The sequence below is a fragment of the Streptomyces sp. NPDC050704 genome (assembly GCF_040654355.1).
GTDB lineage: Bacteria > Actinomycetota > Actinomycetes > Streptomycetales > Streptomycetaceae > Streptomyces.
In genome coordinates this window covers 113,296-167,966 of record NZ_JBFAHW010000004.1, presented here as the reverse complement: position 1 = coordinate 167,966, position 54,671 = coordinate 113,296, and the positions used below count along the sequence as shown (strand labels likewise).

At 70.2% G+C, this 54,671-nt stretch carries 58 protein-coding genes (1 of these 58 running past the window's edge); 35 read left to right on the top strand and 23 right to left on the bottom strand.

Features of this window, described 5'->3' with window-relative positions; genetic code table 11:
- Nucleotides 1-94: 94 nt before the first annotated feature.
- From AB0I18_RS03535 to AB0I18_RS03515, 5 genes are all read left to right on the top strand, one after another.
- Nucleotides 95-961 (top strand): ABC transporter ATP-binding protein, encoded by an 867-nt coding sequence (locus AB0I18_RS03535; protein WP_363103685.1) that lies wholly within the window; start codon nt 95-97, stop codon nt 959-961.
- Between the two features lie 5 nt (nt 962-966).
- Nucleotides 967-2,292 (top strand): ABC transporter permease, encoded by a 1,326-nt coding sequence (locus tag AB0I18_RS03530; protein WP_363103684.1) that lies wholly within the window; start codon nt 967-969, stop codon nt 2,290-2,292.
- Between the two features lie 555 nt (nt 2,293-2,847).
- Complete coding sequence (locus AB0I18_RS03525; protein ID WP_363103683.1) at nt 2,848-3,669, top strand: SAM-dependent methyltransferase; 822 nt, start codon at nt 2,848-2,850, stop codon at nt 3,667-3,669.
- A 99-nt stretch (nt 3,670-3,768) separates the two neighbouring features.
- Nucleotides 3,769-4,332 carry a TetR family transcriptional regulator gene (locus AB0I18_RS03520; protein WP_363103682.1) on the top strand — a complete coding sequence of 188 codons (564 nt, stop codon included), beginning with the start codon at nt 3,769-3,771 and terminating at the stop codon, nt 4,330-4,332.
- A gap of 16 nt (nt 4,333-4,348) precedes the next feature.
- Nucleotides 4,349-5,902, top strand: a complete 1,554-nt coding sequence (locus AB0I18_RS03515) for an MFS transporter (RefSeq protein ID WP_363103711.1) — start codon at nt 4,349-4,351, stop codon at nt 5,900-5,902.
- A gap of 63 nt (nt 5,903-5,965) precedes the next feature.
- Here the strand turns inward: AB0I18_RS03515 and AB0I18_RS03510 are convergent, their stop codons facing one another.
- Entirely contained in the window at nt 5,966-6,796 is an 831-nt protein-coding gene (locus tag AB0I18_RS03510) for an SDR family NAD(P)-dependent oxidoreductase (RefSeq protein WP_363103681.1), read from the bottom strand.
- Nucleotides 6,793-7,668, bottom strand: coding sequence for an NAD(P)H-binding protein (locus AB0I18_RS03505; protein ID WP_363103680.1), 876 nt, complete (start codon nt 7,666-7,668; stop codon nt 6,793-6,795). The genes AB0I18_RS03510 and AB0I18_RS03505 overlap by 4 nt, the downstream gene beginning before the upstream one ends.
- Nucleotides 7,669-7,748: 80 nt before the next feature.
- Between AB0I18_RS03505 and AB0I18_RS03500 the strand changes: the two genes are divergently transcribed.
- Nucleotides 7,749-8,669: an AraC family transcriptional regulator gene (locus tag AB0I18_RS03500; protein ID WP_363103679.1), complete on the top strand. Its 921-nt coding sequence runs from the start codon at nt 7,749-7,751 to the stop codon at nt 8,667-8,669.
- Nucleotides 8,670-8,746: 77 nt separating this feature from the next.
- On the opposite strand, the gene AB0I18_RS03495 is transcribed toward AB0I18_RS03500, so the two are convergent.
- From AB0I18_RS03495 to AB0I18_RS03475, 5 genes are all read right to left on the bottom strand, one after another.
- Nucleotides 8,747-9,229: an RDD family protein gene (locus AB0I18_RS03495; protein WP_363103678.1), complete on the bottom strand. Its 483-nt coding sequence runs from the start codon at nt 9,227-9,229 to the stop codon at nt 8,747-8,749.
- 167 nt (nt 9,230-9,396) lie between these two features.
- Nucleotides 9,397-10,383 (bottom strand): PDR/VanB family oxidoreductase, encoded by a 987-nt coding sequence (locus AB0I18_RS03490; RefSeq protein WP_363103677.1) that lies wholly within the window; start codon nt 10,381-10,383, stop codon nt 9,397-9,399.
- Between the two features lie 3 nt (nt 10,384-10,386).
- Nucleotides 10,387-11,718 carry a Rieske 2Fe-2S domain-containing protein gene (locus AB0I18_RS03485; RefSeq protein ID WP_363103676.1) on the bottom strand — a complete coding sequence of 444 codons (1,332 nt, stop codon included), beginning with the start codon at nt 11,716-11,718 and terminating at the stop codon, nt 10,387-10,389.
- A gap of 49 nt (nt 11,719-11,767) precedes the next feature.
- Nucleotides 11,768-12,538, bottom strand: a complete 771-nt coding sequence (locus AB0I18_RS03480) for an SDR family NAD(P)-dependent oxidoreductase (protein WP_363103675.1) — start codon at nt 12,536-12,538, stop codon at nt 11,768-11,770.
- A gap of 134 nt (nt 12,539-12,672) precedes the next feature.
- Nucleotides 12,673-13,506 (bottom strand): NAD(P)H-binding protein, encoded by an 834-nt coding sequence (locus AB0I18_RS03475; protein WP_363103674.1) that lies wholly within the window; start codon nt 13,504-13,506, stop codon nt 12,673-12,675.
- Between the two features lie 143 nt (nt 13,507-13,649).
- Here AB0I18_RS03475 and AB0I18_RS03470 point away from each other — a divergent pair, with 143 nt between their 5' ends.
- Nucleotides 13,650-14,681, top strand: a complete 1,032-nt coding sequence (locus AB0I18_RS03470) for an AraC family transcriptional regulator (protein ID WP_363103673.1) — start codon at nt 13,650-13,652, stop codon at nt 14,679-14,681.
- 102 nt (nt 14,682-14,783) lie between these two features.
- Here the strand turns inward: AB0I18_RS03470 and AB0I18_RS03465 are convergent, their stop codons facing one another.
- Genes AB0I18_RS03465 through AB0I18_RS03450 form a run of 4 tightly spaced genes read right to left on the bottom strand, consistent with a single transcriptional unit; the run spans nt 14,784 to nt 17,710 of the window.
- A complete protein-coding gene (locus tag AB0I18_RS03465) occupies nt 14,784-15,971 on the bottom strand; it encodes a cytochrome P450 (protein ID WP_363103672.1) in 1,188 nt (395 codons plus the stop codon).
- Nucleotides 15,972-16,029: 58 nt separating this feature from the next.
- Entirely contained in the window at nt 16,030-17,184 is a 1,155-nt protein-coding gene (locus tag AB0I18_RS03460; protein ID WP_363103671.1) for an FAD/NAD(P)-binding oxidoreductase, read from the bottom strand.
- On the bottom strand, nt 17,181-17,372 hold the full coding sequence (locus AB0I18_RS03455) for a ferredoxin (RefSeq protein WP_363103670.1): 192 nt from the start codon (nt 17,370-17,372) through the stop codon (nt 17,181-17,183). Before AB0I18_RS03455 ends, AB0I18_RS03460 begins: the two co-directional genes overlap by 4 nt.
- A 35-nt stretch (nt 17,373-17,407) precedes the next feature.
- The gene (locus AB0I18_RS03450) at nt 17,408-17,710 is read right to left on the bottom strand and encodes a DUF1330 domain-containing protein (RefSeq protein WP_363103669.1); all 303 of its coding nucleotides are present in this window, start codon (nt 17,708-17,710) and stop codon (nt 17,408-17,410) included.
- Between the two features lie 366 nt (nt 17,711-18,076).
- Between AB0I18_RS03450 and AB0I18_RS03445 the strand changes: the two genes are divergently transcribed.
- Nucleotides 18,077-19,744 (top strand): MFS transporter, encoded by a 1,668-nt coding sequence (locus AB0I18_RS03445; protein WP_363103668.1) that lies wholly within the window; start codon nt 18,077-18,079, stop codon nt 19,742-19,744.
- A gap of 190 nt (nt 19,745-19,934) precedes the next feature.
- Nucleotides 19,935-20,909 (top strand): Lrp/AsnC family transcriptional regulator, encoded by a 975-nt coding sequence (locus AB0I18_RS03440; protein WP_363103667.1) that lies wholly within the window; start codon nt 19,935-19,937, stop codon nt 20,907-20,909.
- 107 nt (nt 20,910-21,016) lie between these two features.
- On the opposite strand, the gene AB0I18_RS03435 is transcribed toward AB0I18_RS03440, so the two are convergent.
- A complete protein-coding gene (locus tag AB0I18_RS03435) occupies nt 21,017-21,394 on the bottom strand; it encodes a limonene-1,2-epoxide hydrolase family protein (RefSeq protein ID WP_363103666.1) in 378 nt (125 codons plus the stop codon).
- A 195-nt stretch (nt 21,395-21,589) separates the two neighbouring features.
- Between AB0I18_RS03435 and AB0I18_RS03430 the strand changes: the two genes are divergently transcribed.
- Nucleotides 21,590-22,186 carry a TetR family transcriptional regulator gene (locus AB0I18_RS03430; protein WP_363103665.1) on the top strand — a complete coding sequence of 199 codons (597 nt, stop codon included), beginning with the start codon at nt 21,590-21,592 and terminating at the stop codon, nt 22,184-22,186.
- Between the two features lie 68 nt (nt 22,187-22,254).
- On the opposite strand, the gene AB0I18_RS03425 is transcribed toward AB0I18_RS03430, so the two are convergent.
- Nucleotides 22,255-22,914, bottom strand: a complete 660-nt coding sequence (locus AB0I18_RS03425) for a hypothetical protein (protein ID WP_269246928.1) — start codon at nt 22,912-22,914, stop codon at nt 22,255-22,257.
- Nucleotides 22,915-23,308: 394 nt separating this feature from the next.
- On the opposite strand from AB0I18_RS03425, the gene hemL reads away from it, so the two are divergent.
- From hemL to AB0I18_RS03380, 9 genes are all read left to right on the top strand, one after another.
- Nucleotides 23,309-24,673, top strand: coding sequence for a glutamate-1-semialdehyde 2,1-aminomutase (gene hemL, locus AB0I18_RS03420; RefSeq protein ID WP_363103664.1), 1,365 nt, complete (start codon nt 23,309-23,311; stop codon nt 24,671-24,673).
- Nucleotides 24,670-25,344 carry a histidine phosphatase family protein gene (locus AB0I18_RS03415; RefSeq protein WP_363103663.1) on the top strand — a complete coding sequence of 225 codons (675 nt, stop codon included), beginning with the start codon at nt 24,670-24,672 and terminating at the stop codon, nt 25,342-25,344. Before hemL ends, AB0I18_RS03415 begins: the two co-directional genes overlap by 4 nt.
- A gap of 267 nt (nt 25,345-25,611) precedes the next feature.
- Complete coding sequence (locus tag AB0I18_RS03410) at nt 25,612-26,886, top strand: hypothetical protein (RefSeq protein ID WP_363103662.1); 1,275 nt, start codon at nt 25,612-25,614, stop codon at nt 26,884-26,886.
- A gap of 113 nt (nt 26,887-26,999) precedes the next feature.
- Entirely contained in the window at nt 27,000-27,665 is a 666-nt protein-coding gene (locus AB0I18_RS03405; RefSeq protein WP_363103661.1) for a TlpA disulfide reductase family protein, read from the top strand.
- Nucleotides 27,666-27,671: 6 nt separating this feature from the next.
- Nucleotides 27,672-28,433 (top strand): cytochrome c biogenesis protein CcdA, encoded by a 762-nt coding sequence (locus tag AB0I18_RS03400; protein ID WP_363103660.1) that lies wholly within the window; start codon nt 27,672-27,674, stop codon nt 28,431-28,433.
- A 3-nt stretch (nt 28,434-28,436) separates the two neighbouring features.
- Nucleotides 28,437-30,353 carry a cytochrome c biogenesis protein ResB gene (locus tag AB0I18_RS03395; protein ID WP_363103659.1) on the top strand — a complete coding sequence of 639 codons (1,917 nt, stop codon included), beginning with the start codon at nt 28,437-28,439 and terminating at the stop codon, nt 30,351-30,353.
- Nucleotides 30,350-31,453 carry a c-type cytochrome biogenesis protein CcsB gene (ccsB, locus tag AB0I18_RS03390; RefSeq protein WP_363103658.1) on the top strand — a complete coding sequence of 368 codons (1,104 nt, stop codon included), beginning with the start codon at nt 30,350-30,352 and terminating at the stop codon, nt 31,451-31,453. Before AB0I18_RS03395 ends, ccsB begins: the two co-directional genes overlap by 4 nt.
- Before the next feature lie 123 nt (nt 31,454-31,576).
- Nucleotides 31,577-32,182 (top strand): RNA polymerase sigma factor, encoded by a 606-nt coding sequence (locus tag AB0I18_RS03385; RefSeq protein ID WP_363103657.1) that lies wholly within the window; start codon nt 31,577-31,579, stop codon nt 32,180-32,182.
- Nucleotides 32,179-33,132: a CU044_5270 family protein gene (locus tag AB0I18_RS03380; RefSeq protein WP_363103656.1), complete on the top strand. Its 954-nt coding sequence runs from the start codon at nt 32,179-32,181 to the stop codon at nt 33,130-33,132. Before AB0I18_RS03385 ends, AB0I18_RS03380 begins: the two co-directional genes overlap by 4 nt.
- 32 nt (nt 33,133-33,164) lie before the next feature.
- Here AB0I18_RS03380 and AB0I18_RS03375 read toward each other — a convergent pair whose 3' ends face one another.
- The 3 genes from AB0I18_RS03375 to AB0I18_RS03365 all read right to left on the bottom strand — a co-directional run bounded on the left by AB0I18_RS03375 (nt 33,165) and on the right by AB0I18_RS03365 (nt 35,849).
- A complete protein-coding gene (locus AB0I18_RS03375; RefSeq protein WP_363103655.1) occupies nt 33,165-34,268 on the bottom strand; it encodes a hypothetical protein in 1,104 nt (367 codons plus the stop codon).
- Between the two features lie 146 nt (nt 34,269-34,414).
- Complete coding sequence (locus AB0I18_RS03370) at nt 34,415-35,410, bottom strand: 2-oxoglutarate and iron-dependent oxygenase domain-containing protein (protein WP_363103654.1); 996 nt, start codon at nt 35,408-35,410, stop codon at nt 34,415-34,417.
- Entirely contained in the window at nt 35,391-35,849 is a 459-nt protein-coding gene (locus AB0I18_RS03365; RefSeq protein ID WP_363103710.1) for a nucleoside deaminase, read from the bottom strand. Before AB0I18_RS03365 ends, AB0I18_RS03370 begins: the two co-directional genes overlap by 20 nt.
- A 115-nt stretch (nt 35,850-35,964) precedes the next feature.
- Between AB0I18_RS03365 and AB0I18_RS03360 the strand changes: the two genes are divergently transcribed.
- Together AB0I18_RS03360 and AB0I18_RS03355 are read left to right on the top strand one after the other, a co-directional pair.
- On the top strand, nt 35,965-37,260 hold the full coding sequence (locus AB0I18_RS03360; RefSeq protein WP_363103653.1) for a PucR family transcriptional regulator: 1,296 nt from the start codon (nt 35,965-35,967) through the stop codon (nt 37,258-37,260).
- Between the two features lie 210 nt (nt 37,261-37,470).
- Nucleotides 37,471-38,196: a hypothetical protein gene (locus AB0I18_RS03355; protein WP_363103652.1), complete on the top strand. Its 726-nt coding sequence runs from the start codon at nt 37,471-37,473 to the stop codon at nt 38,194-38,196.
- On the opposite strand, the gene AB0I18_RS03350 is transcribed toward AB0I18_RS03355, so the two are convergent.
- Nucleotides 38,193-38,984 (bottom strand): VOC family protein, encoded by a 792-nt coding sequence (locus tag AB0I18_RS03350; protein ID WP_363103651.1) that lies wholly within the window; start codon nt 38,982-38,984, stop codon nt 38,193-38,195. The two genes, AB0I18_RS03355 and AB0I18_RS03350, sit on opposite strands and share 4 nt — an antisense overlap.
- Before the next feature lie 82 nt (nt 38,985-39,066).
- Nucleotides 39,067-39,534: a GNAT family N-acetyltransferase gene (locus tag AB0I18_RS03345; protein WP_363103650.1), complete on the bottom strand. Its 468-nt coding sequence runs from the start codon at nt 39,532-39,534 to the stop codon at nt 39,067-39,069.
- Between the two features lie 115 nt (nt 39,535-39,649).
- Here AB0I18_RS03345 and AB0I18_RS03340 point away from each other — a divergent pair, with 115 nt between their 5' ends.
- Complete coding sequence (locus tag AB0I18_RS03340; protein ID WP_363103709.1) at nt 39,650-40,510, top strand: alpha/beta hydrolase; 861 nt, start codon at nt 39,650-39,652, stop codon at nt 40,508-40,510.
- A gap of 101 nt (nt 40,511-40,611) precedes the next feature.
- Here AB0I18_RS03340 and AB0I18_RS03335 read toward each other — a convergent pair whose 3' ends face one another.
- Nucleotides 40,612-40,836: a hypothetical protein gene (locus AB0I18_RS03335; protein WP_363103649.1), complete on the bottom strand. Its 225-nt coding sequence runs from the start codon at nt 40,834-40,836 to the stop codon at nt 40,612-40,614.
- Nucleotides 40,837-40,987: 151 nt separating this feature from the next.
- Here AB0I18_RS03335 and AB0I18_RS03330 point away from each other — a divergent pair, with 151 nt between their 5' ends.
- On the top strand, nt 40,988-41,950 hold the full coding sequence (locus AB0I18_RS03330; RefSeq protein ID WP_363103648.1) for a helix-turn-helix transcriptional regulator: 963 nt from the start codon (nt 40,988-40,990) through the stop codon (nt 41,948-41,950).
- Complete coding sequence (locus AB0I18_RS03325; protein ID WP_363103647.1) at nt 41,898-42,011, top strand: DUF397 domain-containing protein; 114 nt, start codon at nt 41,898-41,900, stop codon at nt 42,009-42,011. The genes AB0I18_RS03330 and AB0I18_RS03325 overlap by 53 nt, the downstream gene beginning before the upstream one ends.
- A 24-nt stretch (nt 42,012-42,035) precedes the next feature.
- Here AB0I18_RS03325 and AB0I18_RS03320 read toward each other — a convergent pair whose 3' ends face one another.
- Nucleotides 42,036-42,674 carry a methyltransferase domain-containing protein gene (locus tag AB0I18_RS03320; RefSeq protein WP_363103646.1) on the bottom strand — a complete coding sequence of 213 codons (639 nt, stop codon included), beginning with the start codon at nt 42,672-42,674 and terminating at the stop codon, nt 42,036-42,038.
- Nucleotides 42,675-42,930: 256 nt separating this feature from the next.
- Between AB0I18_RS03320 and AB0I18_RS03315 the strand changes: the two genes are divergently transcribed.
- From AB0I18_RS03315 to AB0I18_RS03305, 3 genes are all read left to right on the top strand, one after another.
- On the top strand, nt 42,931-43,128 hold the full coding sequence (locus AB0I18_RS03315) for a hypothetical protein (protein ID WP_363103708.1): 198 nt from the start codon (nt 42,931-42,933) through the stop codon (nt 43,126-43,128).
- A gap of 73 nt (nt 43,129-43,201) precedes the next feature.
- Complete coding sequence (locus AB0I18_RS03310) at nt 43,202-44,821, top strand: hypothetical protein (protein ID WP_363103645.1); 1,620 nt, start codon at nt 43,202-43,204, stop codon at nt 44,819-44,821.
- Nucleotides 44,818-45,267: a VOC family protein gene (locus tag AB0I18_RS03305; RefSeq protein WP_363103644.1), complete on the top strand. Its 450-nt coding sequence runs from the start codon at nt 44,818-44,820 to the stop codon at nt 45,265-45,267. The genes AB0I18_RS03310 and AB0I18_RS03305 overlap by 4 nt, the downstream gene beginning before the upstream one ends.
- A 61-nt stretch (nt 45,268-45,328) precedes the next feature.
- Here the strand turns inward: AB0I18_RS03305 and AB0I18_RS03300 are convergent, their stop codons facing one another.
- Nucleotides 45,329-46,717, bottom strand: a complete 1,389-nt coding sequence (locus AB0I18_RS03300) for a cytosine permease (protein WP_363103643.1) — start codon at nt 46,715-46,717, stop codon at nt 45,329-45,331.
- A 173-nt stretch (nt 46,718-46,890) separates the two neighbouring features.
- The gene (locus AB0I18_RS03295; protein ID WP_363103642.1) at nt 46,891-47,355 is read right to left on the bottom strand and encodes a PLD nuclease N-terminal domain-containing protein; all 465 of its coding nucleotides are present in this window, start codon (nt 47,353-47,355) and stop codon (nt 46,891-46,893) included.
- An 88-nt stretch (nt 47,356-47,443) separates the two neighbouring features.
- Between AB0I18_RS03295 and AB0I18_RS03290 the strand changes: the two genes are divergently transcribed.
- Nucleotides 47,444-48,901 carry a menaquinone biosynthesis decarboxylase gene (locus AB0I18_RS03290; protein ID WP_363103641.1) on the top strand — a complete coding sequence of 486 codons (1,458 nt, stop codon included), beginning with the start codon at nt 47,444-47,446 and terminating at the stop codon, nt 48,899-48,901.
- Nucleotides 48,898-49,800, top strand: a complete 903-nt coding sequence (gene mqnP, locus AB0I18_RS03285) for a menaquinone biosynthesis prenyltransferase MqnP (RefSeq protein WP_363103640.1) — start codon at nt 48,898-48,900, stop codon at nt 49,798-49,800. The genes AB0I18_RS03290 and mqnP overlap by 4 nt, the downstream gene beginning before the upstream one ends.
- A gap of 62 nt (nt 49,801-49,862) precedes the next feature.
- On the opposite strand, the gene AB0I18_RS03280 is transcribed toward mqnP, so the two are convergent.
- On the bottom strand, nt 49,863-50,480 hold the full coding sequence (locus AB0I18_RS03280) for a rhomboid family intramembrane serine protease (RefSeq protein ID WP_363103639.1): 618 nt from the start codon (nt 50,478-50,480) through the stop codon (nt 49,863-49,865).
- Between the two features lie 90 nt (nt 50,481-50,570).
- Between AB0I18_RS03280 and AB0I18_RS03275 the strand changes: the two genes are divergently transcribed.
- The 6 genes from AB0I18_RS03275 to AB0I18_RS03250 all read left to right on the top strand — a co-directional run.
- Nucleotides 50,571-51,275 (top strand): UbiX family flavin prenyltransferase, encoded by a 705-nt coding sequence (locus AB0I18_RS03275; protein WP_363103638.1) that lies wholly within the window; start codon nt 50,571-50,573, stop codon nt 51,273-51,275.
- Between the two features lie 127 nt (nt 51,276-51,402).
- Nucleotides 51,403-51,861, top strand: a complete 459-nt coding sequence (locus AB0I18_RS03270) for an Lrp/AsnC family transcriptional regulator (protein ID WP_363103637.1) — start codon at nt 51,403-51,405, stop codon at nt 51,859-51,861.
- A 99-nt stretch (nt 51,862-51,960) separates the two neighbouring features.
- Nucleotides 51,961-53,124 (top strand): aminofutalosine synthase MqnE, encoded by a 1,164-nt coding sequence (gene mqnE, locus AB0I18_RS03265; RefSeq protein WP_363103636.1) that lies wholly within the window; start codon nt 51,961-51,963, stop codon nt 53,122-53,124.
- A 117-nt stretch (nt 53,125-53,241) separates the two neighbouring features.
- On the top strand, nt 53,242-53,892 hold the full coding sequence (locus AB0I18_RS03260; protein ID WP_363103635.1) for a UdgX family uracil-DNA binding protein: 651 nt from the start codon (nt 53,242-53,244) through the stop codon (nt 53,890-53,892).
- Between the two features lie 74 nt (nt 53,893-53,966).
- A complete protein-coding gene (locus AB0I18_RS03255) occupies nt 53,967-54,527 on the top strand; it encodes a GNAT family N-acetyltransferase (RefSeq protein WP_363103634.1) in 561 nt (186 codons plus the stop codon).
- 94 nt (nt 54,528-54,621) lie between these two features.
- On the top strand, nt 54,622-54,671 hold the start of the coding sequence (locus tag AB0I18_RS03250) for a DUF4229 domain-containing protein (protein WP_363103633.1). 259 nt of this gene lie beyond the right edge of the window; the window shows 50 of its 309 coding nt (coding positions 1-50); the start codon lies at nt 54,622-54,624; its stop codon lies off the right edge, out of view.

Below are 54,671 nucleotides of genomic sequence, written 5' to 3'. Positions count from 1 at the left end.
GCGTCTTTCACGAGGCACAGGGAGTGCCCGAAGCGCCCGACGGAGGCTGATGACGATGTTCCGCCGAACCGATCGACCCACGACCGCTCGACGTATGCGGGGACACAGCTCGGGCTCCGCCGCCGAGGCCCTGCGGCTGGTCAAGGTCAGCAAGACCTACGGGACCGACGACAGTGCCGTGACCGCCCTCGACGGGGTGACGCTCAGCCTGGCGCGCGGCACCTTCACCGCGGTCATGGGGCCCTCGGGTTCCGGCAAGTCGACGCTGCTGCAGTGCGCGGCCGGACTCGACCGGCCGGACAGCGGCATCGTCATGGTGGACGGGGCGGAGATGAGCGGCGGCAGCGAGGCCGAGCTGACGAAGTTCCGGCGCAGCCGGATCGGCTTCGTCTTCCAGCAGTACAACCTGCTGGACACGCTGACCGTGGCCCAGAACACGATCCTGCCGCTCAAGCTCGCCCGGCGCCGGGTGAACCGGGCGCGGGTGGCGGAGATCCTGACCGCCGTCGGTCTCGGTGACCGGCTCGGCCACCGGCCCGACCAGCTCTCCGGCGGCCAGCGCCAGCGCGTCGCCATCGCCCGTGCGCTGGTCACCGAGCCGAGCGTGATCTTCGCCGACGAGCCGACCGGTGCGCTGGACACGCGCAGCGCGCGGGATGTTCTGCGGTTGCTCCAGGAGGCGGTGCGGGTCCACGGCCGTACGGTCGTCATGGTGACCCACGACCCGGTGGCGGCCTCGTACGCCGACTCGGTCGTCTTCCTGGCGGACGGGCGGCTCGCGGGGGAGATGGCCCGGCCGACCGTGGACGCGGTGGCGGAGCGGCTCGCGCACCTGGGCGACGCGGTCTCAGGTGGCGGGGTTTCTGGTGGCTCGGTCCCCGGTGACGCTGTCTCCGGTGGCTCGGTTTCCGGTAACTCGGTTTCCGGTGACTCGGTCTCTGACGTTCCGGCGGGGGTGTGACGGAGATGTTTGCTCTGGCCATGCGTTCCATTCGGCAGCGCCCCGGGCGCTTCGCCGCGACGCTGCTGTCCGCCTTCCTGGGCGCGGCGATCATCATGACCTTCAACTCGATGCACGACACGGCCGGTGCGGCGGGGGTCGACTCCGTCAGCGCGGAGACCCTGTCCACGGCGGCGGGGGTCGTGGGCGGGTACGGCAGCCTGCTGGTGTTCTTCGCCGTCGCCTCCACCCTGACGGTGAACGTCCGTCAGCGCTCCTCCGAGATCGAGCTGCTGCGCTGCTCCGGCGCGACGCCCGGGCAGATCAAGCGGATGGTGGTGGGGGAGTCGGTGGTCGTCTCCCTGGTGGGCGCGCTGCTCGCGATCGGGCCCGCGATGCTCGGTGGACGGGTGCTGCTGAATCTCTTCCAGGACGGTGGGCAGGTCGCCGAGTCCGTCGGCTACTCCTTCGGGCCCGTTGCGCTGATGTCGGGCTTCTCCATCATGCTGATCGCCTCGGCGGGGGCGGCGTTCCTCGCGGTGCGGCGGGCGACGCGGGGGCGGGTCGCCGGTGGGCGCCGGGGTCGTGGGCGGGGGCGGGCGTTCTTCTCGTACGGTGCTCTGGGGGTCGGCGGGTTGTCGATCTGCTCCACGTTCGCCTTCTCCGCGTCCGATGCGGCGCTGATGGCTCCGCCGGTGTACGGGTCGATCTTCCTCGCGGTCGGGTTCGCGCTGCTGTCGCCGAGGCTGTTGCGGGGGGTGCTCGACGGGCTTCCGCTGTCGGGGCCGAGTGGTTACCTCGCTGTGCGGGTCATGCGGGAGCGTGCCGCTCAGTTGTCCGGTGTTCTCATGCCGTTGATTCTCTTCACGGGTATGGCTACGGCGACGCTCTATATGCAGGCGGTCGAGAACGATGCCATGAAGGCATCCGGCCTCACGAAGTCCGTCGAGGACAAGAACCTCGAGACCCTCAACTTCGTGGTTGTCGGGATCATCGTGGTCTTCTCCTGCATCATGCTGATCAACTCTCTGTACGCGGCGACGACTTATCGCAGCCGGGAGTTCGGGCAGCAGCGGTTGGCGGGGGCGACTCCGGGTCAGGTTCTCGGTGTGGTCGGTATCGAGTCGCTTGTGCTCACGGGGATGGGGATCTTCTTCGGTACGGCGGCTGCTCTTGCCGGGATCGTTCCCTTCACGATGGTCCGTACGGACTCCGTTCTGCCGGACGCGGGGTTGGGGATCTGGGTCGGGATCATGGCGGTTGCGATGGCTGCGACGGTGGGGACGAGTCTGGTTACCGCTCGGCGGGTGTTGCGGGTGTCGGCGGTTGGGGCGGTGGGGCTGGTTGCGTGAGTCGTGGGTCGGTGGGGTGAGGGGTGGCCGCCTTTGGGTGGCCTCCCCTTCTTGCTTTTGTTTGTCTGCGGGTTCGGTGGGGGCTGGTCGCGCCCACGCGGCGGAGCCGCACAATGTCACAGCCTCGCGCCCCTGGGGTGGTGGGTGGTGGGGTCGGTGCCGCGACGGGGTATCCGATCGCCGCTCTGGGATATTCGGTCATGGCATGTTGCCGCGGCGATCGGACACCCCGACACGACCCCTCACGCCGGAGGCCGACAGCGGCCCGGTGGGGGCACCTGTTCCGACCCCGGCCTCGTCTTTTGTCCTTTAGGGGCGCGGGGAACTGCGCACCCAGCCCCCACCGGCCCGCAGCGTGAACACCGTCCCAAGGCCCCCGGTCTTTCGTCTTTTCAGGGGCGCGGGGAACTGCGCGATCGGCCCCCACCGGCCCGCAGCCAACAACCTGGCAAGGGCCGGCGCCGTGGATCGAAACGGCGTACGTATCTTGGGCGTTGGACTTGGACCTTAGGTTTGTGCGTGTCAGTACGCGCCTTGGATGAGAAGACGGTGCCCATGACCGACCACGAGAGCTCGACCGGCCCGACGGCGAGGCAGAGAATCGACACCTCGGTGCCGCACTCGGCCCGGATCTGGAACTACTGGCTGGGCGGCAAGGACAACTACCCCGTCGACGAGGAGGCCGGCGACGCGTACACCGCGGTCTTCCCCGGCATCGTGACGATCGCCCGCAGCAGCCGCGCGTTCCTCGGCCGTACCATCCGCTACCTGGTGGAGGAGGCGGGCGTCCGGCAGTTCCTGGACGTCGGCACCGGCCTGCCGACCGTGGACAACACCCACCAGGTCGCCCAGCGGCTCGCGCCGGAGGCCAAGGTCGTCTACGTCGACAACGACCCGCTGGTCCTCGCGCACGCCCGTGTCCTGCTCACTTCCTCAAAGGAGGGGGCCACCGACTACGTGGACGCCAGCCTGTTCGAGCCGGACCGCATTCTGGCGGCCGCCGCGAAGACGCTGGACCTGACCCGCCCGACCGCCCTGATCCTCAGCGGCATCCTCGGGCACGTAGGGGACTACGACCAGGCCCGCTCGATCGTCCGCCAGTTGGTGGACGGCCTCCCGTCCGGCAGCTACCTCTCGGTCAACGACGGTTCACGCGGCACCGACCCGGCCTACGAAGCGGCCCAGGACGGCTACAACGAGACCGGCGCGGTTCCGTACTTCCTGCGTCCCGTCTCCCGGATCGAGGCCTTCTTCGAGGGCCTGGAGCTCGTGGAGCCCGGGGTGGTGTCGGTTCCGCTGTGGCGCCCGGAGGCGACCGCGGGTTCGGGCGCGCCGACGCCGATCGGCCAGCACGGGGGTCTGGGCCGCAAGCCCTGACGAGATCACGAGGGAGTGCCCGTCCGGGCTTGCCCGGCAGGCGCGGATGGGGCCTCCCCGGTTTCGTAACTGTACCTTCTGGTTGGTACAGTTACGGTTATGCGACCGAGTTCGAGGACCAAGATCCTGGATGCCGCGATCAGGGTAACGGAGCGTGAGGGCATCACCAGTCTGACCCTGGACGCGGCGGCCGAGGAGGCCGGCGTGACCAAGGGGGGCCTGCTCTACCACTTCCGTACGCGGGACGAGTTGCTGGTGGCGATCCAGCGGCATCTCACCGAGGCGTGGGAGGAGCGGCTGCTGGCGGAGCTGGGCAGGCCGCACGAGGAGGCGACGGCACGGGAGCGGGTGGCCGCGTACGCCCGGCTGGCCATGCGCGGCGGGACGAGCAAGGCGGATCTCGCGTTCATGCTGGAGTCGGCACACCAGCCGGAGCTGGCGCAGGTGTGGTACCAGCTGATGGAGCGGTGGCTGCCGGAACTGGCCGAACCCAGGCCCGACCAGGCGGATTTGCTGCTGGCGTGGCTGGCCGCGGACGGGCTCTGGATGTTCGAGGCGACCACGCGCGTGAAGCTCGCGCCCGCGGTCAAGGAGGCGTTGCATCAGAGGATCACCGCGTTGGCCGAGTCGTCGTCGGACACTTCCCCGCGCGGAAAGGCGTAGGTGCGGCATGAGCAGCATGGGCAAGGCGCGACGCTGGTGGGTCCTGGTGACCGTTTCGGCGGGGCTGTTCCTGATCTCGGTGGACATGACGGTGCTGTACACCGCCCTGCCGACCCTGACCGGTGACCTGGGCGCCGACGCGTCGCAGAAGCTGTGGATCATCAACGCCTATCCGCTGGTGGCGGCCGGGCTGCTGCTGGGCACCGGCACGCTGGGCGACCGCGTGGGGCACAAGCGGATGTTCCTGATCGGTCTGGTGCTGTTCGGGATCGCGTCGACGGTGGCCGCGTTCGCCCCGTCCCCGGAGGTGCTGATCGCCGGGCGGGCGTTCCTGGCGGTCGGCGCCGCCACGATGATGCCCGCGACGCTCGCGCTGATCCGCATCACCTTCGAGGACGAGCGGGAACGCGGTGTCGCCATCGGGATCTGGGGCACGATGTCGATCATCGGCACGGCACTGGGACCGGTTCTCGGCGGGCTGCTCCTGGAGCAGTTCTGGTGGGGCTCGGTGTTCCTGGTCAACGTGCCCGTCGTGCTGCTCGCCCTGGTCGCGACCGTCTTCCTCGCACCGGGCGGTGCGGGCCGGCCCGACCGGCCCTGGGACCCGGTCGCGTCCCTGCACGTCATGGTCGGCCTGGTTCCGCTGGTCTACGCGATCAAGGAAGCCACCAAGCCGGATCCCGCGCCCCTGCACATCGCGCTGGCCCTGCTCGTGTCGGCCGTGGGTTTCCGGGCCTTCGTACGACGCCAGCGCACCCGGACCTACCCCCTCATCGACTTCTCCCTCTTCCGTAACCGGGGCATCCTCGTCGGCGTGCTCGGCGCCGCACTGGCGATGTTCGCCACCGCCGGGATCCAGCTCATCCTGGCCCAGCGCCTCCAACTCGTCATCGGCCACACACCGCTCGGTGCGGGGCTGCTCGTCGGGGCCTTCGCGCTGGGCGCCCTGCCCGCCGGGATCGTCGCGGGCGGCCTGGCGTACCGCGTCAGCGTCCGTACGCTGATCGGCGGCGGTCTCTTCGTCGGTGCGCTGGGTGTTCTGATCACCGTTCTGCTGACGCCGGGTGCCGTTCCCGTGCTGGGCTCGGCGCGGAGTTCGGGCTGGGTCGTGCCCGGGCTGCTCCTGGCCGGTGCCGGACTCGGTGCCACCATGTCCGCCGCGTCAGCCGCGATCATCGGCGGCGCCCCGCCCCACCGCGCCGGTATGGCCTCATCCGTCGAGGAGGTCTCGTACGAACTCGGCAGCCTCACCGGTGTCGCCGTCCTCGGCAGCGTCCTGACCGCCGTCTACACCCGTACCGTCGCCCTGCCCGACAACACCCCCGCCGCGGCCGCCGACAGCCTCGACGAAGCGCGCGCCACCGCCGGCCGACTGCCCGCCACCGAGGCCCAGCCCCTCCTGGACGCCGCCAAGAGCGCCTTCGACAACGGATACACCGTCACGCTGGCCCTGGCCGCCGCTGTCCTCGCCGCCGGCAGCCTGTTCACGTACCGCTACCTCGCCCGGACACCCGCGCCGAGCACCGACGAGCAGACCGGGGCCACCGAGCAGACCGGGTCCACCGCATGAGCGAGACCAGCAGGAAGAAGGTTTACCCAGCTCTTCTCGGCGCTTTTCCCGGCGGTGTGCCGCTCAGCCGTGGGCGGCGTGCGAGACGTGTTCCCACTCGGCCCAGGTGGCCAGCTTGCGCGCGTAGTGGTCCTTGATCATCTGGACCGGCGGGGTGCCGAAGAGGACGCGCAGGGGCGGGTTCTCGGCGTCCACGATCTTCAGCAGGGCGGGGCCGGCGGCCTTGGGGTCGCCCATGGTGGTCAGGTCCATGTTGGCGGCCAAGGCCGTGCGGACGTCGTCGTAGAGCGGATTCGGTTCGGCGTGGCGGGCGGAGACGCCGGGTCCGTCCGTGGCGAAGCCGCCCGGCTCGACGATGGTGACCTTGATGTTCTGGCCCGCGACCTCCGCGGCCAGCGCCTCGCTCATCCCCTCCATGGCCCACTTGGAGGCGGCGTAGGCGCCGCCGCCCGGGATCCCGAGGATGCCCGCGATGGAGCTGATCTGCACGATGTGGCCGCCGCCCTGTGCGCGCAGCAGCGGCAGAGCGGCCCGGGTGATCGAGAGCACCCCGTGGAAGTTGGTCTCGAACACATCCCGTATCTCGGTGTCGGTCAGCTCCTCGACCATGCCGAGTTGGCCGTAGCCGGCGTTGTTGACCACGACGTCCAGTCGGCCGAAGTGCGCGTGGGCCTTGTTGACCGTGTCGAGGGCGGCGGCCCTGTCGGTGACGTCCAGGGGCAGCACGAGCAGCTGCTCTCCGTACGCGGCCGTCAGATCGGCGAGGGGCCCGGTGCCGCGGTCGGTCGCCGCGACCCGGTCCCCGCGTTCGAGCGCGCTTTCCACGAAGGAGCGGCCAAGACCGCGCGCCGCACCGGTGACGAACCAGACCGACGTGGCGGTGTCCCCGGTCATCGCCATGCCCCTGCGGTCGCCTGTGCGTAGTCGGTGAAGTCGCGTGCCGGGCGGCCGAGGGCGCGCGGGACGCCGTCGGAGATGTGGCTGTTCAGTCCCTGCCGGACCGGGCCCAACGCCTTGGCGTAGAACTCCGCGTCGGCGGCCGGCCAGCCCTGGCCGGCGAGTTCGGCGACGAACTCCTCGGGGGACAGCGGGACATAGCGGATGTCGCGGCCCGTGGCCCTGGAGATCTCGGCGGCGGCCTGGGCCATGGTCAGGGCCCGGGGCCCGGAGAGGTCGTACGTCTGCCCGGTGTGGCCGTCCTCGGTGAGCGCCGCGACGGCGACCGCGGCGATGTCCTCGGCGTCGACGTAGGCGGCCGCGGCGTCCCCGAGCGGCAGCCGCAGCTCGCCGGCGAGGACCGCGTCGCGGAAGAAGCCCTCGTCGAAGTTCTGCGTGAACCAGTCGGGGCGCAGGATCGTCCAGGCGAGGCCGCCGGCCCGCACCGCGTTCTCACCGTCCAGGTGGCTCGGGCCGGTGACATCGGCCTGTTCCGGCGTGTCCACACCGCGTCCCGACAGCAGCACGACGCGCTCGACGCCGAGTTCCGCGGCGCGTTCGACGAACGGGCGGGTGAGGAGTTCCCCGTCGAGCGGTACGAGATACACCGCCGTCACGCCTTCCAGGGCGGCGTCCCAGGTGGTGCGGTCGTGCCAGTCGAAGGGCTGCTCGCCGGAGCGCGAGGCCACCCGGACCGGGGTGCCCCGCTCCCGCAGCCGGGATACGACGCGGCTACCGGTCTTGCCCGTACCGCCGGTCACGAGAATCAGTTGCTTGGCCGTCTGCTTGGCCGTCTGCTTGGCCGTCTGCTTGGTCGTCTGCTTGGTCATGAGCCCAGTCAAGCCCCTCGTGGTGAGACGGGCGATGGTTCAAAGGCTCAGTTCGATGTCTGTACGTCTACGATGGTGAGGTGGACGTACTCTCCGAGCTGCTGGACGGGGTGCGGGCGCGCGGTGCTCTGTTCCGGCAGACGATCATCGACCAGTCGTGGTCCCTGAACTTCCCCGGCGGCTCACCGCTGACGCTGGCCACGATGGTGCGCGGCCGGGCGTGGATCGTGCCCGCCGAGGGCGCCCGGGTGCCGGTCGGCACCGGGGACATCGCGCTCATCCGCGGCCGGGCCTCGTACACCCTCACCGACGACCCGGTCGCTGACCCGGTCACTGATGAACCGGCCGCCCCGCCGCAGGTCGCGACCGTCGACGCCGCCGAGGGCGGCCTGCCCGCCGACGACGGCTCGGCCCTGCTGTTCAGCGGTGCCTACACCGGCCAGGGCGAGATCAGCGAGCGGTTGCTCAAGGTGCTCCCCGAAGTGCTGGTGCTGCCCGACACCGACTGCCGCGGCCCGCTGCTCGACCTGCTCGTCGATGAGGTCCTCGGCGACCGGCCCGGCCAGCAGGTGATGCGCGACCGGATGCTGGACCTGATGCTCGTCACCACGCTCCGGATCTGGTTCGACCGCTCGGAGGCGCACGCGCCCGGGTGGTACCGCGCACTGGCCGACCCGGTGGCCGGCCAGGCGCTGAGCCTGCTCCACGGCGATCCGGCCCACCCGTGGACCGTGGCGGAGCTCGCGGCCGGGACGGGGGTGTCCCGCGCCGCGCTCGCCCGCCGCTTCACCGCACAGGTCGGCGAACCGCCGATGGCCTACCTCGCCTCCTGGCGCATCGACCTGGCCGCCGACCTGCTGCGCGAAACGGACGCCACGGTCGGCTCGATCGCCCGCCGGGTCGGCTACGCCAACACCTTCGCACTGAGCGTCGCCTTCAAGCGCCTGCGCGGCATCACTCCGACCGAACACCGGGCCGCGGCACCGGAGCGGCCCGCTTGATACGCGTCACCTGCCGTACGGGGACCTGCCGTACGGGAATCAGCCGTACGGGGACCAGCGCGCCCCGCGCCGGACGGTCAGGCGCGGACGGCGAGGGTGTGCAGCATCTTGTCGGAGAAGGTCTGCCGCTTCTTGTCGATCAGCGGCCAGAGGTAGCCGACCCCCAAGGGCAGCGCGTCCAGGATCTGTGCGACCTCGTAGACGACGGCTCTGCCGAAGCCGACCGGTCGACCGGTTAGCTCGCCCACCAGGCGGATGTCCATCCGGCGCTTGCCGACCGACTGGCCTGTGGTGCCCATTTCGTAGATCACCCAGAGCCAGCCGATCATGCTGACGACCGTGCTGATCCAGGCGCCGGCGTCCAGGAAGAGTTCGCCGAGGAAGTAGCACAGGAAGCTCGGGACCGCGACGACCAGGGTGTCGACGAGCTTCGCGCAGACTCGTGGGCCCCATGCCGCCAGGGCACCCGGTCTGCCGGAGTCGTCGGACTCGGTCGCGGGACTGCTTGAGCCGGGCCGCCCGCCGCGCGGTGCTCCGCGCGATTCTCGGGTGTGATCCACATGCGCTCCTTGTCGAAGAGGGAGAGAGGAAGAGGGAGAGGAAGAGTCGAGGCGGAGGAAAGGCCTCGTCGTGATGCCGGGCGGCCGCCCGTGACCGGTCGGCTGGCCGTGACGGGTCGGCTGGTCGTGACGGGTCGGCCGCCCGGCCGTTCGCCTGTGCGGCTCGTTCACATGTCCAGTTCCAGGACCCGCGACAGCGCCCGGGAGGTGCAGGGTGCGAAGAGGCCGTCGGCCTGTTCGCCCGGGCTGAGGACGTCGTCGCGGTGGTCGGGCTCGCCGGCCAGGATTCGTACGACGCACTCTCCGCAGATGCCCTGCTGGCAGGAGGACGGCGCGTCGATGCCGTTCTCCAGCAGGACATCGAGCGCGCTGCGGTCCTCGGGGACCTGGTACTCGGCGCCCGTGGAGGCCAGCCGGACGGTGAACGCGCCCGGCTCCGCCGCGTCCGGAGCCGGGGCACCGGCGGCGAACCGTTCCTTGTGGAGCGCGGCGGGCGGCCAGCCCGCGGCCTCGGCGCGGCCCAGCACGTGGTCCATGAAGCCGCCGGGGCCGCAGACGTAGACCGCCGTGTCGGGCGAGGGCGTCCCGAGGCAACTGTCCACGTCGAGCCGCTGACCCGGGTCCTCGTCGTCGAAGTGGAAGGCGACCCGCGGGTTGTCCGCCAGTTCGGAGACGAAGGCCGCGTCGCCGCGGCTGCGTACGCAGTAGTGCAGCGTGTAGTCGCCGCCCTCGGCATCCAGGCTGCCGACCATGGCCAGCAGCGGCGTGATGCCGATACCGCCGGCGAACAGCAGATGCCGGCGCGCGGCGGTGAGCGGGAACCGGTTGCGCGGTGCGGAGATCCGCAGCCGGTCACCCACCTCCAGGGTGTGCATCGCCCGGGACCCGCCGCGCGAGGCCGGGTCGTTCAGCACGGCCAGCCGGTACTGACCGGTGCCGGGCGGACCGCACAGGGAGTACTGGCGGGTCAGCCCGCCCTGTTCCAGTAGCCCGCCCTGTTCCAGTAGTACGTCGATCAGTACGTCGATGTGTGCCCCGGCGGTGTACGCGGGGAAGTCCGGCCCGCCGCCGGCCGGGGCGAGATCGAGTACCGCGATGTTCGCCGTGGCCGCCGTCCGGGCGACGACGACCGCGTCCAGCCAGGTCGTCGCCACCCGTCACACCCCGGGAGCGGGCGCGGCCGACTTCGGTGCGGAGAACGCGCTCGGAGCCGTGCCTTCCTGGAGAATCGCGTCGGAGTCGGCGGGCACGGTGAACACACCGGAGTCGATGTGCCGCGGCGGGCCGTCGGACCGGCTCACGCCCAACGGGTCCTTGCCGGCCTCGACGTCGTCGACCATGGTGCGCAGCATCCGGCGCACCATCACCACGCCCCGGTCGGAGGTGGCCAGGGTCTCCTCTGAGTGCAGGGTGATCGGGCCCTGGGAACCCTGCGCCTCGATGTCGCTCGGGTACTTCCGCAGGTCCTCCTCGGTCATCTCCCAGAACATCCTGCCGTTCTGCTTGATACCGAAGACCAGCCGCTCCATACGGCCGGGGTCGGCGGCACGGATGGAGAAGAACACCCGGTGGTGGGTGTCGTCGCTGGGCACGACCCAGATCAGCAGGTTGTGCCGTGCGTCGGGCGTGACCTGGGTGAAGTCCGGCAGCGCGATGATGTTGGGCAGTTGCTGCTCAAGACGCCACTCCAGCTCGGTGCGCGTCCCGTCCGGGGCGGTCGTCTCGTAGCGCTGGTGGTACTTCGCCCCGAATTCCGTCTTGTGATACGTCGTGGTCTCCGCATACCGGGACGGGTCGTAGAAGCTCTCCGGGAGTCCCTCGGCGGTGCCCGTCCCGGTCAACTGGGCGCCGCTGTGCGCGTAGTGCAGCCAGGTGACGTGGGCGTTGTCGATCGCGTTCTCCCAGATCTGCAGCCAGTTGAAGTCCTGCTCCATGCCCGTCACCTCCGCCCCGGGCACCGGCCAGCCCGCCCAGTACCGGTCGCCCTCCTCGGCGGGGTCCAGGGCGTCGAAGCGGGGCAGGGCCGGCTTGCGGTCGGGCGGGCCCAGGTAGGCGAAGACCAGGCCGTAACGCTCCTCGACCGGGTACCAGGGCTGGCGGGCCACCTCCCGGCGGCGCCCGCCGCCGGGCTCGCAGGCCTGCTCCAGGCAGTGGCCCTGGACGTCGAACTTCCAGCCGTGGTAGCAGCAGCGGATGCCGTCGTCCTCGATCCGGCCGTAGAACAGGCTGCTGCCGCGGTGCGCGCACCGCTCGTGGACCACGCCGGCGCGGCCCTGTCCGTCGCGGAAGACGATCAGGTCCTCGCCCAGTACGCGGGTGCGGTGGGGTGCCTCGCCGGTGAGCGTTTCGGAGGTGGCGACCGGGTGCCAGTAGCGGCGCATCGCCTCACCCATCGGCGTGCCCGGGCCGACCTCGGTCAGGCGCGCGTCGTGGGAGGGCTGTTTGCGGCCGTATCCGGTACCGGTGTCCGTTGTCGTGAAGTCGGTCATGATTCCTGACTCTTCGAGTGGAGGTGGCTGTGTGGGGGGAGGGGATGAGCTATTCGCGCAGGCTCCAGCCGCCGCAGACCGACCAGACCTGGCCGCTGACGTAGGCCGCGTCGTCGGAGAGCAGGAAGGCCACGACAGCGGCCAGGTCCTCGGGCTCGCCCAGCCGGGGGCCCTTGATGGACCGCAGGGCCCAGGCCTTCACGTCCGCGGAATCGCTCTGCTTGAAGGCGTCGGTCATCACCACGCCGGGCGCGACGCCGTTGCAGCGGATGCCCTCCTTGCCCCAGCGGCCCGCGATGTGCCGGGTCAGCGCGCCGACGCCGGCCTTGGAGGCGGCGTACGCGGGACGGGAGGGATCGCCGCCCCACGCCGCACCGGAGGACGTGTTGACGATGACGCCGCCGCCCTGTTCCAGCAGGTGCGGGATGGCCTCCCGGCAGGTGAGGGCGTAGCCGAGCAGGTTCACGTCGTGGTTGCGCCGCCAGATCGCCGGGTCCATGCCCAGCAGGTCGGTGTCACGGCCCATGGTGTCCCCGGACAGGTCGGCGCCGACGTTGTAGAGCCCGTCGATTCCCCCGAGTTCGGTGACGGCCCGGCCGATCAGGGCCTGGATGGAGCTTTCGTCGGCCAGGTCGAACCCGACGGCGAGCGCGGTGCCGCCGGCGTCGATGATCCGTCCTGCGGTCGCTTTCGCCGCATCCAGGTTGATGTCGCCGACGACGACCGACGCACCTTCCTCGGCGAGCCGCGTGGCCGTCGCGGCACCGATGCCGGTGGCGCCACCGGCGATGACGATCCTCTTGCCGTGCAGTCCTCTCACGTACTTCTCCTTTGCCGTATGTGATGCGAATGCCGTATGGACAAAAAATCCGGGCAGGGGAGGTCCTTGCGGAGCTCCCCTGCCCGGAAGGTCAGGTAGGCGTCAGACAGTTGAATGGGTTGGTTGAATGGGTGTCAGATGTTCCAGACACCCTGTGCGGTGGTGGCCTTGGCGTAGTCGGAGAAGTCCCGCGGCGGCCGGCCGAGGGCGCGCTGCACGCCGTCGCTGAGGGAGGCCAGGCCGCCGGAGCGGACGTAGTCGTAGAGGCCGGCCGACAGCTGGACCCACTCCTCGGGCACCCCGTGCGCGCGCTGCTCGTCCATGTACGCCTCGACGGTCAGCGGTACGTACCCGATGTCGCGGCCGACGGCCTGGGCGATCTCCGCGACGGCGTCCCCGAAGCTCATCAGCCGGGGCCCGCTGAGTTCGTAGCACCAACCGTCGTGCCCGTCCTCGGTGAGCGCGGCGACGGCCACCTCGGCGATGTCCTCGGCGTCGACGAACGCCTCTTTGCCGTCCCCGGCCGGCAGCCGTACCTCGCCGCTCATGACGGGGTCGAGCAGGAAGTCCTCGCTGAAGTTCTGCGAGAACCAGCGCGGCCGCAGCACGGTCCACTCCAGGCCCGCCTCGCCCAGCGACCGCTCCGCGGCCAGGACGGGCTCGTGGCCGGTGCCGCCGTCGGGCACGGACAGCAGTACCGCGCGCCGGACCCCGGCCGCCGCGGCCTGCCGGGCGAGAGCGGTGATGTCCTGCGTGGCCTGCGGGCCGCCGAGGTCCGGGGCGACCAGGTACATCGCCGTCACGCCTTGCAGCGCCCGCTCCCAGGTGGAGCGGTCCGCCCAGTCGAAGGACGGCGTACCGGACCGGGACGCCGCACGGACCGCCGCGCCCCGCTCATGAAGCAGCCGCACCACACGGCGGCCGGTCTTGCCCGTAGCACCGGTGACCAGGATCATCTCGTCGCTCATGGCATCAACAGAACCAGCCGCCGCCGACCCCGCCCATACCAGTCGGACTCACGTCCATACTCATTCGTCCACGCACTCACAACTCATTCGTCCGCGCACTCGCACACGTACCCACACCTGCCCGTTCGTCTACGCTGCCCGGCATGGATCCCCTCGATCTGACCGGCACGGATCCGCTGACGGACCTCCTGAACGGCGTACGGACCAGTGGTGCGATCTTCCACCAGTCGTCCCTCTCCGGCTCCTGGGCGGCCCGCCTGGAGGACGGCTCGCCGCTGTCGCTGGCGGTGCTCCTGCGCGGCTCGGCCTGGGTGCTCCCCGAGGGCCGCGACCCCGTGCGGCTCGCGCCCGGTGACGTCGCGGTGCTGTGCGGGGGCTCGCCGTACGTGCTCGCGGACGACCCGGCCACCGAGCCGGAGGTGGTGCTCCGCGCCGGAGGCCGCTGCACGGCCGTGGGCAGCGACGAACCGGTCGCCGTGCGGGTTCCGGGCGCGGACGCCTGGGACGCCGCCGGGCCGGACAGCACGGTGCTGCTGAGCGGCCTCTACACCGTGGACAACGGCGTGCCGGGCCGGCTGCTGGCGGCGCTGCCACCGCTGGCCGTCATCGGGGCGGACCTGGGCAGCTGCCCGGTCAGCGTGACGGCGTTCGAGGAGATCACCCGCGAGGAACCCGGCCGGCAGGTCCTGCTGGACCGGACGCTGGACCTGATGCTCATCACCGCCCTGCGCGCCTGGCTCACCCGCCCCGGCGCCCACGTCCCCGCCTGGTACCGGGCCCACAGCGACCCGGTGGCCGGGCCCGCCCTGCGCCTGCTGCAGGCCAACCCCGCCTACTCATGGACCCTGCCCGCCCTGGCGGCCAAAACCGGTGTGTCCCGGGCGAACCTGGCCCGCCGCTTCACCGCCCTCGTCGGCCGGCCCCCGATGACCTACTTGCGGGAACGCCGCCTCGCCCTCGCCGCCGACCTGCTCCGCGAGCCCGACACCACCCTCGCCGCGATCGCGACCCGCGTCGGATTCGCCAACGCCTTCGCCCTGAGCGCCGCGTTCAAGAGGGAACACGGCATCAGCCCTAGCGAGTACCGCACGCCGTACCGCACGCGCGAGGCGGGAGCGGACATTCCCGGAGCCGCAGGGGCTACCGGAGGCCAGCCGGCGAGTGGACCGCAGTAGACCCCAACAGACCTTCAGAGCCGGGACAGCCCGGGAAGGCCGGCGGTCTCGATGACCCGCCGCCATGCGGATCCTTCGTCGGCACGGCGGCCGGCTGTTCGTTCATGCCGCGGGAACGAAGTTCACGGGCAGGTGGACGAATCCGCGCATCGTGTTGTTGAGGAGACGTTCCGGTTCGCCGGACAGCTCGATGCGTTCGACCTGTTCGGCGAGGGCGGTGAGGATGGCGGTCACTTCCATGCGGGCCAGGCCCTGTCCGCCGCAGCCGTGGACGCCGTAGCCGAAGGCCAGGTGGTCGGTGGGGTTGCGGTGGATGTCGAACGTGTCCGGGGCGGGGTAATGGGTTTCGTCGCGGTTGGCGGATGCCAGCATGGCGAGCACCCGGTCACCTTGGGCGAGTGGGACGCCGTGGAAGTCGACGTCGCGGGTGGCGGCGCGGGCCATGAACCCGGGCGGTGTCTCCAGGCGGAGCGTTTCCTCCATCACGGGGCGGGCGAGCGTGGGATCGGCGCGCAGCGCCTGCCAGGCGTCCGGGTGGGTGGCGAGCAGCCAGAGGGCGCTGCCGACGGTGTGGATGGTGGTGTCGAAGCCCGCGACCACGTAGGTGCGCAGTGTCTCGATCCCGTCGCGCTCCGAGATCCGGCCGTCGTCCACGGCCTCGTAGAGGGCGGCGCCCCAGCTGCCGGGGGCGATGCTGTCCCGGCTCATCGCGGTGCCGATGTAGGAGTAGATCTCGGCGATGCGAGGCAGGCCGTCGAGGGTGCGGCGGTTGGCCGGCCCGAAGGAGTTGGTGGCGGCGTTGGCGAGCGTGAGCAGGTTCTCCCGGCCTTCCGGTGGCAGGCCGATCAGGTCGGCGACGATCTCCAGGGGAAAGGGGCGCGCGAGGTCGGTGACCACGTCGACGGTGTCGCGTCGGACGAGGCCGGCGACGTACTGACGGGCCCGGTCCTCGATGCCCGTACGCAGGCCGCGCAGTGCGCGGGGGGACAGCTGTTGCGAGACGATCGCGCGCAGCCGGGTGTGGTCGGGCTGGTCGCTGCCCAGGACTCCGCCCCTGGGCATGTCGGGCCGGTCGGGTTCCATGCCGGGGTTGGGTGCGGAGGAGAACGTGTCGTGGTCGGACAGCACCTCCCTGACGTGGTCGTAGGCGGACACGGCCCACACCTGGTGGGCGGTGAGGCGGACCGCCGGGCCCGCGGCCCGCAGCCGGGCGTATGCGGGGTAGGGGTCGAGCAGTTGCCGGTCGGTGAACATGTCCAGGTCCAGGGAAGGGACTTGGGTGGGGGTCATGTTTGGCTGTCTCCGAATGTCTGATGGGCTTGAGACATGTCTGATGGGCTTGAGACGCTCAAGCGGTCCTGGCGAGGTGCGGCCCGCGCACCAGGCGCTTCAACCTGGCCGGTGGCGTGGCGTGGTTGACGGCCGCGATCTGGCGGGGAGCCGTCGCATCCGGCCAGGCCAGCAGCGCGGATCCCTGATCGAGACCGCCGTCGAGGACAACGGGCGGCCCGAGGGGAGGCAGCGAACCGGCCAGTTTGATGTCGAGGCCGAACTGCTCGGTCCAGAAGTACTGCGCCCGGTGGTACACCGGTGCCCGATCGCCGTGCAGCAGCGCGCGGGCGGCGGCCCGGGCCTGCTCGATGGCGTTGGTCCAGGACGGGACCCTGGTCGACGCACCGTTTCCCGTGGGGAAGGCGGCCACGTCCCCGGCGGCCACGACCTCCGGGCGCACCCGGCATCGTTCGTCGACGACGACCCCGCCGCGCAGGAGGACACCGGAGCCGGTGAGCCATTCGACGTTCGGGACGTCACCGGCCGCGGACACGACCAGGTCCGCCTCCAGGCGTCGGCCGTCGGCGAGTTCGACGGCACTGGGCGTGGGCGTGCCCAGCAGCCGGACGCCGCCGGGTGCGGTGATGAGGCGGACACCGGCTCGTACGGCCGCGCTACGGACGAAACCCGCCAGCGTCGGCCCCAATAACCGCTCCAGCACGGGATTCTGGTCGACGAGGGTGACCTCCTTGCCCAGTTCACGGCAGGTGGAGGCGATTTCCGTGCCCAGGAAGCCCCCACCGACCACCAGCACCGAGCGGGCTGTGGCCAGGTCGCCGCGCAGTCTGGAACCGTCCTGGTACGAGCGCAGAACGTGCTCCTTCTGCTCCGGTGCGCCGATCGTGCGCGCACGGGCACCCGTGGCGATGACCAGGCCGTCGTAGGGCACCTCGCCGTGCGAGGTGAAGATCCGCCTGGCTACGACATCGAGCCCTGTGGCCGCGGTCCGCAGCCGTACGTCGACATCGGCGGACGGCGCGGGCAGGGCCAGGTCGCTCACCGGTCGGCGGCCGGCCAGCACCTCCTTCGACAGGGGCACGCGCGTGTAGGGCGGACGGTCTTCGTCGCCCAGAAGGACGATGCTGCCGTCGAAGCCCTCCAGCCGGAGGGTCTCCGCGGCGGTGAGAGCGGCGATGGAACCGCCCACGACAACGACAGTGCGCGGACTCACGCCGTCACCCGCAACGCGGCGACCGGGCACACCCGCGCCCCGGCCTCCGCCTTCCGCTCCAACTCCTCGGGGACTTCCTCGTGCAGCAGGACGACAACGGCGTCGTCATCGAGCTCGAACACCTCCGGGGCGACGTCCTCACACAGGCCGTGTCCCTCGCAGCGAGCACGGTCGGCGTCCAGCTTCATTCTTTCTCCTCGCTCAGAAAGGGTTGGTCGGGCTCTCAGACGGCAGCCGGAAGCGCCTCGATGATCACGCCGGTGGAGTCACAGCTGTCCAGACGCATCTGCAACAGCGGCGCGTACTCGGGAGAGTCGTACCAGGCCTTGGCCTGCGCGACCGAAGGGAACTCGAGCATCACCAGATAGTCGGGATTCCAGTCACCCTCGATCCTGAACGGGTTTCCTGCAATCACTCGGTACGTACCGCCGAATTTGGCGACGACCGCAGGCGCCAGTGTCGTGTATTCCTTGAGCTTTTCGGCGTCTATGACTTTCTTGCTCTCGAACAGTACGAACGCGCTCATGTCAGAGTCCATTTCTTTTGTAGGTGTGCGGGCATGGAGGTGCCGAAGCGGGTATTGCGAGTGGTGGTTTCCGTGCCCGGATCCTTGGCCGAATCTCAACGGGAGAACGGTTGTTTCGCTGCCAAACGTATCACCGGTAAAGCCGTGCTTATGGCCCGCGGGAGGGTGTGATGATTATCGCCCTTGACCGAACGAACTGAATTGTGGGCACGTCGACCTCGGTGTCGAACTTTCTCTTTATGAGGCGCTCCGATGTCGGATTCTCGGGAAAATCGAAGCCGTGGCTGGCTTCAGCCTCCCGGCAGGTCGGAAGGTGGCGGCGGAAGTCAGCCGACCGCAGCGCCCGGCGCTGTAAGGGAGAGTTCTGTGAACGTCACGACAACGGCGAACGCGCCACAGGAGCGGCGGGCGGCCACGCTCGTCATGGCCTGTGTCGGTGTGTTCGTCGCCTATCTGCCGGTGACCACCGTCTCGGCGAGTCTGCCCGCCATCCAGCGGGCGCTGGACACATCGACCTCGCAGCTTTCCTGGGTGTCGGTCGCGTTCGTGCTGCCCATGGCCGCCCTGATCCTGACCGCGGGCGTCTTCGGTGATGTCCACGGCCGCAAGAAGGTGTTCCAGGCGGGCCTGGGGCTGAGCGGGCTTGGCGCCCTGGTCGCGCTGTGCGCACAGTCGATCGAGGTCGTGTGGGCCGGCCAGGCGCTGACCGGGCTCGGCTCGGCCGCGCTGCTGCCCACGACACTGGCGCTGATCAGCCACGTGGTCCCCGACCCGCGTGAACGCGGCAAGTTCATCGGACTGTGGGCCACGTCGCTCACGGCGGCGCTGGCCCTCGGCCCCCTCATCGCCGGAGTGATCCTCGACCACGTCGCGTGGCGCTGGATCTACCTCCTGCCCATCCCCGCCTCGCTGCTCGCGATGGCATGCGCGGCGAAACTACCGGCCGACTCCCGCGCCCCGGGCGCACGCCGACTGGACTGGCCGGGCCAGATCACCGCGGCACTGGCGATCACCGCATTGGTGTACGGGATCATCGAAGGCGGCGTCGCCTCCTTCACGGACGCGAAGGTGATGGTGGCCCTGGCCACCGCCGCGGTCAGCGCGGTCGCGTTCGTCCTGGTGGAGCGGCGCAGCAGCAGTCCGATGCTGGACCTGACGCTGTTCCGCAGCCCGGCCTTCACGGCCACCACCCTCATCGCCATGATCAGCTTCCTCGGACTGATCGGGTTCTTCTTCGCCCTCAGCCTCTACTTCGGCATGGTGCAGCAGCTCTCCACCCTGGAATCGGGCCGGCGGCTGCTGATGGTCTCCATGATGCCGCTGCTGCTCGGCGCGCCCGTCGGGCGTCTGGTGCACCGGGTCTCCCCGCGCGTTCTGATCCCCGGCGGCCTGCTGGTCTCCGCGGGTGCGTTGCTGTCGCTCACCACGATCGACACCGACACCTCGTTCGGCTCCCTGGCCTGGCGGCTGGCCCTGCTCGGCCTGGGCATGGCCTTCGTCATCACTCCGATGACCGCCACCGCGGTCAGCTCGGTACCGCGACACCAGGCCGGCATGGCCGCGGCCGGCAACAACGCCTTCCGCCAGGTCGGCGCCGCGCTCGGCCCCGCCATCCTCGGCGCCCTGCTGTCCACCAAGGCCGTGGACGCCCTGCCCGGCCACCTCACCGACGCAGGTCTGACCCAGGCAACGGTCCGGCACGTCACCGCGGTCGCGGACACCGGCGGGCTGAGCGCCGTCGGCGGCACTGACTTCGGCGCCGACGCGCCCCGTGTCCTGGGCGCCGTGTCCGAGGCATTCGTCGACGGACTCCGGCTGTGCCTGTTCGTCTCCGCCGTCCTTGCTCTGCTGGCCGCCGTCGTCGGGGTGCTCCTGCTGCGCCGCCCGCAGCACCCGGCTCCTCCGGCCACCGTTGGCGACAGTGCCGCCAACGGCCGTCACGCCGCCGGAAACCCCGCCGCGACCTGTCGGGCAGCGGCACAGCCTCAGGGCCCCGGGGCGCCCGTCCTGCAGGGCAACCACCAGGAAGGCTGACACCAACGGCTGCACATACGTACAGGACCGGACAACCGGGCAGGTGACCGCCGGACCGGTAGGGGCGCCATCCGCGGAGACGGGTACGGCGCCGGAGCGTGGCCCGGGACCAACTCCCCCCGGTCCCGGGCCATGGGCGCCGCAGTACGACATAACGTGAGCAGCACCTTCTCGCAGCAGGAGACCACCGGTGGAGCCCCCTTCCCTCGACGCCCTCGACCTGAAGCTGCTGCACGCCCTCCAGGCCGACGGGCGCGCGCCGTTCAGCCGTATCGCCGAGGTCCTCGGAGTGTCCGACCAGACCATCGCCCGTCGCTTCCGCAAGCTGCGCACCACCGCCGGGCTGAGGGTGGTCGGCATGACCGACGAGAGCCTGCTCGGCCGGCAGACCTGGATCGTCCGGCTGCGCTGCACCCCCGACGTGGCCGAACAGCTCGCGGCGGCACTGGCCCGGCGCTCCGACAGCTCCTACGTCTATCTGATCTCCGGCGGCACCGAGGTGTTGTGCGCCATGAAGCCGCGCAGCCCGCAGGAGCGCGACGAACTGCTCTTCGACCGCCTGCAGCGCACGCCCAGGGTGATCTCGGTCAGTGCCCACTGCATGCTGCGCTCCTTCTTCGGCGGCCCACTCGGCTGGCTCGACAAGACCCAGGCCCTCGATCCCGACCAGGAGGCAGCACTGCGTCCTGCGCGCGTCGAGCCGGCGGCCGCTGCCGTCTCCCTCGACGGAGCCGACGAAGCACTGCTCGCCGTGCTGCGGCGCGACGGACGAGCCACCTTCAGCGAACTGCGGAACAGCACCGGCCAGCCGGAGTCCGCGGTCAAGCGGCGCGTGGAGCACCTGCTCTCCACGGGTGTCCTCTACTGCGACGTGCAGCACGACAGCGAATCTCTCGGCCTCGGCGTCGGCGCGATGCTCTGGCTCACCGTCACCCCCTCCGCGCTCGATGCCGTCGGACGGGCGCTGGCAGCACACCCCGAGGTCCGCTTCGCCGCCGCCGTCACCGGCCAGGCCAACCTCGTCGCCTCAGTCGCCGGCTCCAGTACGGGCGAGCTCTACACGTACCTGAGCGAGAAGATCGGAGTCCTCGACGGTGTGCAGACCGTGGAGACCGCCCTGACGCTGCGCAAGGTCAAACAACTCACCTACGAACCGAACCGCTGACCGTCTGCCGTCCCGACGCCTCGGGGGCGAGTAGCGGAACGCGGCGGATCCCGGGCGGCGGAGGCGTCGGCCGCCCGGGATCCGTACTACGCGGACTCGGTCGGGCTCTACTGGCCGAGGATCAGGGGGATGTCGGCGGAGTCGAAGTAGTCGCGCCAGGCGGTGATGAGGCCGTCGGTGACCTCGAAGACGCCCATGACCCGGGCCGGGGTCACACGTTCGCCGGAGTGGTACGTGTCGGTGCGTTCGTTCAGGACCACGTTGCCGGACGCGGCCTGGTGGTGGATCTCCCAGACGGTGGAATCGAAGTTGGGCAGCCAGTCCGCGAAGGCGTCGCGGATGGCGGTGCGGCCGACGATGGGTTCCAGCGGGATGTTGTGGTAGACGGCGTCTTCCGCGAAGTGCTTGCTGAGCTGGTCCGGGTCGGGGGCGGGAACGTTCCACTCCTCGATGAACGCACGGACGATCGCGTCGGGGTTCGGCATTCGCTTGGCTCACTTTTCTGGGTGCCGACAGCACTGTTTGAGCACGGCCGGGGAGGGCGATGGGTTTGCGACAGCGGCGGCCAGGTCATCCGGAGGGCCGTATCCGCGTCGTGTCCCCAACATACAGAACTTTGGACTGAGTGCAACTATGTGGACTGAGTCCAGCTGTGTAGACTCCGGGCGGGAGGATGAGCGATGAACCTGCGTGAACAGAAGAAGCTGGCGGCCTGGCGCGCCATCCGGTCCGCCGCGCTCCAGATGTTCGACGAGCGCGGGTTCGAGGCGGTCAGCGTCGAGGAGATCGCCACCGCCGTCGGCGTCTCCCGCAGCACGTTCTTCAACTACTTCGCCGGCAAGGAGGCCGTCGTCTTCGACCAGGACCCCGAGGAACGCGACCACTGGCGGGCGATCATGGCGGCCCGCCCCACCGACGAACCCCTGTGGGAAGCACTGACCGCGATCCTGGTCGGCTTCAACGAACTCCTCGGCGACCGACTGCCGATGCAACTACGGCTGAAGGCCCAGTCCCCGGCCCTGGCGAAGTCGAGCTGGGACGTCGTCGGTGGACAGTTCTCCGACGACCTGCGCGACTGGATGACCTCCCGCGCCCCCGAAGCCGACTCCCTCACGGCGGCACTGCACCTCAACCTGGCCCTGGCGGCACAAACCACCGCCTATGAGGCATGGACCCCGGACGAGCCCTTCGACGACTACCTGAAGCGGTTGAAGTACTGCCTGCACCAGGCGCGCCCCGACACCACGAGCCTCCCCAGCTCGGCTTCCGAGTCCTGACGGACCCTCTCCGGCACTGAAAAAGGGCGAGGTCGGAAGACCTCGCCCGCTGTCAGTGAAATCCCGGCTCACGGCCACACAAGGCAATAAGGCTGATGCCCCGCCTCATGCAGCCGGTGGCTGAAGTCCTGCCACTCGTGCAGCAGTTGGTACACGTTGAACGCGTCGCGCGGGCCCCCGCGGTCCGGGACCGTCGACCAGATGAAGGCCGCCGCGCCGACGGCTTCCTCGCCGATGCCGCGGAGGGGGTCGACGACGGTCATGGGGAGCTTGACGACGGCGTAGTCGGGGTGGAGGACCACGAGTTCCAGTGGGGGCACCTTGTGCAGAGGTATGCCCTCGATGCCGGTGAGGACCATCGCGGCCATCGTCTCCGGCTTGATCTTCGTGAACATGCCGTTCATGCCGAGCTCGTCGCCGCCGAGTTCCTCGGGTCGCATGGAGATCGGGACGCGAGCGGCGGTCGCGCCGTCCGGGGCCCCGAAGTATTTGTACGTCACCCCCACCCGGCCACCATTCCCGCTTCCTGGCCTGAGCTGGTCTGCCCCGCGGTCCGTGTAGTCCATACCATCCATACGCGCCGAGGGGTCGATCCGCTCAGGCTCGCCCTGCGATCCCTGTGTCTGACGTGCCTCGGCCGCTTCCGCCTCGCGCCGGTGCTTCCCCCGCCGGGCACGCCGAGGACCGAGGTCATCGGTCCCCTCGCCCAGTCCGCCACCGCGATGCATATCTCCACCCGACTGCTTTTCCAAGGCGCGCGACCCCCGCCACGCAACCCGATCATCGTGACAGTGACCTCCCCCGCGGCCGCCCGCCGAAACGTGCGCTAAAACACTTGTCCATCGCTGAGGCCAGGCCCGCCCCTGTGGGTCAACCACCCCCGGGAACGGCACCTTCAGGGAGTCTAGGTAGTTCGTTCCCGCCGTGACCAGCGAAGAGGGGGCAGCGGCGTGAAAGTACCGTGTGGCAGCAGGGTATACCCGGCGGTCGAAGCTCAAGTCGGACCATTCCGGGGCCGCCCCGCAGGCGGGGCCGAACCATGGCCGCCGGAGCCCGGAACGACCTTGCTTCGGCGTCCGGGGCGGGCCGGAGCGGCGTGCGCCGGGCCGTACGCTGAGAGGCATGGCAGAGGCGAACAACAACTCCAGCGGCACGTCGCCCCGGGCGGGGGAGGCCGTGCCGTACCCCTACGAGGCGCCGGTCTCCCAGACCCTCTTCGACCGTGCGGCGGCCGTGACCCCCGGCGGCGTGAACTCTCCCGTCCGCGCCTTCCGCGCGGTGGGCGGTACGCCCCGGTTCATGGTGTCCGGTAACGGTCCATACCTGACGGACGCCGACGGGAGGGAGTATGTGGATCTCGTCTGTTCCTGGGGACCGATGATCCTCGGCCATTCCCGGCCCGAGGTGATCGAGGCGGTCCAGGCGGCCGTGTCCCGCGGTACCTCCTTCGGTACGCCGGGGGAGGGCGAGGTCGTGCTCGCCGAGGAGATCGTCGCCCGGGTCGAGCCCGTCGAGCAGGTCCGTCTGGTGTCCAGCGGCACCGAGGCGACCATGTCCGCCATCCGTCTCGCGCGCGGATTCACCGGGCGCGCCAAGGTGATCAAGTTCGCCGGCTGCTACCACGGGCACGTCGACGCGCTGCTGGCCGCCGCGGGCAGCGGGGTCGCCACCTTCGCGCTGCCCGACACCCCCGGCGTCACCGGGGCCCAGGCGGGCGACACCATCGTCCTGCCGTACAACGACCTCGATGCCGTGCACGCGGCTTTCAGCGCCCACCCCGGTGAGATCGCCTGTGTGATCACGGAGGCCTCGCCCGGCAACATGGGCGTCGTGCCGCCGGGTCCCGGCTTCAACCAGGGGCTCAAGGACGCCTGCGCCGCGAACGGCGCCCTGTTCATCTCCGACGAGGTGATGACCGGCTTCCGCACGAGCAAGGCCGGCTGGTACGGGATCGACGGGGTCGAGCCCGACCTCATGACCTTCGGCAAGGTCATGGGCGGGGGCTTCCCGGCCGCCGCCTTCGGTGGGCGGCGGGATGTGATGGCGCGCCTCGCGCCCGCCGGGCCCGTCTACCAGGCCGGCACCCTGTCCGGGAACCCCGTCGCGACCGCCGCCGGGATCGCGCAGCTGCGACTGCTCGACGACGCCGCGTACGCGAAGGTCGACGCGGTGTCCGAGCAGATCCGTACGCTCGTTGGTGACGCCCTCACCAAGGAAGGTGTGGCGCACCGGCTGCAGAACGCGTCCAACATGTTCTCCGTCTTCTTCACCGACAGGGACGTACGTAATTACGAGGACGCGAAGACGCAGGAGTCGTACCGCTTCACCGCGTTCTTCCACTCGATGCTGGCGCAGGGCGTCTACCTGCCGCCGTCGTCGTTCGAATCCTGGTTCGTCTCGACGGCGCACGACGAGCGGGCGGTACAGCGGATCGCCGACGCCCTTCCGGCGGCGGCGCGGGCAGCAGCGGAGGCCACGGCAGCATGAGTGACATCACCGTCGTACACGTGATGAGGCACGGAGAGGTCGCCAACCCGGACGGGGTTCTGTACGGGCGGCTGCCCGGCTACCACCTGTCCGAGCTCGGCGAGCGGATGGCCGAGCGGGTCGCCGAGCACCTCGCCTCCCGGGACATCACGCATGTCGTCTCCTCGCCGCTGGAGCGGGCGCGCGAGACGGCCACCCCGATCGCCGCGGCGCACGGCCTCGACCTCACGACCGACGCCCGGCTGATCGAGGCCGAGAACGTCTTCCAGGGCAAGACCTTCGGGGTCGGCGACGGCGCGCTGCGCAGGCCCGAGAACTGGAAGCACCTCGTCAACCCCTTCAAGCCGTCCTGGGGCGAGCCGTACGTGGAGCAGGTCGTACGGATGATGGGCGCGGTGGATGCGGCGAAGGCCGCCGCGCGGGGGCATGAGGCCGTGTGCGTCAGTCATCAGCTGCCGATCTGGATTCTTCGGTCCTTCGTGGAGCGGCGGCGGTTGTGGCACGACCCGCGGAAGCGGCAGTGCACGCTTGCGTCTCTGACGACGTTCACGTACCAGGGCGACAAGATCGTGTCCGTGGGGTACAGCGAGCCGGCGCGGGATCTTGTGCCGGTGCATCTCCTTGCAGGGGCTAAGCCGGTCAAGGGTGGCGGCAAGGCTTTCGGGGCGTAGGGCTGGCTTTAGGTTGCGTTCGATGTGCCGCCCGGTGGGGGCTGGGCGCGCAGTTCCCCGCGCCCCTAAGGCGAGCCCCTTGCGGGGCTCGCCTGTAGCCCTATGTAGACGGCATTCCGGGTGGTTCGGTTCCGTTCTGGGTGTTACGGGTTCATCCTCGTAAAGTCACCGAAATATGCGCGAGTTGTGTGGAACCCCCACGTTCGTCGCGCCCTCTAATCCGATGTGCATCAGGCACGGGGACAGGGCGCGACGAATGGGGTTGGAATGCGCGACATCAGTCGAAGGGGAATGCTGGGACTCGGCGTCGGTGCCGCGGCGGCTGTCGGACTCACCGGTTGTGGCACCGCGTTGGGGAATGGTCCCGAGACCGGGGGCGGTTCCGGAAACGGCAGCACCGCTCGCCCCGCCCGGCCCCTGGGTGACGGCTCCACCTCCTTCACCGGCAAGCAGCCCAAGCAGCCCGGCAAGCCCGTGCCGCTCCAGCCCGGCGAGACCCCGCCGCAGTTCGTGGTCTTCTCATGGGACGGTGCGGGGGATGTGGGCAACGGCCTCTTCGAGCGGTTTCTGAAACTCGGCGAAGAGCACGACGCGCGTATGACGTTCTTTCTCTCCGGGATCTATCTGCTGCCCGAGTCGAAAAAGCGCAAGTACCTTCCGCCGAACAATGCGCCGGGCGCCTCCGACATCGGATATCTGACGGACCCGCACATCAAGTCGACGCTGGGACACGTGCGGCAGGCCTGGCTCGACGGCCACGAGATCGGCACGCATTTCAACGGTCACTTCTGCGGCGGCTCCGGCTCGGTCGAGAACTGGACGCCCGCGCAGTGGAAGAGCGAGATCGCCCAGGCGAAGTCCTTCGTCAAGGAGTGGCGTACGCACACGGGCTGGACCGAGGCAGACGTGCCCGCGCTGCCCTTCGACTACGACAAGGAACTCGTCGGCGGCCGCACCCCCTGCCTGAAGGGCCAGAGCAACCTGCTGCCCACCGCCCGCGAGCTCGGCTGGCGCTACGACGCGTCCTCGCCCGGCGGCCTCCAGATCTGGCCCGGCAAGAACGGCGGCCTCTGGGACCTCCCGCTCCAGGCGATCCCGTTCCCCGGCCACACCTTCGAGGTCCTCTCGATGGACTACAACATCCTCGCCAACCAGTCGGTCAACTCCACCAAGGCGCCGCCCGCCAACTACCCGGCCTGGCGCAAGCAGGCGACCGAGGCGTACATCGCGGGCTTCAACCGCACGTACGAGACGAATCGCGCGCCCTTCTTCATCGGTAACCACTTCGAGGAGTGGAACGGCGGCATCTACATGGACGCCGTCGAGGGTGCGCTGAAGCACATGGCCGGCAAGAAGGACGTACGGCTGGTGTCGTTCCGCCAGTTCGTGGACTGGCTGGACGTGCAGGACCCGGCTGTCCTCGACAAGCTTCGGTCGCTGGGCGTGGGGCAGGAGCCGGTGGGTGGCTGGAAAGAGTTCCTCGGCGAGGTCGCCCCGAACTCGGGCAGCGGTTCCGCGAAGGGCTCGGGACAGGCCGCCTGACGGCCGCCGGGAACGGTGTCGGGGACGCGGTCCGAAACGCCGCCTGAAATGCGGGTTTGCGCCCGCAAGGGGGGTGCGCAAGATCCCCGGAACGGACATGCGAAACTTTTCACATGAGTGCCGCCAGCCGCGCCCACCAGCGCTCGAATCGGACCCCTCAGCCTGACCGCCGCACGCCTCAGAGCCCGAACCGAACCCGGGGCCGCGCAGTCCTGCTGACCAGCGGGGCCGCCGTCGCGGCACTGCTCCTGTCCGCCTGCGGGTCCGGGGGAACCAAAGGGGGAGGCGGCGGCACCGGGTTCGTCACCGGCACCGACGGCATCGCCACGGTCGCGAAGGCCGACCGGATTCCGGCCCCCGAACTGTCGGGCGAGACCATCGACGGCAAGCAGCTCGACGTCGCCGACTACAAGGGCAAGATCGTCGTCCTGAACGTCTGGGGCTCCTGGTGCGGGCCGTGCCGCCTGGAGGCGAAGAACTTCGTCAAGGTCGACGCCGACGTCAAGGACCAGGGCGTGCAGTTCGTCGGCATCAACACCCGCGACACCAACACCGGTCCCGCGGTGGCCTTCGAGAAGTCGTACGGGGTCACGTACCCGAGTCTGTACGACCCGACGGGCCGGCTGATGCTCCGCTTCAAGAAGGGCACGCTCAACCCGCAGACCATCCCCTCCACGCTCGTCCTCGACCGGGACGGGAAGGTCGCGGCACGCTCGCTGTCGGCACTCAGCGAGGAGAAGCTCCGCAAGATGCTCAAGCCGATCCTCGCGGAGAAGTGACCTGACGTGCTCCTCGCCGCAGCCACCGATCTGAATCAGACCGTCCTCAACGGGGCCCTGATACTCGCCATCCCGATCGCCATGCTCGGCGGTCTGGTCTCCTTCTTCTCGCCCTGTGTCCTGCCGCTCGTACCCGGCTACATCTCGTACGTCACCGGCATCAGCGGCACCGACCTGGCCGAGGCCCGGCGCGGACGGATGTTCGCCGGCGCCTCGCTCTTCGTACTCGGCTTCACCGCCGTGTTCGTCTCCGGCGGCGCGCTGTTCGGCTACTTCGGCTCGACCCTGCAGGAATACCAGAGCACCCTCTCCAAGGTGCTCGGCGGGCTCATGATCCTCATGGGTCTCTTCTTCATGGGCCTGATGCCCTGGGTCACCCAGCGCGAATTCCGCCTCCACAAGCGGCCGGCGGCCGGGCTCGTCGGCGCCCCCCTCGTCGGCGCGCTCTTCGGGATCGGCTGGACACCCTGCATCGGCCCGGCCCTCGCCTCCGTGCTGGCGCTCTCCTCCGACCAGGCGAGCGCGGGCCGCGGGGCCATACTGACGGTCGCGTACTGCCTCGGCCTCGGTGTGCCCTTCGTCTTCGCCGCGGTCGCCTTCCGCAAGGCGCTCGGTACCTTCGGCTGGGTCAAGCGCCACTACGTGTGGGTGATGCGTATCGGCGGCGGCATGATGATTGCGACCGGTCTGCTCCTGCTGACCGGTGCGTGGGACAGCATCGTGCAGGAGATGCAGGGCTGGTCCAACGGCTTCACGGTAGGGGTCTGATCCATGAGCACGACACGGGACACTGACGTGCGGACCAAGGAAGAGAAGAGCGGGGAAGAGAGCAGCAGGGAAGAGAACAGCACCGAGGCGCGGGACGCGAGTGAGCTCGGCGCGGCCGGGGCTCAGCTGTCCACCGCGCCCGTGGAGCGGGCGGTGCCCGGCTCCTTCGGCGGTTCGCGCGCCCCCGGCGCCGCGGGCTGGCTCGCCTGGACGGGCCGCGAGATCCTCGGCTGGGCCCGCTGGTTCTGGCGGCAGCTGACCTCCATGCGGGTCGCGCTGATCCTGCTCTTCCTGCTGTCGCTCGGCGCGATCCCCGGCTCGCTCATCCCGCAGTCCGGGACCGACGTGACCAAGGTCGAGGACTTCCAGCAGCGCCACACCACGCTCGGGCCGATCTACGAGAAGCTCGGCCTCTTCCACGTCTACAGCTCGGTGTGGTTCTCGGCGATCTACATCCTCCTGTTCATCTCGCTCGTCGGCTGCATCGTGCCCCGCACCTGGCAGTTCGTCGGCCAGCTCCGCGGCCGCCCGCCGGGCGCGCCGAAGCGGCTGAACCGGCTGCCCGCGTACACGACCTGGCGCACCGAGGCCGAGCCCGAGCAGGTCCGCGAGGCCGCGCTCACCCTTCTCAGGAAGCGCCGCTTCCGTGCCCATACGGCCGGGGACGCCGTCGCCGCCGAGAAGGGCTACTTCCGCGAGGTCGGCAACCTCGCCTTCCACATCGCGCTGATCGTGATGCTGATCGCCTTCGCCTGGGGCCAGCTCTTCAAGTCCGAGGGCAACAAGCTGATCATCGAGGGCGACGGCTTCGCCAACACCCTCACGCAGTACGACGACTTCAAGTCCGGCAACCTCTTCAGCACCGACGACCTGGAGCCGTTCAGCTTCACCCTGAACAACTTCATCGGTACGTACGAGCCGTCGGGCCCCAGCAGGGGCACCCCGCGCATCTACAAGGCCGACGTCACCTACAGCGAAGGGGCCGACGGCAAGGAGAAGAAGACCGCCATCGAGCCCAACACCCCGCTGGAGGTCGACGGGTCGAAGGTCTACCTCGTCAGCCACGGGTACGCGCCCGTCGTCACCGTCCGGGACGGCAAGGGCGACGTCGTCTTCAGCCAGGCCGTGCCGCTGCTGCCGCTCGACTCCAACGTCACCTCCACCGGCGCGATCAAGGTCCTCGACGGCTACCGCGACGCCAAGGGCAAGCGGGAGCAGCTCGGCTTCCAGGCCTTCTTCCTGCCGGCGTACGGAGGGGACGGCAGTGCGGTGGTCTCGCAGTTCCCGGCGCTGCTGAACCCGGTGCTGAACCTGGAGGCCTACCACGGTGACCTGGGCGTCGACTCGGGACTTCCGCAGAGCGTGTACCAGCTCGACAAGTCCCACATGAAGGGCTTCAAGGACACCAAGGGCAAGCAGCTGAGGGAGAACCTGAAGCCCGGCGAGACCATGAAGCTCCCGAACGGCGAGGGCTCGATCACCTTCGAGAAGGACATCAAGGAGTGGGCCGGCTTCCAGGTCACCCAGCAGCCCGGCAGCGGCTGGGCGCTCGGTGGAGCCCTAGTCGCCATCTTCGGTCTCGCCGCCTCCCTCTTCGTCCAGCGCCGCCGCGTGTGGGTGCGTGCCACGACCGGCCCCGACGGTGTCACCGTCGTCGAGATGGCCGGCCTCGGCCGCAGCGAGTCCGCGAAGGTCCCGGAGGAACTGGGCACCCTGGCCGGGCTCCTGTACGACGACGCGGCTCCGGGCGCGCCCGACGCCCCGGACACCGACTCTGACTCTGCTCCGGACCCCGACTCTGCTCCTGACCCTGACTCTGCTCCTGACTCAAAGGCTTCGCCCGGCTCCACCCCCTCCTCCACCCCCACTCCCGACTCCGAACCCCACGCCGTACCTGCCGCCGAAGGGGCTGAGAAGTGACTCTCGCCGCCGCAACCGAGCTCGCCGCCGCGACCAACGAAAACCTCGCGAACCTCAGCAACACGCTGATCTACTCCGCGATGGCCGTCTACACGCTGGCCTTCTTCGCGTACATCGCCGAATGGACCTTCGGCAGCCGCAGCAAGGTCAGCCGGACGGCCGCCGCGCTCACCGCCACCGAGGACGGCAAGAAGGCGGCGGCTCCCGCGGTCACCGTGAAGAAGGCGGGCGGCACCGCCGTACTGGAGCGGCCCAAGGTCGTCACGCGGGCCGCCGCCGGCGCTCGTGACGTGCCGGACGGCCCCGGCGCGCACGGCGGGGACGAGCAGGGGGACCTCTACGGCCGTATCGCCGTGTCCCTCACCGTGCTCGCCTTCGCGATCGAGTTCGGCGGCGTGCTCACCCGCGCCCTGTCGGTGCAGCGGGCGCCGTGGGGCAACATGTACGAGTTCAACATCACCTTCTCCACCGTCGCCGTGGGTGTGTACCTCGCGTTCCTCGCGCTGAAGAAGAACGTCCGCTGGCTCGGACTCCCCCTGGTCACCACGGTCCTCCTCGACCTCGGTCTCGCCGTCACTGTCTTGTACACCGCCAGCGACCAGTTGGTTCCCGCCCTCGACTCGTACTGGCTCTACATCCACGTCTCCACGGCGATCTTCTGCGGTGCCGTCTTCTACGTGGGCGCCATGAGCACGGTCCTGTACCTCTTCAAGGACTCGTACGAGAACAAGCTGGCGACCGGCGGCAGGCCGGGCCGTTTCGCGACCTCCGTCATGGAGCGGCTGCCCGCCTCGGCGTCCCTCGACAAGTTCTCGTACCGCGTGAACGCCGCCGTCTTCCCGCTGTGGACGTTCACGATCATCGCGGGCGCCATCTGGGCGGGCGACGCGTGGGGCCGCTACTGGGGCTGGGACCCGAAGGAGACCTGGTCCTTCATCACCTGGGTCGCGTACGCCTGCTACCTGCACGCCCGCGCCACGGCCGGCTGGAAGGGCCGCAAGGCCGCGTACATCGCCCTCGCCGCCTTCGCCTGCTGGCTGTTCAACTACTACGGAGTGAACATCTTCGTCACCGGCAAGCACTCCTACGCCGGAGTCTGACCGCGACGGCAGACCACTACGGCTGACCGCCACGACGGCCGACCGCCACGACGACCGCGAAGGCCGGTTCCCTGTGACCTGAGTCACGGGAACCGGCCTTCGTCGTACGGACAGGTAGAGGGCGTGGACACGAATCTGCGAAGACGCATCCGCGCGGGGGACCACGACGCTTTCGCCGATCTCTTCGACGCGTACGCACGCTCCGTCTACAACCACGCCTACCGGCTCACGGGGGAGTGGGCGGCGGCCGAGGACGTCGTCTCGCTAACCTTCCTGGACGCCTGGCGGCTGCGCGAGAAGCTCGACGAGGAGGGCGGCTCGGTGCGGCCCTGGCTGCTCGGCATCGCCACCAACGTCGCGCGCAACACGCGCCGCGCGACCCGGAGACACGCCGCCGCGGTCGCCCGGCTGCCCCGGGACGAGACGGTGCGCGACTTCGCCGACGAGGTCGCGGACCGCCTCGACGACGCCGCGCAACTGGCCGTCGTACGGACCGCGTTGGCGAAGCTGCGGCGGGCCGAGCGGGAGGTGCTGGCGCTGTGCGTGTGGTCCGGTCTTGACTACCGGGCCGCCGCCGAGGCGCTCGGGGTGCCCGTCGGCACCGTGCGGTCACGGCTCTCCCGCGCGCGGACGAAACTCGCGAAACATATGGAACCACCCCACGGGGGCGGACAGATGAGAGGTGACCGCATCACCGCGGTCGGGCCCCTGAAGGAGGGAAACCGATGAACCAGCTTCCCGAGAAAGACCTTCCGCCGGGCCGTCACCGACTCCTCAAGGAGCATCTGATGACCGAGATCCGGCGCACCGAGCAGGAACCCGCCCGCAGGCGGAACCCGTGGCTGCGGCCCGCGCTCGCCGCGGCCGCCGTGGCGACGGCCGCCGCCGTCACCTTCGTCGTCCTGCCGACGTCCTCCGACGGCGGCGGAGTGCGCGCGACCGCCCCGGCGACGGGCAACGCCACCGTCGCGCTCCTGGAGGACATCGCGCTGGCGGCCGAGCACGAGGGCGGCGCGTACGGCGAGATCCGCGACGACCAGTTCGTGTACGTGGACAGCAAGGTGTCGTACACGCAGACGACGACGGACGGCAGCAAGGTCAGCACGGACATCCAACCGCTGCACCGGCTGGAGGTCTGGATGTCGGTGGACGGGCTGCACAACGGCTTCGTGCGGGAGGTGGGCCGCAAGCCCTTCGTCATCGAGCCCGACGTCAAGCCGGGCGAGCGCGGCTGGGAGGTCTCCGCCAACTACAACCACGTGAAGACGCTGCCCACCGACCCCGACGCGATGTACGACTACCTGTACAAGACCGCCCCGAAGTACAGCGGCCAGGAGACCTATCAGGCGATGTTCGTGCTGGTCGGAGATCTGCTGAAGCAGTCGATCGTGCCCCCGGAGCAGAGCGCCGCGCTCTTCCGGGCGGTCGCCAGGATCCCCGGGGTGACGGTGATCGAGGACGCGGTGGACGCCGCCGGACGGCGCGGTGTCGCCATCGCCCGCGAAGACCCCGACAACCCCAGCCGAGACGAGTGGATCTTCGACAGGGAGAGCCACGAATTCCTCGGCGAGCGCACTGTGGCCACCGAGGACTACGCCGACGTGAAGAAGGGCACGGTCACCAGCAACACCGCCGTTCTGCGCCGGGCCGTCGTCGACAAGGCCGGCCAGCGGCCCTGACCTCAACCTCACCCTGTCGCCTCACCCCGGGCCTACTTCCTGGTGTCGTCCGGGGCCGGCGGCGACAGCGGTACGAGGAGTGCCCGGGACGAGATGGACGTGTCCGGCGTCCAGCCGCTGCTCCGGGCCACCTCGGGCAGCGTCCGGCGCACCGCGTCGCGCAGCGCCGGATGGCCCTGGCCGCGCAGGCCCGCGAAGAACGCCACCCGGTCGGCGATGCCCTCGGCCCGGTGCCGCAGCACCGACCCGACCAGTGCGCTGCCCGGCGCGGTGTGCGCGTTGTCGACGAGGACGACCGGTCGCCCGAGCCGGTGCGGGCGTTGCAGGGCGCCGGTGTACGCGTCGTCGAGATCGGCCAGCAGGGCCCGTACGAGATGGTGCTCGGCGTGTGCGCGGGAGCCGCCGCCCGCCCTGAGCTGGCCGGAGACCAGGATGAGGCCGAGCTTCGGACTGCCGCCCGCGTTCGGGTAGTCGCGGTACCAGTACGCCGCCTTCCGCAGCCGGCGGTGCGTGGGCGAGACCCCCTCCGAGAAGGCCTCCAGGGCCGCCTCGATGATCGGCTCGGCCACCGGTCCGGTACCGGACATCGCGGCGGTCAGCCTCACCGACACCCGGCCGACCCAGCGGGCCGCGGACCCGGCGACCCGCGCCCCGGTGCCGTTCAGGAGCAGGATGCGCTCGGTCTCCTGCCGGATGCCCGGCACGTCCCGGTCGCTCCAGCCGCCCGCCGCGACGGCCAGCAGCCCCGCCGCGAGCCGCGGGAAGGGAACCCGCCCGGCGCCGGTCACCGGCTCGGCGAGCTGCTCGGCGATCGTCAGCAGCGCCTGCGCCACGGGCGACCAGGCCTCGCGGGGCCGGTCGTCCATGAGCGGCCCGGCGAACTGGGACTCCTCGCAGTCGATCAGCGCGACCGGCGTACGGCCCCGGTAGGCGTCGCGGAGTCCGTCGAGCAGCGCGCTCTTGCCGAGGCCGCGACCGCCCGCGAACACCACGAAGGGCAGCTCCTTCGGGTGCTCGTACGGACTGGACCCGTGCTGGAACGGGAGCAGCCCGACGAGCCGTGGAGCGAGGCCGGGCGGATCAGCGTCGAACACCGCTCCGCGCCCGCGCAGTCCTCCGCGCAGCCCTGCGTGCACGGCATCTCCTCCTGGCGCGGTCCGGCCGGTCTCTGGCTTCAGCTTCTCTCTGCTGCTGTGAGGTTTATCAACACCGGTGCGACAAGGGGGACTTGGTTCGGATTACGTCGCTTGATGTCCGTCGAGTTACGGACTTCTTCCGTTGTTCAGCCCACCGTGATCGAGTCCAGCTTCTCCCGCAGATACGTGTGGGAGTCGACCGGCGGGTACGCGACCCGGCCCACCGGTGCCGGGACCGACTCGACGAGCGTCCCCGGGGTGCACTCGCCGAAGTAGACCAGCGACATCAGCTCCTCGGCGGGGGCGTCCGAGGGCGGCGGCAGCACGCGGTGGCGGCCCGAGCGCCAGCGGTCGCCCGTCCAACGGGCCATCAGGTCACCGATGTTGATGGTGAACGCCGCCGGGTCGAAGGGCGCGTCCTCCCAGCCGCCCTCGTCCGTGTAGACCTGCAGTCCGCCCTTGCCCGCCTGCCGGTCGAGGATCGTGACCGTGCCGAAGTCGGTGTGCGGGCCGATGCGGAACTGGCCGGGCTGCGGCTCGCCGATGACCTCCGTGCCCGGGTACCAGTTGATGTTGAAGCCGTAGGTCGGGTGGTCCATGTGCTTGGTGAAGAAGTCCGGGTCCAGGCCCAGGGCCTCGCCGAGGAGGGCGAGGAGATGGTTCTCCAGGTCCGCCATGCGGGCCAGGTACTCCTCGCAGAGCTTCCGGAGCTCGGGCGTCTCGGCCGGCCAGATGTTGGGCGCGTACCACTCGGCGTTGGTCTCCGGGTCGTCGAACGGCTCGTGCGTCGCGAACGTCAGCGACTCCTTCAGGTCCGGCGGTGTCTCCGTACCCTCCGAGTAGCCGTTGGCCTCCGCTCCCGGGCCGAGCCAGCCGCGGCCGCCGACCTGGGCGGTGTACGGCTGCTTCACCTCGGCGGGCAGCCGGAAGAAGGAGCGGGCGGCCTCGCGGATCGCCGTACGCAACTCGGGGTCGACCCCGTGGCCCGTCACCAGCAGGAACCCGGCCGTCTGGAGGGCCTCGTCGACCGTGCGGGCGATCTCCTTGCGGGCCGCCGGGTTACCGGAGAGCCAGGGCCTCAGGTCGACGGTCGGTACGCGGGGGGTACGGGGGGTGGTGGACTCACTCACCGATGTCCTCATTCCACAGTGCCGGGTGGTTCTTGATGAAGTCGCGCATCAGGGACACGCACTCGGGATCGTCGAGCAGCACGATCTCGACGCCGTGCTCCGCCAGCCAGTCGTGCCCGCCGTGGAAGGTCTCGGTCTCTCCGACGACGACCCGGGAGATCCCGAACTGCCTGACAAGACCGCTGCAGTACCAGCAGGGCGAGAGGGTGGTCACCATCGTCGTCCCGCGGTACGTGCGCTGCCGTCCCGCGTTCCGGAAGGCGGCCGTCTCCGCGTGCATGGAGGGGTCGTCGTCCTGGACGCGGCGGTTGTGACCGCGTCCGAGCAGCGTGCCGTCCGCCCCGTACAGCGCGGCGCCGATGGGGATGCCGCCCTCGGCGAGCCCGGCCCTGGCCTCCTCGACGGCGGTCGCGAGCCAGCCGCGGGCCTCTGCCTGATCGATGCGCTCCATTCCGCTCATGGCCCCACTCTCCTGTGGCCGAAACACCAGGGCAACGTGCGGAAAGTACTCTTCCGGCAGCCCGCAGCCGGACGAACTGTCGGTCTCGACCCGCCAGGAGGCTCGTATGCCCGCACTCACCCTCCGCGAGATCCTGGCCCTCGACTCCGTCCGTTCCGCCGAGCCCGTGCTGCTGGCGGGCGAGGACGCGCTGGACCGGCCGGTCCGCTGGGTGCACTCCAGCGAGGTCTACGAGGGCGCGAACTTCCTCGACGGCGGCGAGCTCCTCCTGACGAACGGCTTCGGCCTGGCCGACGCGGACGCCGCGTCCCGCCGCCGCTACGTCCGCGAACTGGCCGCCCGTGGCGCGGCCGCCCTGGCCGTCGAGGTGGGCCGCTCGCTGCCGCACATGCCGGACGAGGTCACGGACGAGGCCCGCGGCCTGGGCCTCCCGCTGGTCGCCCTGTGCCGGGTGGTCCCCTTCGTACGCATCACCGAGGCGGCGAACCGGGCGATCGTGGCCCGGAGCATGTCGGGCCGCACGGCACGGCCCTGGGGCGCCGACCACACGGCCGCCCTCCTCGCCGACCTCGCCGACCGCCAGGCGCTCAACCAGCCGGAGGTGGAGGCACGGGCGGCCCTGGCGGGCTTCCGCCCGGCGCCCGGATCGCGGCTGGTCGGGGTGTCGGTGCACGGCCCGCAGCACGCGGCGGCGGGCGCGATCGACCGGACGGCCCGGGCCGTCGGCGGGGCCGGGGTACTGCGGGCGGGCTTCCCCGGGGACGTACTGGCCCTGCTGGCCCTGCCCGAGGCGGACGGCGCGGGCCCGCGGGATTCCGTACGGGACGCCGTACGAGATCCCGTACGGGCGCTGCAGGAGGCGTTCCGTGCCGCCGCCGAACCGGCTCTGACCGTGGCCCTCGGCCAGCCGGTCCCGGCCGGCGCGGGCTGGCTCCGCTGGAGCGACACCCTGCGCACGGCCCGTACGACCCTGGAACTGGCCCTCACCGTCCCACCGGCCACTCCGTGCCCCGCCGAGGGCCCTCTCGTGACGTCGTCCCGCGCCCTCGCCCTGGAACGCGAACTCACCAGGGGCGGTGTCGACGCCAACCGCGACCGCCTCTCCCACCTGGTCGAGCACACCCTCGGCCCTCTCCTCTCCTGGGAGGCGGCCCACCCCTCGGACCTGGTCCGCACCCTGGAGACCCACCTCCGCCACGGCTGCTCGCCGACCCGCACGGCCGCCCTCCTCCACATCGGCCGCCAGTCCCTCTACCAGCGCCTGGAACGCATCGAGTCCCTGCTCGGCCTGGAGATCGACGACCCGGACCTGCTGGGCGAACTGCTGGCGGCGACGTGCGCGCATCGGGTGGTACGGGGGATGGGGGCGGCGGGGATGAGCGGATTGCGGACCGTGGCCTGAGGTAGGGGGAGAGGGGCTTGAGGGGGGCGTCGGGGAAGAGAACCGGCGCGCGGACGACCAAAGTTGAGAGGCTGTAGACCATCGGCTGACGACTGAGCACCCCCTGCTCTCCAGACTGGTGACCACGCGGACCGGGCCGACCGGGCCGGACGGAAGAGCGGCCCGTGGAAGCGGGACAGCGGACAGCGGGACAGTGGGACAGGGGGACGGGTGGCCAGCGTGGACATGGGCAAGAAGTCGGACCGACAGTCGGATCGGCAGCCGGACAAAGTCACCGTGCTCGCGGAATCGGCCCGGGCCATCATGCTCTTGTGCGTCGGGGGCGGAGCCGTGGCCGGCTGGTTGGTCACGCTTCTCGCGGACTGGCTGGTGACTCTGGAGTGGGCACCGCTGAAGGGTCCGGCCAAGCTGCTGACCTCGATCCCCGAGCCGGGCCAGACCATCGGAGCGATCGGCGTGGGCGCGCTCGCGGGCCTGCTGCTCGGGTTCATCGCGCTGCACGAGTCGCTGACGGTCCGTGTCTCCGACGACCGCCTGGTCCTCACCATCAGGGACGAGGACCAGGAGTTCCGGCGCGACGAGATCGCCCTGGCGTGCCGGGACGGCAAGCAGCTCGTCCTGCTCGCCCCGGACGCCATGGAGATCGCGCGGGAGCGCTGTGACCTCCCCTGGCGACGCCTCGCCGAGGCCTTCGCCGGACACGGCTACCGCTGGGCGGACGAGGACCCCCACCGGGACGAGTTCCGGCGCTGGGTTCCGGGGACCCCCGGCCTGCCCAAGGGGGCGAACGCCCTGCTGAGGGCTCGCGCGGAGACCCTGAAGAAGGAGGACGACGCCTCGGACGCCCGGGAGCTGCGTGCGGAGCTGCTGAGACTCGGAGTGGTCGTGCGGGACGAGGGCGGCCGCCAGTACTGGCGTATGCCTCGGCCGTCCTAAGCAGCCCTGGTGATGACCGAGAACTCGGCGCCGAACGGGTCGGTGATCGTGGCGATGCGCCCGTAGGGGGAGTCCTCCGGGGCGCCGGCGGTGCCGCCCGCCGCGAGGGCCCGGCCGACGACCGCGTCCGTGTCGGCGACCTCGAACGTGGTCGCCCAGCCGGACGAGGGTGCGGCCCGGAGGCCGAAGATGCCGCCGATCTCGTGGCCGTCCTTCCGGCGCAGGAAGGTGAAGTCGGCGTCCGGGAGGGTCTCGTTGAGGTCCAGGGTGTAGTCGAACACGGACGCGTAGAAGGCCCGGGCGGGTTCGGGGTCCGGGGTGACCAGGTCGTTCCGGACGAGTGAGTCGGGCTCGTTCACGACCTCGCAGCCGAGACGCGCACGTCCCTCCCAGAGACCGAAACGGGCACCGACCGGGTCCTGCGCGACGGCCATGCGGCCTTGGCTCCCCGCGTCCCCGACATCCGTCGGAGCCGTGAGCAGGGTGCCGCCCGCGTCGGCGACGCGCTTGGCGGTGCCGTCGCAGTCCGCGGTGGCGAAGTACATGGTCCAGCCGATGCCCTTGGCGGCCGGGTCCTGCACGATCGCCGCGACCGGCCGACCGCGCAGCAGGCACATGGTGCCCAGGTCGAGGCCGGGATCGGTGCCGGGGCGGGCCCCGGCCGCCTCCGAGTCGTACTCCCAGCCGAAGAGCGCACCGTAGAACTCCATCGCGCGCTCGCGGTCGGGCACACGGAGGTCGATCCAGGTGGGGGTGCCGTCCGGCTGAATGCTGGTGACGTAACTCATCGCGGGCTCCCTGGTGGGGCGTTGGGTGTCGGGCGTTCGGATGTCGCGTCTCGAAGAACGCACGCCCGACGTTAGGAGCCCACTAGGTCAGTTCCTGTCCTAGACGCAGGTCGATCCACAGCGCGCTCTCACCCGGCAACACGTACCGGTCGCACTCCACGAACCCGTGCCTCTCCGCGAACCGCAGTCCCTCGGTGTTGACGGCCAGCACGACGGTCTCGATCGTCCGGGCGCCGAGCTCACGCGCCAACGCCAGCCCCCGTACGTAGAGTTGCTCGCCGAATCCCTGGCGGCGGTGGCCGGGGAGCACGCGGGCGATCACCGTGGCCGTCGCCGCGTCGCCCTCAGGCGGTCGCACCGTCGAGCAGCCGATCAACTCGTCGCCGCGGTAGGCGACGTCCAGGTGATTGCGCCCGGCCCGCTCCCGTACCTCGTCGAGGGACATCGCGGCCGGCGGAACGATCACGTTGTGGACGTGCTGCCAGTCCTTGAGGGTGGCGTCGTCAGTCCCGGCCTGCTCGATACGGAGGTCGGTAGGAAGGTCAGTCATCGGAGCAGGGAACCGCGTGCGTCGGGGGACGTCAACCAGGTAGTTACCGCTGCGGTAATTCCCGCTGCGGAAATACCCGTTGCCGCGTCGGTCGGTGGTGACGAGGATGAGCGCCATGCCCACCTTCACCGCCCCCGACGGCACCGGACTGGCCTACCACGTCGGAGGCGAGGGCGAACCGCTGCTCTGCCTGCCCGGCGGGGCCATGCGGGCCTCCGCCTATCTCGGTGATCTGGGCGGGCTGTCGAGGCACCGCCGGCTGGTGCTGCTCGACCTGCGCGGGACCGGCGACTCCGGCATCCCGGCCGACCCGGCGACGTACCGCTGCGACCGGCAGGTCGAGGACGTCGAAGCCCTCCGCGAGCACCTCGGCCTGGACCGTGTCGACCTGCTCGCGCACTCGGCGAGCGGCGACCTCGCGATCCTCTACGCGGCCCGGCACCCGCGGCGCGTCCGCACGCTCACCCTGGTCACCGCCCGTGCCCGCGCGCTCGGCGTCGACTTCACCCTGGAGCACCGGCGGGAGGCGGCGGCGCTGCGGGCCGGCGAGCCGTGGTTCGGGCCCGCCGTGTACGAGGCGTTCGGCAGGATCTGGGACGGCTCGGCGAGTGACGCCGACTTCGACGCCGGTATGCCGTTCCTGTACGGCCGTTGGGACGCCGCCGCCCAGGCGCATGCCGCGTCCGAACTGGCGCAGGTCAACGACGAGGCGGCGGACGTGTACGCGTCCGCCGGAGCGTTCGAGGACCCCGCCGCGGTCCGGGCCGCCGTCGCCGGACTGGACGCACGGGTGCTGGTCCTCGCGGGCGAACTGGACAGCGGCCCGCGCCCACACGTCGCCGCCAAGATCGCGAACCTGTTCCCCAAGGCGGAACTGGCCGTCCAGCCGGACGCGGCCCACTTCCCGTGGCTGGACGCCCCGTCCCACTTCTCCGGGACGGTCGCACGCTTCCTCACCCAGAACGACAGCGAGTGAAGCGAGTGATTGGAAGGTTCAGGACATCACGGAGGCCCGTGACGGACTGGAACCGGGCTCGGGGGCGCTCGGGGCGCTCGGGGTGTCACCCTGACTCGGCGTCACAGTTTGCGTCCAGAACGACTGTTGGCCGCCTTCAGTGCGGCGGCGAGCCGTTCGTCCGCCGTGGCCGGGCGGATCCGTGCCGGGTCGGCCTGCCACTCGCGGCCGCCGCCCACGGGGCGCAGCATCGCGTACGGCCCTGTCGTGTCCCGGTACTCGCCGACCCTGCATGCCGCCGGGTCGTAGACGAGGGCCCCGGGTTCCGGTGCTGCTTGTGCTTCCACGGTCACTCCGTAGGTCGTTTTGCGTTGTTCGCCGTTCGCACCCGCCACGCGTGAACAGCTCGTTACTCTGGGTGCATCCAGCGTCGCTCAACGGAACAGCCCGTTCAACGTTGGACGCGTGCCACTGGCCCACTGTCACGGAGGCGATGCTGTGAGCCGACGCAATGCCGAGGGGGGAGCGGCGGCCACCACTGCCGCCGTGTTCGGGGAGGTGCTGAAGCACTTCCGCGAGGCGGCCGACCTCACCCAGGAGGGCCTGGCCCGCCAGATCCCGTGCGACCGCTCGCACGTGGCCCGGGTCGAGGCGGGCACGCGCGTCCCGCAGGACACGTTCGCGAAGTCGTGCGACGAACTGCTGGGTACGGGTGGGGTGTTGGGGCGGTTGTGGGGGCGGATCGACTGGTATCCGCAGGTGGAGCATCCGGACTGGTTCCGGCGGCGGGCCGAGATGGACGCGGTGGCGGTTGACCTTCGGGAGTATCAAGAAGGGGTCGTGCCAGGTCTGTTGCAGACGGAGGACTATGCGCGGGCGCTGTTCGGTCGCCGACTCGCGAGCCCGGATGAGGTGGAGGAGCGGGTCCGGGCCCGGCTGAGCCGACAGCGGCGCTTCCTGGAGGCTGACGGCCCGTTCTACTCCGTTGTCCTGGACGAGAGTTGTCTGCACAACCTGGTGGGGACCCCGGCCGTCATGCGCGACCAGTGTGCGCACCTGCTGCGCGTCGGTCAGCGCCCCGGCATTCACATCCAGGTCGTCCCGTCCGGCCTCCCCGGAGTCGTCCGCCCGAACGGCTCGATGTCGTTGATCACGCTGCCCGAAGGGCACCAATGGGTCTACTCGGAGTCTCTTGACCGTGGCCATTTCAACGACGATCCAGCCGTCTTTGCGAGCCATAGCCAGACCTATGATGTGCTCAGGGCGGACGCTCCGTCAGCCCGCGAATCCGCCGCCCTGATCAGCGACGTGATGGAGAGGTACGAGCATCATGGACAGGCACGAGCTGAGCGCGGCGACCTGGATCAAGAGCAGCTACAGCGGCGACAACGGCGGCAACTGCGTCGAAGTGGCCCCCGATTTCCCCACCCTCGTCCCCGTCCGCGACAGCAAGAACCCTGACGGACCGGTGTTGCTCATCAACCGCTCGGCCTGGTCTGCCTTCATGTCTGCCCTGCGCTGATCGAGGTCGACGTCACCGCTCCGGCTACGGCTTCCGGGCGAGCACGAAGGCCTGCGGAGTCTTCTCCCACTCGTCCGCCTCGCGCACGAGCCGCGCGACCTCGACGAGCCCCGCCCGACGCAGCAGTTCGACGACCCGCTCGGGCGGGAACCGGTACACGTCGAGGTCGATGTCATGGCCGTACCCGTGCTCCAGGTGCACCCGCTCGTCGCCCACCTTGAAGGCGAGCAGGAGATGGCCGCCCGGAGCCAGAACCCGCTGGAACTCCTCGAAGAACACGGGCAGTTCCTCCGGCGGAGTGTGCACGGTGGAGTACCAGACGATCGCCCCGGCCAGTGAGTCGTCCTTGATGTCGAGGCCGGCCATCGTCCCCACCTCGAACCGCAGACGCGGATGCCGCCGCCGGGCCTCCGCCACCATCTCCGGCGACAGATCCACCCCGAACGCGTCCAGCCCGAGCCGCTCCAGATGCACCGTCACCCGTCCCGGCCCGCACCCGAGATCCGCGACCGTGCCACCCCCGCCCGCCCGCACCTTCTCGGCGAAGGCGGCCAGCATGGCCCGGTCCAGCGGCTTGTTGTCCAACTCGTTCTCGGCCAGCTCGGCGTAGTCGGCGGCGACGGTGTCGTACGAGGCCCTGGTGGCGTCCGGATGCGAGGTCATGGCAGGGAAGGCTAGTCCCGGGGGCTGACAACCCGCCCCCCGATGGGGGGCTGGCTCCACCCTCGATCGGGGAGTGAGCCTCCTCGCGCCGACGGGCGGACAGCGGCATCGTTGAACCCAGCAGAACGGCAGCAGGGCAGCAGCAGAGCAGTGGCAGGGCATCAGCAGAATCCGAGCAGATCCAGGCGGTTCGCAGCCTCCCCATCCGGAAGGAAATCCCATGAACGCGCAGCTCTCCTCCATCAGCAGCACTTCCATGGACGACCTGACCGGGATCGCCGGAGGGGCGGACGAGTTCACCGAGATCGAGCGCGACCTCGCCCCGCTGCTCGCCGCCTGGGACCACGCGCACCCCGCCACCGCCGATCCCGAGTGGCGGCACCTGCTGGACGAGATCACCCGGCCCCGGATCACCCAGGCGTTCTACCGCCTGGCCATGGCGGCGGGGAACTGAGTGGGAACCGCACTCACAGCGAGTGCCCAACGCGCCAAGGCGGCCAAAACGGGCGGTGCGGCATACTGCGGCAATGTTCGGCATACGGGAGGGTCGGCGCACAGCGGTAGTCCGCTGTGCGTCGGCCGTTTTGCCGGCCGTCCTGGCCCTGCCGGCCGCGCTCGCGGGTCCCGGGAGGGCCACGGCGGCGGAGAGCGGCCCGCGCGATCTGACGCAGGGCGTCTTCTACGTGCCCCTGCACACGCAGGAGCCGTACACCTCCGACCGGCTCGGCCTGGAGTTCGCGTACGACGGTCCGGCGCGGGATGCCGAACTCTCCGTGGACGCCTCGGGGATCGACGGTGTGGCGGTCGTCGCGGGGAGCTCCGACGGCTGCGGGCCGAGGATGCCGTCCTTCACCTGCGCCATGCCGCTGCACCCCGACTCCGAGGGCTGGAACCTGCGGGAGCTGCGGCTCCGCCCTGCGGCCGGTGTCCGCGCCGGGGCCTCCGGCACCCTGCGCTACACCCTCAGGCCGGAGGGCCTGCCCGCCGTCCGGGGCACCCTGACGGTGATCGCCGGGCGGCCCGAACTGCGGGTGAACGAGAGCCCCGCCCGCAAGGAGACGGCGGTCGGCGAATCGTTCGGTGTGCCCATGGTCATCCGTAACACCGGTGATGTGCCCGCCCGTGGCGTCGTACTGCTCATGGACCTGCTCACCGAAGGCAACGGAGATCTGTCCCCGGCCACCCGGCACAGCAACTGCCTCTATCCCGAGGACACCCGCACCGGCGTGGTCCAGTGCCTGCTGCCCGACGCCGTCATAGCTCCCGGTGAGACGGTGCGGGTGACCCCGGCACCGCGGCTGAAGCCGGACCGTGACGCGCTCGCCGAACGCCTGAACCATGGGGCATGGCCCTTCCACTCCTCCGGACGGCATCCGGGCCCGCCGTGCTGCGTGGACGAGCCCGGCACCGGGCTCGCGCCGGGGCAGGGCCCGCCCTTGTCCCTCACCCCCGACCCGATCCGCGGCAAAGGGACGACGTTCACGAAGAATCCGGAGCCGGCGGAGTTGCTGGTCCCGGTACGCAACACGGCCGATGTCGAGGCGCTCGGCGCAGCGCTGCGCGGCGACGTCGGCAGCAGTCACCGCATCCGCATCGGCTACCGCAACAACGGCCCCGCCCGGACGGGCGAGATCCGGACCGTGTTCGTCGTACCGCCCGGCACCAAGGTGATCCAGGCGCCCTACGACCCCGAAGCCGAGGAGGAGATGAGCGAGCAGGTCTGCCGGACGAAGGACAAGGGCCGCAGCTACACCTGCCGCCAGTACAGCGAAGTCGGCCAGGACGTCTTCTACGAGTTCACCTTGCGCACGACGAGTACGGACACCCGTTCCGGCTGCGTGGCCGTCTCGGCCTGGACCGCCGAATCGGGCGTGGACGGAAACACCCGTGTCCGGGACACCATGCGGGGCAACGACACGGCAGCCGTCCAGGTGGCGGAGACGGAGACCGGCGCCTTCTCCTGCGCCCTGCCCGGGGCCGGTGGGGTCGGGACCGACGGTGAGGGGGCCGGGGCTGACGGGACCGGCCTCGGCGGCTGGGCCGTCGGTACCGGAGTCGTGGCTGCCGTCGGCTCGGCGCTGCTTGTTGTCGGACATCGGCGCAGGAACTCGTCCCGGGCCGCCGCTCACGGCACAGTGGAGAGATGAACGCAGACGACAGCAAGGACGACAGCAAGGACGGCAGGGGCATTCTGGCCCGGGGGCGCGTGGCGACCAGGCTGCCGGCCCAGGACCTGGAGCGGGCGCGGCGTTTCTACTCCGAACGGCTCGGTCTTGAGCCCGTCGACGAGCGGCCCGGTGGGCTGTTGTACCGGTGCGGAGGCGTGGACTTCGTCCTGTTCCAGTCGACGGGATCCTCGCCCGGCACGTTCACCCAGATGGCGTGGGAGGTCGACGACATCGACGGCGCCGTGTCGGAACTCAGGCGGCGCGGCGTGGTGTTCGAGGAGGTCGACCTGCCCGGGCTGCGCACGCGGGACGGGATCGCCGATGTCGAGGGGAACTATCCCAGCAAGGGCGCCCGGGGCGAACGCGGCGGCTGGTTCCGCGACAGCGAGGGGAACCTGCTGGGCATCGGCCAGCCGATCGTCTGACCGGCCCTCCGACCGGCCCCGACCCGGGCCGGCCCTCCGACCGACCGACCGGCCCGCCGACTTACGAACGCCCGCGCCGCAGCCCCGCGTACACCCCGGCACTCACCACGAACCCCACCAGGCACGTGATGTCCCCGAAGGACGGCCACTGCTCCGGGACCCAGCCCACGTACTTCTCCTGGTTGGAGAAGAGCGGGACGGAGACCGCGATGCCGGCCAACAGGGCGGTGATCCCGGGCCAGTTGGTGAAGGTGTGGTCGCCGAGCCGTGGGGCCAGCTCCTCGGCCGGTGTGCGCGAGCGGGCCCAGCGCTCGACCAGGACCACGCCCAGCCACGGCCCCACCCAGTACGCGATGACCAGCAGGAACGCCTCGTAGGCATGCCCCGCGTCGGCCAGTGACGCCCACGCGGCGGCCGTACCCGCGAGCCCGGACAGTACGACCAGCGCGCTGCGGCCGAGCCACCGCGGCAGACGCAGGCCGAGCGAGGTGACCGACATGGCGGAGGAGTAGACGTTGATGGCGTTCGCCGAGACCGCGCCCAGGATGATGGCCAGGAGCACCAAGTCGCTGAGCCAGCCCGGGAGATGGCCGGTGAAGGCGGCGGTCGGGGTCGAGCCCTCCGGGGCCACGATCGTCGCCGAGGCCGCGCCGATCACGGAGACGACGGCGATGGAGACGAAGAGCCCGACGGCCGGATACAGGGCCGTACGCAGCCGGGACGCGGTCGGCGGCAGATAGCGCGAGTAGTCGGAGGCGCCCGGGTTCCAGCCGGCCGCGTACCCCCAGGCCGCGCTGAACGCGAGCAGGAAGCCGCCGATGCCGCCGCCCCCGCTCGGCGCGCCGAGGTCGGCCTCGGCGAAGGTCCAGGCGCCCGCCAGCAGGAACACGACGGCCAGTACCGGGAACGCGTACCGCTCGAAGACGTGCACGAAGTTGTGCCCGATGAAGCCGATGACGATCTCCGCCGCGACGACGAGGAGGAGGGAGGGCAACGGGCGCAGTCCGGTGAGGGTGTTGAGCGCGAAGGCCGCGCTCACACTGTTCACGGCGAACCAACCCACCCCCGCTACCAGGGCGTTGACCCCGGCCGGGAACAGGTTCCCCCGGTAGCCGAAGGCGAACCGGCCGATGGCCATCTGCGGGACACCGAAGCGCGGCCCGTCCAGGGACAGGATTCCGTGGGTGAGGGCACCCAGCGCCGTGCCGAGCAGCAGTGCCGCCGAGGCCTGCCAGAAGTTCAGGCCGAAGAAGAGGACGGAGATGACACCGATGTAGACCGTCGCGAACTCGATGTTCGGCGAGGCCCAGGTCCACAGCAACTGAAGCGGGCTGCCGTGCCGCTCGGCGAGGGGGATCGGCTCCGAGCCCGCCGTCTCGACGGCGATGACCTTGTCGCCGTACTCGGGGGCCGGGGGAGCGGAGGTACTACTGGCCGGAGCTGTCGTCATGCCCGGTAAGTGTCCGGCCCCCGCGCGCCCGGGCCCAGGGGCGCATTGTCCGCTTCGGGAGGCTCGTCGGCGTACACCTTGTAGGGAGACGCCTTGTAGGGAGACGACTTGGAGGGGCCCGGGGCGGCGGCGACTCCGCCGCCCTCCGCCCGCCCTCCCCGGCAGGCTCCGCGTCAGGGCTTCGGCGGTGCGGCGTCGTCGGGGCCGTCGCCGGTCCCGCCCTCCCGCCGCTTCAGCTCCTCCTCGCGGCGGCGCAGGTCGTCCTCCCAGTTCTTGAGGTGGGCGTCGTCGTCCCGCACCTCGTTCGTGTCGTCCGCCTCGCCCTTGCCGTCGTCCTGCTTGGCCTTCTCGCCCTTCTCGCCTTTGTCGTCCTTGAGGGACTTGAGGAACTCGGGGTTGTCGTCGGGCGCGACCCAGCCGCCCCGGCGACCCGAGCCACTCGACGCGGCGCCGCGGGGCGTGCGCTTCCTGCCGACGAGCAGCCAGGAGATGGAGCCGACCAGCGGGAAGAGCAGTACGAGGATCGCCCAGAGCGGCTTGGGGATGTACTGGATCTCCTTCTCGTCGGTGGAGATGCAGTCGATGAACGCGTAGATGCTGAGTGCCAGCGGCACCAGGATCATCAGCACCCGAAGCATGAGGCGGTCCCCCTGCGTGTGGAGATCGGGGCCGCGAGAGCGGCCCCCGTTACAGGGCCAGGGTAGCGAGTACCCGATACTGGAACGCATGGCTTACGACGATCTTCGGTCCCTGCTCCGGGCGCTGGAACGCGAGGGCGACCTCAAGCGCATCAAGGTCGAGGTCGACCCGCATCTGGAGGTCGGGGAGATCGTCGACCGAGTCCAGAAGGCGGGCGGCCCCGCACTGCTCTTCGAGAACGTGCGCGGGTCGGCGATGCCGCTCGCGATGAACGTCTTCGGGACCGACCGCCGCCTGCTCAAGGCGCTCGGCCTGAAGTCGTACGACGAGATCAGCGAGAAGATCGGCGGGCTGCTCAGGCCCGAGCTGCCGCACGGGTTCGTCGGTGTGCGCGAGGCCTTCGGGAAGCTCGGCGCCATGACGCACGTACCGCCGAAGAAGGTGAAGTCCGACAACGCGCCCGTGCAGGAGGTCGTGCTCCAGGGCGACGACGTGGACCTGGACCAGCTGCCCGCGCTCTTCACCTGGCCGCAGGACGGCGGGTCGTTCTTCAACCTGGGCCTGACGCACACCAAGGACCCGGAGAGCGGCATCCGCAATCTCGGGCTCTACCGGCTCCAGCGCCACGACAAGCGCACCATCGGCATGCACTGGCAGATCCACAAGGACAGCCGCAACCACTACCAGGTGGCCGCCCGCCGGGGCGAGCGGCTGCCGGTCGCGATCGCCTTCGGGTGCCCGCCCGTGGTGACGTACGCGTCCACGGCCCCGCTGCCCGGTGACATCGACGAGTACCTCTTCGCCGGGTTCGTCCAGGGCAGGCGGATCGAGATGGTGGACTGCAAGACGGTGCCGTTGCAGGTCCCGGCGAACGCGGAAGTCGTACTCGAAGGCTGGCTGGAGCCCGGCGAGATGCTCCCCGAGGGCCCGTTCGGCGACCACACCGGCTTCTACACGCCGCAGGAGTCCTTCCCGGCGCTGACGATCGACTGCGTCACGATGCGCAAGCGCCCGCTGCTCCAGTCGATCGTGGTCGGCCGCCCGCCGACGGAGGACGGCCCGCTGGGCCGGGCGACCGAGCGGTTCTTCCTGCCGCTGCTGAAGATCATCGTGCCGGACATCGTGGACTACCACCTGCCCGAGGCGGGCGGTTTCCACAACTGCGCGATCGTCGCGATCGACAAGAAGTACCCGAAGCACGCCCAGAAGGTGATGCACGCCGTCTGGGGCGCCCACATGATGTCCCTGACCAAGCTGATCGTGGTCGTCGACTCGGACTGCGACGTCCACGACCTGCACGAGGTCGCGTGGCGCGCGCTGGGCAACACGGACTACTCCCGCGACCTCACGGTCGTCGAGGGCCCGGTCGACCACCTCGACCACGCCTCCTACCAGCAGTTCTGGGGTGGCAAGGCGGGCATCGACGCGACGCGGAAATGGCCCGAGGAGGGCTACACGCGAGACGGGGGCTGGCCTGAGATGGTGCTGTCCGACCCGGAGACGGCGGCGACGGTCGACCGCCGATGGAAGGAGTACGGACTGTGAGCTCAGCTTCCGCGGCGCTCCCGCAGCCGGGGCGCACGAAGGCCTTCCTGCGTCTCGTCATGATCGAGCACTCCGTCTTCGCGCTGCCCTTCGCGTACATCGCGGCGCTGTCGGCGATGTTCCAGCTGGACGGGAACATCCACTGGGGCAGGCTGCTCCTCGTGACCGTCGCGATGGTCGGCCTGCGGACGTTCGCCATGGCCGCGAACCGGATCATCGACCGGGAGATCGACGCCCGCAATCCCCGTACGGCCCAGCGCGAGCTGGTCACCGGCGCCATGTCGGTGAAGCACGCGTGGACCGGCGCGCTGGTCGCCCTGGTCTTCTTCCTCGGCGCCGCGGCCCTGCTCAACCCGCTCTGCCTGGCGCTGGCCCCCATCGCGGTGATCCCGATGGTCGTCTACCCGTACGGCAAGCGGTTCACGAACTTCCCGCAGGCCATCCTCGGGCTCGCCCAGGCGATGGGCCCGATCGGCGGCTGGCTGGCGATCACCGGCGAGTGGTCCTGGGATGCCGTGATCCTCGGCCTCGCGGTCGGCATCTGGATCGGCGGCTTCGACCTGATCTACGCCTGCCAGGACGTCAAGACGGACCGTGAGACCGGCGTCCTGTCGGTCCCGGCCCGCTTCGGCATCCCGGCCGCGATCTGGGGCGCCCGCGGCTGCCACACGCTCACAACGGCCCTCCTGGTCTGGTACGCCCTCGCCACCGACGCCGGTGCCTTCTTCTGGTTCGGCCTGATGATCGTCGGGGGTGCGTTCGTCTACGAGCACTCGATCGTGCGGCCGCATGATCTGTCGCGGCTGAACAGGGCATTCTTCTCGACGAACGGTTTCATCGGCATCAGCCTCTTCGTGTGCGCGCTGCTCGACCTGCTGGTGCGCGGCCTCACGGTGTAGTCCGTCCGAGTGGCCGGGGGTTCAGAACCGGGCTCTGGGCCCCTGTCGGCCCGCCGGTAGGCTCAAGGCGTGAGCGAGGGGGCCGCGCCGGCCCGGCGGCGGAACAGGAACGCCGCCGCCACGCCGGACACCAGGCCGATCAGATGGCCCTCCCAGCTGACGCCCGACTGCGTGGGCGCGAGGCCCATCAGCATCGAGCTGCCCCAGACCGCACCGACCAGCAGGCCGACGGCGACGCCGGCAAGCCGGCGCTCGACGAAGCCGCTGACCAGCAGGAAGCCGAAGAGGCCGAAGATCAGGCCGGAGGCGCCCGCCGTGTTCGTTCCCGCCGGGGATATGAGCCAGACGCCGAGCCCGTCGGCGACGATGATCAGCGCACTGACGGCGGCGAAGCGGCGCACCCCGCTGAGGGCCGCCAGGAAGCCGAGGACCAGCAGGGGCACGGTGTTGGCGGCCAGATGTCCGAAACCGAAGTGGATGAAGGAGGCGGGGACGATGTCGACCAGCTCGGATGCCGTACGCGGCACGATGCCGAAGCGGTCCAGCGCGTGGCCGCTGACCGCGTCGATCCCTTCGAGCAGCCACAGCAGTGCGACCCAGCCCACCATCACCTTGGCGGCCGTCCTGGCGCGGTCCCCGCGTGTCCACTCAAGCTTCGTACTCGACGTCGTACCCGACATGGCAGCCCCCACCAGTAGCTCGTCCCTCTGGGAAACGGCCGTACCCCCTCGTCCGGTTCCCATTCCGCCGTGCCGGATAGGCTCGGTGTCGTGAACCCAGTCAAGCCAGGAGAGACGGCGCGTACGCCTTGGATCGTAGGGGTGTCGGGCGCCTCAGGCACTCCATACGCCGCTGCCGTGCTGCGTGGCCTCCTCGATGCGGGCGAGAGCGTCGACCTCGTCGTCTCCCGCGCCTCCCGGCTCACCCTGCTGGACGAGACCGGGATCGGCTTCCGGGACGCCCACTGGCGGGAGGACCTGGGGGAGTGGCTGGCGCGGGGGGCCGACGGGAAACCGGGCACCTTCAGCACTTTCGGGGGACGGGCCGACGCCGACGCAGACGCCGTACGGCACTGGGCCGCGGGGGACCTGGCGGCGGGGCCGTCCTCCGGTTCGTACCCCTCGAAGGGCATGCTCATCGTGCCCGCCTCCACGGCCTGCGTGGCCGGAGTCGCCCTCGGCCTCTCGAAGGACCTGTTGCAGCGGGCCGCGAGCGTCACGCTCAAGGAACGGCGCAAGCTGGTCGTCGCCGTCCGGGAGACCCCCCTGAACGGGCAGACGCTGCGGCATCTGGTGACATTGGACGACGCGGGCGCGACCGTACTGCCGGCCTCCCCGGCGTTCTACGCGGGGGCCACGCACATCCAGGACCTGGTGGACTTCGTGGCCGGGCGGGTGCTGGACGCGGCGGGCGTCGAGCACGACCTGTACCGCCGCTGGGAAGGCGAACTCGGTGGCGGCACCCGTACGACCTGAGCCCGAGTACGTACAACGCCAGTACCCACAACCCGAGTACGTACAACCCGAGTACGGCCCACACGCACAGACTCACAAGTTCGCGAACTCGCGGACCCACACACTTCAGCGGAAGGCTATCGATCGCATGGACGCGGTGGACAGGCAGCTCATCCAGGCCCTCAGGGAGAACGGCCGGGCCTCCTATGCGGAGCTGGGACGCCTCGTCGGACTGTCGGGACCCAGTGTCACCGACCGCATCAACCGCCTGGAGGCGGCCGGTGTCATCACCGGCTACCGCGCGACGGTCGACGCCACGTCGCTCGGCCTCGGCGTCACCGCCCTCATCGGCATCTCGCTCTCCGACGCCGCCGACCACGAGGACGTGGCGCTCCGGATGAAGGAACTCAACGAGATCGAGGACTGCTGGTTCATCGCCGGTGACGACTCCTTCATGCTCAAGGTGCGGGCGCCGGACGTGGACGGGCTCGAGAAGACCATCCGGCGGCTGAGCGGCACCAAGGGCGTCTCCCGGACGCGTACGACGATCGTGCTCTCCACGAAGTGGGAGAACCGGGTCGGAGAGCTGCCGGAGGAAGAGCAGTAGGGGCGCAGGCACGAAGTGGCTGATGGGGCCCCTCCCGCCCGAAGGGTGGGGGCGTACGGTTGGCAGGGTTCGTCTCGGAGTTCGAGGAGAGGTAAAGGCATGGATGTCGGGCTCAAGCGCGAGCTGGAGGACAAGGTCCGGGCCGGGGAGCGGCTGACCCGCGAGGACGGCGTCGCGCTGTACGAGTCGGACGACCTGGCCTGGCTGGGCGGGCTCGCCCACGAGGTGCGGACGCGCAAGAACGGTGACGTCGTCCACTTCAACGTCAACCGGCACCTCAACATGACGAACGTGTGCACCGCGTCCTGCGCGTACTGCTCGTTCCAGCGGAAGCCGGGCGAGAAGGACGCGTACACGATGCGCATCGAGGAGGCCGTCCGCCTCGCCAAGGCGATGGAGAACGACAACCTCACCGAGCTGCACATCGTGAACGGGCTGCACCCGAACCTGCCGTGGCGGTACTACCCCCGGTCGCTCTCGGAGCTGAAGAAGGCCCTGCCGAACGTCTCGCTGAAGGCCTTCACGGCGACGGAGATCCACCACTTCGAGACGATCTCGGGCATGTCGGCTTCGGACATCCTGGACGAGCTGATCGAGGCGGGTCTGGAGTCGCTCACCGGCGGAGGTGCGGAGATCTTCGACTGGGAGGTCCGCCAGCACATCGTGGACCACCGCACGCACTGGGAGGACTGGTCGCGGATCCACCGCCTCGCGCACTCCAAGGGCCTCAAGACCCCGTGCACGATGCTGTACGGGCACATCGAGGAGCCCCGTCACCGGGTCGACCACGTGTTGCGCCTGCGTGAGCTCCAGGACGAGACCGGCGGCTTCCAGGTCTTCATCCCGCTGCGCTACCAGCACGACTTCGTGGACGTGAAGGACGGCAAGGTCCGCAACCGGCTCCAGGCGCGTACGACGATGGCCACGGGTGCCGAGGCGCTGAAGACCTTCGCGGTCTCCCGGCTGCTCTTCGACAACGTGCCGCACGTCAAGGTCTTCTGGGTCATGCACGGTGTGCAGACCGCCCAGCTCGCGCTCCAGCACGGGGCCGACGACATGGACGGGTCGGTCGTCGAGTACAAGATCACGCATGACGCGGACAACTACGGCACGCCGAACAAGCTGACCCGTGAGGATCTGCTCGATCTGATCCGTGACGCCGGGTTCCGGCCGGTCGAGCGGAACACGCGGTACGAGATCATCCGCGAGTACGAGGGTGCGGACCCGGCACGCCGGGAGTCGCCTCAGCCGATGCGGGTCTGAGGGTTCTTGTGTTGTCGGGTGCGGGTTCGTTGTGGCTGGTCGCGCAGTTCCCCGCGCCCCTGAAAAGCGGGCTGCGCCCTGCTTTTCAGCCCGACAGGGGGCGGGTACCCGGCTCGCATGGCTACCACTGCGACCGAGGATGCCTATACCGCTGAGCCGTTCGTGCCCTCGCGCGGTGGGTTGAGCGCACTGCGGGAGGCTGCCGCCGAGTGCCGTGGGTGTCCGCTGCATCGCGAGGCGACCCGGACGGTGTTCGGCAAGGGGAGGACGGGCGCACGTGTCGTGCTCGTCGGAGAGCAGCCCGGTGACCAGGAGGACCGCCAGGGCGAGCCCTTCGTCGGGCCCGCCGGACGGCTGCTCGACCGGGCCCTGGCCGAGGCGGGCATCGACCCGGCCCAGGCGTACGTGACGAACGCCGTCAAGCACTTCAAGTTCACCCGGTCCGCACCCGGCAAGCGCCGCATCCACAAAGCGCCCAGCCTCCGCGAGATGACGGCCTGCGGCCCCTGGCTCGCCGCCGAACTGGCCCTCGTCGAACCCGAGCTGATCGTGGTGCTCGGAGCCACCGCCGGCAAGGCGCTGCTCGGCTCGTCGTTCCGGGTCACACAGCAGCGCGGGATATTGCTGGAAGAGGAGATCCACGGCCGGAAGGAACAACGGGTCGTCGCCACCATCCACCCCTCCGCGGTGCTGCGCTCCGACGACCGCGACGCGGCCTACCGCGGACTGGTCTCCGACCTGAAAGTGGCTGCGCAGGCACTGCGCTGAGGGATGCGGAGGGCTGGTGTCCGTTCTGCGGAACGTTCTTGAGCCGTTTACGGGGTAATGGATAACCTCCTCCCATGGCCCTTACGTTCCAGCTCGACCCCTCCGTCGACCCGGCCCTGCGAGACGGCATCGTCGACCTGTGGGTCGACGTGTCCAACGCGGGCGGCGCCGTCGGTTTCGTACCTCCCGTCTCGCGCGAGGCGGTACGTCCGGAACTCGTGAAGCACTTCGCCGCGATGAGCGAGGGACGTATGAGGCTGCTGGTCGGCCGGGACGACGGTGGGGCCGAGTCCGGGGGCAGCGGCAGGAGCGGGTCCGGGGACGTCGTCGCGACGGCCTTCTTCTCCTTCAACACGCATCGGCTGATGGCGCACTGGGTGTGGCTCTACACGGTGATGGTGCATCCGAAGCACCAGGGCAAGGGGTACGGGCGAGATCTGCTCACGACCGCCGCGGCGGCCGCCCGCGGGTTCGAGGGCATCGACGCGATACGGCTCACCTGCCGGGGCGGGACGGGCCTTGAGCGCTTCTACGGTTCCTGCGGATACAAGGAGGTCGGCCGGGTGCCGGCCGCGATCCGGGTGGCCCCCGGTGACGACCGGGACGACGTCACCATGCTGCTGCCGCTCACCTGACGACCCCCCTACAAGATCCCGGCCGACCCGTGCTTGACTGGACGGTGCCCTTTGGGAATGTTGGGAATGTTCGGAACGGGAAGAGTGGATTGAGATGCTCCGCTACACACTGATGCGCCTAGGAATCTTCGCGGGCTGCCTCGT

Excerpts from the sequence above, each read along its gene's own strand:
- AB0I18_RS03535 (WP_363103685.1), top strand. The coding sequence starts at position 95 with ATGCGGGGACACAGCTCGGGCTCCGCCGCCGAGGCCCTGCGGCTGGTC.
- AB0I18_RS03530 (WP_363103684.1), top strand. The coding sequence starts at position 967 with ATGTTTGCTCTGGCCATGCGTTCCATTCGGCAGCGCCCCGGGCGCTTC.
- AB0I18_RS03525 (WP_363103683.1), top strand. The coding sequence starts at position 2,848 with ATGACCGACCACGAGAGCTCGACCGGCCCGACGGCGAGGCAGAGAATC.
- AB0I18_RS03520 (WP_363103682.1), top strand. The coding sequence starts at position 3,769 with ATGCGACCGAGTTCGAGGACCAAGATCCTGGATGCCGCGATCAGGGTA.
- AB0I18_RS03515 (WP_363103711.1), top strand. The coding sequence starts at position 4,349 with ATGGGCAAGGCGCGACGCTGGTGGGTCCTGGTGACCGTTTCGGCGGGG.
- AB0I18_RS03510 (WP_363103681.1), bottom strand. The coding sequence starts at position 6,796 with ATGACCGGGGACACCGCCACGTCGGTCTGGTTCGTCACCGGTGCGGCG.
- AB0I18_RS03505 (WP_363103680.1), bottom strand. The coding sequence starts at position 7,668 with ATGACCAAGCAGACGACCAAGCAGACGGCCAAGCAGACGGCCAAGCAG.
- AB0I18_RS03485 (WP_363103676.1), bottom strand. The coding sequence starts at position 11,718 with ATGACCGACTTCACGACAACGGACACCGGTACCGGATACGGCCGCAAA.
- AB0I18_RS03475 (WP_363103674.1), bottom strand. The coding sequence starts at position 13,506 with ATGAGCGACGAGATGATCCTGGTCACCGGTGCTACGGGCAAGACCGGC.
- AB0I18_RS03470 (WP_363103673.1), top strand. The coding sequence starts at position 13,650 with ATGGATCCCCTCGATCTGACCGGCACGGATCCGCTGACGGACCTCCTG.
- AB0I18_RS03465 (WP_363103672.1), bottom strand. The coding sequence starts at position 15,971 with ATGACCCCCACCCAAGTCCCTTCCCTGGACCTGGACATGTTCACCGAC.
- AB0I18_RS03455 (WP_363103670.1), bottom strand. The coding sequence starts at position 17,372 with ATGAAGCTGGACGCCGACCGTGCTCGCTGCGAGGGACACGGCCTGTGT.
- AB0I18_RS03450 (WP_363103669.1), bottom strand. The coding sequence starts at position 17,710 with ATGAGCGCGTTCGTACTGTTCGAGAGCAAGAAAGTCATAGACGCCGAA.
- AB0I18_RS03435 (WP_363103666.1), bottom strand. The coding sequence starts at position 21,394 with ATGCCGAACCCCGACGCGATCGTCCGTGCGTTCATCGAGGAGTGGAAC.
- AB0I18_RS03430 (WP_363103665.1), top strand. The coding sequence starts at position 21,590 with ATGAACCTGCGTGAACAGAAGAAGCTGGCGGCCTGGCGCGCCATCCGG.
- AB0I18_RS03425 (WP_269246928.1), bottom strand. The coding sequence starts at position 22,914 with ATGCATCGCGGTGGCGGACTGGGCGAGGGGACCGATGACCTCGGTCCT.
- hemL (WP_363103664.1), top strand. The coding sequence starts at position 23,309 with ATGGCAGAGGCGAACAACAACTCCAGCGGCACGTCGCCCCGGGCGGGG.
- AB0I18_RS03415 (WP_363103663.1), top strand. The coding sequence starts at position 24,670 with ATGAGTGACATCACCGTCGTACACGTGATGAGGCACGGAGAGGTCGCC.
- AB0I18_RS03410 (WP_363103662.1), top strand. The coding sequence starts at position 25,612 with ATGCGCGACATCAGTCGAAGGGGAATGCTGGGACTCGGCGTCGGTGCC.
- AB0I18_RS03405 (WP_363103661.1), top strand. The coding sequence starts at position 27,000 with ATGAGTGCCGCCAGCCGCGCCCACCAGCGCTCGAATCGGACCCCTCAG.
- AB0I18_RS03395 (WP_363103659.1), top strand. The coding sequence starts at position 28,437 with ATGAGCACGACACGGGACACTGACGTGCGGACCAAGGAAGAGAAGAGC.
- AB0I18_RS03380 (WP_363103656.1), top strand. The coding sequence starts at position 32,179 with ATGAACCAGCTTCCCGAGAAAGACCTTCCGCCGGGCCGTCACCGACTC.
- AB0I18_RS03370 (WP_363103654.1), bottom strand. The coding sequence starts at position 35,410 with ATGAGGACATCGGTGAGTGAGTCCACCACCCCCCGTACCCCCCGCGTA.
- AB0I18_RS03365 (WP_363103710.1), bottom strand. The coding sequence starts at position 35,849 with ATGGAGCGCATCGATCAGGCAGAGGCCCGCGGCTGGCTCGCGACCGCC.
- AB0I18_RS03360 (WP_363103653.1), top strand. The coding sequence starts at position 35,965 with ATGCCCGCACTCACCCTCCGCGAGATCCTGGCCCTCGACTCCGTCCGT.
- AB0I18_RS03350 (WP_363103651.1), bottom strand. The coding sequence starts at position 38,984 with ATGAGTTACGTCACCAGCATTCAGCCGGACGGCACCCCCACCTGGATC.
- AB0I18_RS03345 (WP_363103650.1), bottom strand. The coding sequence starts at position 39,534 with ATGACTGACCTTCCTACCGACCTCCGTATCGAGCAGGCCGGGACTGAC.
- AB0I18_RS03340 (WP_363103709.1), top strand. The coding sequence starts at position 39,650 with ATGCCCACCTTCACCGCCCCCGACGGCACCGGACTGGCCTACCACGTC.
- AB0I18_RS03320 (WP_363103646.1), bottom strand. The coding sequence starts at position 42,674 with ATGACCTCGCATCCGGACGCCACCAGGGCCTCGTACGACACCGTCGCC.
- AB0I18_RS03315 (WP_363103708.1), top strand. The coding sequence starts at position 42,931 with ATGGACGACCTGACCGGGATCGCCGGAGGGGCGGACGAGTTCACCGAG.
- AB0I18_RS03310 (WP_363103645.1), top strand. The coding sequence starts at position 43,202 with ATGTTCGGCATACGGGAGGGTCGGCGCACAGCGGTAGTCCGCTGTGCG.
- AB0I18_RS03305 (WP_363103644.1), top strand. The coding sequence starts at position 44,818 with ATGAACGCAGACGACAGCAAGGACGACAGCAAGGACGGCAGGGGCATT.
- AB0I18_RS03300 (WP_363103643.1), bottom strand. The coding sequence starts at position 46,717 with ATGACGACAGCTCCGGCCAGTAGTACCTCCGCTCCCCCGGCCCCCGAG.
- AB0I18_RS03295 (WP_363103642.1), bottom strand. The coding sequence starts at position 47,355 with ATGCTTCGGGTGCTGATGATCCTGGTGCCGCTGGCACTCAGCATCTAC.
- AB0I18_RS03290 (WP_363103641.1), top strand. The coding sequence starts at position 47,444 with ATGGCTTACGACGATCTTCGGTCCCTGCTCCGGGCGCTGGAACGCGAG.
- AB0I18_RS03280 (WP_363103639.1), bottom strand. The coding sequence starts at position 50,480 with ATGTCGGGTACGACGTCGAGTACGAAGCTTGAGTGGACACGCGGGGAC.
- AB0I18_RS03270 (WP_363103637.1), top strand. The coding sequence starts at position 51,403 with ATGGACGCGGTGGACAGGCAGCTCATCCAGGCCCTCAGGGAGAACGGC.
- mqnE (WP_363103636.1), top strand. The coding sequence starts at position 51,961 with ATGGATGTCGGGCTCAAGCGCGAGCTGGAGGACAAGGTCCGGGCCGGG.
- AB0I18_RS03260 (WP_363103635.1), top strand. The coding sequence starts at position 53,242 with ATGGCTACCACTGCGACCGAGGATGCCTATACCGCTGAGCCGTTCGTG.
- AB0I18_RS03255 (WP_363103634.1), top strand. The coding sequence starts at position 53,967 with ATGGCCCTTACGTTCCAGCTCGACCCCTCCGTCGACCCGGCCCTGCGA.